Here is a 57671-nt window from a genome sequence, read left to right as displayed (position 1 = left end):
AATCTATCTAATCCTATTATTCTATCAAACTCTTCTAAAACCCCATCTAAATCATTTACTATATCATATCCCGCATCATAAATATGGCAAGTATCAAGACAAACTCCCATCTTTTCTTTTAATTCAACTCTTGATATTATTTCTGCTATTTCTTCAAAGGTTCTTCCAACTTCTGAACCTTTTCCAGCCATAGTTTCTAGTAAAACTGTAGTAGTTTGGTCTTTACTTAATACAGTATTAAGTAAATCTACTATATAATTTATACCTATCTCTACCCCTTGCTTTACGTGACTTCCTGGATGAAAATTATATAAGTTATTTGGCATAAGTTCCATTCTATTTAAATCATCAGCCATCATTTCTCTTGCAAATTCTCTTGTTCTTTCATCTGCTGAACATGCATTTAATGTATATGGAGCATGTGCTAAAATAGTTGCAAAGTTATTTTCCCTTGCAATTTTTAAAAGACCTTCCATATCATCCATATCTATTTCTTTTGCCTTACCACCTCTTGGATTACGAGTGAAGAACTGAAATGTATTTGCTCCAATTTGTAGTGCTTCTTTTCCCATATTTTCAAAACCTTTTGTAGTTGATAAATGACATCCTATATTTAACATAATTACCTCCAAAGTATAGTCTTATTTCAATTTGTAACTTTTAATAATCTTTTTATTAGATAATATTAAACTATCATATAATCTTTATAATTTATAAACTAATCCTATTAATTATTAGTTTCTGTTAGTTATATAAAATAATACTATAATAGTCTGTAGTAAATCAAGAACTAATTAATAATATTTATTACTTAATAAAAATATATAAATATAATATTTTATTAAGTAAATCAAAATAGAGTTGCTATAATTAAAACAGCAACTCTATTATAAAAACATAAATTCTAATTTACATTATAAAAGTTAATGCAGTAGATAAAATTCCACCAATTATTAAAGATAAACTACTAAAAGCAAATGAGATGTCTGTTTCTGTTCTATAGCTTCTACCCCCTCCCATTAGTGAAAGGGCAATTGAATCTGCTGATATTGATGAAAAAATTTAATTATATATTTTTATAAATAATACTAATAAAAAGCTTTATTCTTGATTTCTATAATGCCTAATAGCTTTCTATAAAACTATATAATAAAAGTTAAACCTGCACTAAACAACCCACCTAATATTAAGGAAAATGTACTAACAGCTAGTGCTACATTTAACTTTCTATTAGATTTTTCTCTTTCCATTTTAGTAGTTTCTAAATTTGCAATAGCTGCATATTGAGCACTGTTTTGCCCAAGTCCTTGCATAGAAAGCCCCATTGGATCTCCTGATATTGACGCAAAGATTCCTACAAAAACTAATATAATACCTTCTATAAATAAGATATTTTCAAAGTTTTTATATGGTGTTACTTTAGTTATTATAAATCCTATTAATGCTGCTACCCCAAGCCAAGCTATACCCCAAAGTAAAGATTTTATAACTAAGTTAATTCTGTTATCCTTCATATTAAATACCCCCTTTTTACTATTATAGCATTATTTCCCTTTATTGTATATATTACTATATAAAATAATTATAAATTCATTTTACTTAGTGATAGAATCACCATATAATGGAGTTGGAAGTCCGAATCCTCCTGCAACTTCAATTAAATCTCCAGTAATAAAAGATGATTCATCACTAGCATAAAATACTACTGCATTTGCTATATCCTCTGGCTTTCCAACTCTATTTAATGGAACATGTCGTAAAAATCCTTTTATAAATTCCTCTGACATATTGTCCATAGCAGCATCAGTTGCTATAAGACCTGGTAATATCGCATTGCATCTAACTCCTTGCTTCGCATATTGAACTGCTATATTTTGAGTTAGTGAGTTAATTGCTGCCTTTGATACAACATATGCTACACGTGATAAATCAGGAATTACTGAACCTATAGTCGATATATTAATTATACTTCCACCTCCATTTTTTATCATATGAGGTATTACTTCTTTACAAGGTAAGTATACACTTTGCAAGTTATCTTGTACTATTCTAAAAAAATCCTCTGTATTTCCTGTAACTACATCAAAGTCTGCTTTTACATCAGTTCCTCCATAGTTATTTACTAATACATCTAATCTTTTCTCTTTATTAATAACTTCTTCTATCATAGTTTTATATGTTTCTGGCTTACTTGCATCAAAATATACTACACCCGCTTTACCACCATTTGCAATAATTTCATCAGCAATCCTCTTACCTGCATCTAACCTCCTTACAGCAAGATAAACCTTTGACCCATTATCACCTAATTTTTTAGCTATTTCTAATCCTATTCCTCTTGTTGATGAAGTTACTAAAGAAATTTTATTATCTAATCTTTTCATATGGCACCTCCGAAATATAATATCAATGTATCAAATTATATTTTGCCCATAAGCTCAATTTTTTAAATAATCATTTTTTATCAATCTTTTCTACTTTATATCCTTCTTTAATTAATCTCTCTAATATACCATTTTCTCCTCCCATAAAATCAGAGGAAATTGATACAAAATAATTTTTATCTTCTTTCATAAAGTCTTTTAATTTACCTAAGTAAATTTCATAATATTTGTTGTTTAACTCATCATTATGCTTTTTATATACATCGTTGATCTTTTGATACTCTTTCTTTTCAGTATCATTTAAGCTTTCTTCCACTGAATCAAATTTATTAAAGGCTTCTAAGTCACCATTTTTCCATAATTCTAATGACTTTATTAAATTTTCCGGCTTTATTTCTTTATAATATTTTATTAGCTTAATACTTGCATCCTCTACTTCATTAGATACAGATACCATATCAGTTAAAAGTTCATAAATATCCATCATTGGTATTTTATCTTTTTCATATTTTGATGCAAAGGCCTCTACAAAACCTTGTGGTGAATAATTCATTGAATGCCCTTCTACCTCTGAATATAACATTCGAAAATTTGAGCCTATTGGTATAGGTTTATAACTTTTTATTTGATCAAATCTCATATTTTTTTCTGATGAAATCTCTTTCAATATTTCTAAAGCTTCACTGGTTATATGCTTTTCAATACTATCATCTTTCGCATACATACTTAATTCAATATACCTATTATCTGATGGATTAGGCGTATTTACCTCAACTACTACTCCATCACTATTTTTTACAGCTTCTTGCACTGCCTCATTTAATGGATACATATCTTGAGTTCCTGCTGAATAATACCCATAAATATATAAGCTACTATTTTCATCACTTATTTTATATAATGGTCCAACTATATCAGTTGCTTCTCCATCTAAATTAAAGGCAGTTGAAGAATTATTTACAGATTTACTACCTTTAATTGAGTTAGTAGCTAAAATAATTATAGCTAAAGCTAAAAATGACCATGCTATCACTCTTTCTTTTTTAATATTAACTGCAGGTATTTTTACTTTTTTTGCTGAAATTAAATATGCAATAAATATTGAAATAGATGATACAATTAAAAACATCATTATAGTATTAAAATTCCCAACATATATTAGTAACATAAGCATTATTGTTTCATGTACACAATATACCCATAAACTCATTTCTCTTAATATATTAGAAGTTCTTTCACTTATTTCAAATTTTAAATTTAAAAGGCATAGAAATATTGCTGGAACTAGCAAAATAAGTGATATATACATATTTGTATCAATAGCTATATTATTAGCATTCAATAAATATCCTTCTATTCCAAGTAAAATAGAAAATCCTAAAACAGCATATTTTATATTCTTTATACTATTTGCTATATTACCCTTTGCCATTAAAGCTCCTATTGCAACAAAAGGTACACTAAAGGTTATTCCATTTCTTGTATTTATAAATAACATTTTATAAATATCAACTATTTTTTCTAATGGTGTATTTACAATTAACCCATAGTAACTATCCCCTAGTAGTCCTATTATATATAATAAAATACTTACTATTACTAATGGTTTTACCCAATTTTTCTTAATAAAAACACTTACAACTAATACTGATAATATTATTGCAGGTACATACCATAAACTTTCAGTAATACCTCCTATTAATATAACTTGTAATGCTTTAATGAAACCACCTTGTAACCTTACAGAAACATATGGCATAATTAACAAAACATCAATTACACCTATTATTAGATATATTTTTACTAGCCTTTTTATAAAGCTCTTAATATACCCTTGTCTATTAATATTTTTAAACATAAAATACCCAGTAGAAATAAAGAAAAACGGAACTGCAATTCTAGATATGCCCTTAGTAACAATGTCGTTAGCTGTCTGATTGATACTTCCAAATATTGAAGTATGAATGGCGATAACTAGTAAAGCACTTACCATCCTCATAATATTAACTGAATCATACCTTTGCTTAATTTCCTCCATTATTATCTCCCCTTATATTCATTAATAATATTTATTTAATATGTATATTATAGCACCTTTGTAATTATTTAACATATATTGTGATTATTTAATATATGTTTTAATTTTTAGATAAAACGATGTAGTCTCAGAACTCTATTTAATATAAAATTTATTCAATTTCGAGTAAGCTTTATTGCCTTTAAAAATTTAATCTCTCATTTTTATAAAGGATCTCACGAAACGTGAGACCCTTTATAAACCATTGATTTTACTTGATTAAAAATATTTTTGAACTCAAATGGAGATCTTTGCCTATTATTTACACTAAAAAAGGAAAGTTTGTATTATAACTTTCCTTTTTATTTGCTAATATACTTATTTTAAATAATTTTAAATAGAGATATCTAATTTTAAATCATATATTATATAATTTTAAATTAAATATTCAATAGGATCCTAAAACTATAAGACTTTAACGATATTTCTTCTTTAAGATCTATATTTACATCTTCATAAATATCATTATATCTATTAAATTTCATTTCATCAGGTAAGATTATGTCAACATCATTACTTGAGTTATTAATAATGATAAATAATTTTTCATCCATACTTTCCTTTTTATATATTATGCAATTCTTATCATCATCTACATATAGCCATTCTAAATCAACAGATTTAAAAGATTTATATTTCCCTCTTAGGATTATTAATTTTTTTATAGTTTCAAGAAGATTTTTATCTTGTTTGTCTTCTTCCCAAATCATACACCTACGATTACTATTTGTTCCTCCAGCCATTCCAACTTCGCTACCATAATAAATACTTGGTGCTCCAGAAAAAGTCATTTGAAATACATATGCTAACTTTAATATTTCTACATTATCATAGCATAATGTAAGTATTCTGGAAGTATCATGACTATCCAATAAGTTAAACATATTTTCAGAAACATTTTTAGGGTACATGAACAGTAAATTATTAATTGCATTTTTAAATTGACTAGAGTTATATTTAGGGCTATTTTCTTCGCCTTTTCCAAAATAACTCCATATAGAGCTAGTAAATTCATAATTCATCACAGCATCAAGCTGATCTCCTTTAAGCCATGGATATGAATTATCCCAATTTTCACCTAATATATATACTTCTGGATTTATATCTTTTACAACTTTTCGGAACTCTCTCCAAAAGTCATGGGAAACCTCATTAGATACATCTAATCTCCATCCATCTATTTTATATTCTTCAGTCCAGTACCTAGTTACATCTAAAAGATAATTTCTTGCAATTTCACTTGATAAATTCCACTTAGGCATAATTTGTGTAAAGGCAAAGGTTCTGTAATTTAAATCTTCCTTTAAACAATCTTTTGGAAGTCCATTTGTTAAATCTCCCTGAACAATAGGTTTGTTTTCGTCTAAAACATAAAAGCACTCATAATACTTTGAGTTCACTCCATTTTTTACTACATCTTGCCAAAATGGATGTAAAAAACCACAATGATTAAATACTGCATCAATCATTATTTTCATTCCTCTTTTATGTGCTTCTTCAACTAATAATTTGAATGTTTCATTATTCCCAAATTCAGGATCTATCTTCAAGTAATCCGTAGTATCATATTTGTGTGAGCTAGGTGATTCAAAAATTGGAGTAAAATATATTCCTGTAAAACCACATTCCTTTATATAATCTAACTTTTCAATTACTCCTTGAAGATCTCCTCCAAATTTTTTACTATATCCATCTATATCATCGCTTCCCCAAGGCAAAATATCTTTCTTATTGATAGTTGAACTATTATGAAATCTTTCAGGGAAAATTTGATACCAAACAGTATCTTTAACCCACTCTGGTGAAGAATATATATCTTCTTCATTAATGTAAGGGAAGTTGTAGTAATTTCTTAAATTATCTAGAGCTTTTTCATTTTCATTATATTTTATTATATCTCTGCACCCAACTACGTACTTTTCAGTAGAGGTCTCCAATATAAAGCAATACTTTATTCTAAGCCATGGAAAATTCTTTACTTCCGCAAACCAACAATCATATAAATCAGTAGTATATTCCTTTTCCATATTTATATATTGAACTTCATCATATCTAAACTCATATATCGTTGGATCATCCTTTTTAGGAGCCCAATTAAATGGCTCAAGTGCAATTAATGTAACTTTCGTAACATCATCCTTTGCTGTTTTAATCCTTACATGTAATGTATCTTTATCATAAGCATATGATAGTGAACTTTTTGATTCATGTATAACTGCAGCTAAATTCATAATATTTTCTCCTTTATTTCTATATCTCAGTTTTATAAATTTAGCTGTCGCACAATTTAACTTTTACTTCTTCCACTTTTCATTAAATTGCTATTTGCGACAGCTCATTAAATTATTTATTCACTTTGTACAAGTGCTTCAAAGTCTGCTTGTGCCTTCTTAGCTCCATCTTCAGGTGTTAATGCACCATCAAATACTGCACTTAATAATCCATCTGATATTGTCCAATAATATGATATTCTTTTTGAAGCTGGCATTGGAACTGCATTCTTAAATTGTTCAACGAATACGCTTAAATCTTTATCTTCTGCAAGACCCTTCACATCTGATATATCTGCTCTTGAAGTAACCTTACTAGCTTTGCTATATAGAATTTCAGCACCTTCTTTAGATGCTAAGAACTTTGCAAACAATTGGGCCGCTTTTGGATATTTAGAATAAGCTGATACGTGAGCATTTTGAACTCCACCAAAAGCTTTCATAGATTTTCCATTAATAGTTGGAAGTGTTGTTACACCAAAATTTACTCCTGCATCTTTCATTTTCTTTATAGCCCATGGACCACTTGGGTAATAAGCTGTTTTACCATTAATAAAGTTTTCATCTATAAATGTTTCTGCATTTGTCTTTAAATCTTCTGATTTCATTGGAATTATTTCTTTTAAAGCTGCTACATTAGCAAGTCCATTTTCAAAAGCTTTTGTATTAAAACCAGGATTATCATCATCATTACCATCATTTCCAAACAATTGGAATCCATCTGCACCTAAAAATGGGTACGCATTATATCCATTATTAGCTATAGTTAAAAACCAGAATTTATTTTCTGAACTATTATTAAATTCCTTAGCTTCCTTAACTATTTGTTCAAACTCCTTAGCTGGTTCTCCTTTTACTAAATCTTTATTGTATAAAAGAGCTGTTGTTTCAACTGAATAAGGAACTCCATACATTTTTCCATCATACATGGCTGCCTTAACAGCTACTGGATTCAATTCTTTTTCTAAATCTTTTACAATACTTTCATCTAATTCTGCAAATATTCCTGCTGTTCTTCCAGTATTCATAGCATCATGAGGCGCAATAAATATATCTGCTCCCTTTCCTGCTGGACCATCTAGCATAATTTTTCCCATACCATCAAGACCTATTTGCTCAACGTTTACTTTTACTCCATACTTTGTTTCAAAAGAAGATGCTACATCTTTTCCATATTCTATATCGTTTGTCCAAAAAAGAAGTTCTGCCCCATCTTCTGGTTTCATTTCTTCTGATGAACTAACTGATTCATTACTTTCTCCTTCCTCTAATTTTGAAACATCTTTACAACCTGCTAGTGAAAATAGCATCGTACTCATTAATACTAATGCTGATAATTTTTTTGATATACTCTTCATAATAAATTCCTCCATTTTATATTTAATTATTTTTTATTAACCTTTGTCAGCTCCTGAGGCAATGCCCTGAACTAAATATTTTTGGAAAATCATATATAGGATAGTAATTGGAATAGCAACTAAAACTGAACCAGCTGCAAACATTGTAAAGTGTGAACTTTCTTTACCAACTATCATAGAAAATAATCCTACAGCAAGTGTCCTACTCTTATCACTTGAAAGTAATATATTTGGTAAAACGTAATCCATCCAAGGCATCATAAATTGTGAAACTGCACAATAAGTTATTATAGGCCTTGCCATAGGAAGTATTATTTTAAAGAAAGATCTAAATCTACTGCAGCCATCAATATATGCTGCTTCATCTATAGACATTGGTATTCCATCTAGATATCCTTTAACTAGCCAAGTATTGTAAGGAATAGCCCCTACTGCATAAATAATTATCAATGATATTGGCTTTCCGACTAATCCTAAAGTTAAAAACAAAGTGTATATTGCTGTCATAGATAAGAATGTTGGAAACATTGATACTATTAATATTGTCATAAGGCTTGTCTTTTTTCCTTTAAATTTAAATCTAGACATAATCCATGCCGTAATCATTATCAAAGTAACTGAACAAACTGTATTTGCTATTGCAATTTTTAATGTATTAAAGAACCAAACTGGATAATTAGTTTGAGTGAATAAATTTTTATAATTTTCTAAGCTTAATTCTTTCGGAATTAATGTTGCAGATGATAATCCAGCCCCTTTATTAAAAGATGACATCACAATCCAAATTACTGGAACCAACACTATTATAGACATTAAAATAAGTTCAAGATGCAATAATATCGATGTTATTTTTTTTCTCATTTTTCTTAAACCTCCTTAAATGACGTAGTGTTTTTAAATTGCCAGAAAGAGAATCCACCAATTATGATAAAAATCAACACACTCATAACTGCTGCCATATTATACATTTGCTGGTCAAGTGTTAATTTATATATCCATGAAATTAAAATATCTGTATCTCCAGCAAATTGATATGAAGTATTCGCTGGTCCACCCTGTGTTAGGAAATAAATAGAGCCAAAGTTATTAAAATTTGAAGCTAAATTCATAACAAGTGGTGGTGCTGTAGCAAGCATAACTAATGGCAAGGTAATATGTTTAAATATTTGAAATTTACTTGCTCCATCTATAGCTGCTGCTTCATATAAACTTTCATCTAAATTTGCAAATACTCCAAGCATCATAACCATAAACATGGGGAATCCAAGCCAAAGGTTTACTACTATAACAGTTATCTTTGCAATTATTGGATCTGTTAAAAAAGGTATCCTTTCAGATATAAGCCCAATATCTAACAAAAATTGATTTATAGGTCCAAATTGTCCATTTAATAAATTCCTAAATACCATAAGTGATATTATTTGAGGAATTGCCCAAGGCAAAATTAAAACTGTTCTAAAAATTTTTTTGAATTTAATAGACTTATGATTTAATATTATTGCTTGTAGCATTCCTAAAAAATACGTTGAAAACGTTGCCGTAAAGGCCCAAACTATAGTCCAAATTAAAACATGAAAAAATGTATTAGACCAAACTGGCACTCTAAATAACTTAATAAAATTATCAAAACCAACCCAATCTATTAAATTTCCTGGTGGAAGATGATCTCTATTATAATTTAAAAATGCTGTTAATATTGAAAATATAATTGGCATAACTACTACAAAAATAAATGCTACAGCTATAGGACTAAGAATTATATAAGGAAACTTTTTTTCAAATATTTTCTTACCATAATCTTTTGAACTTATATATATTCCTGTTTCATCAATCTTTTTTCCAGTTTCATATGCATCTTTTGCATTTAAAAAATAAATAACTGCAAAAATAAAAATCAATATAACTGAAATTATTCCATTTATTAATAAAAGGGTTGAATGATCTCCATTTTTTACTCCTACTTTTTCTCCTAAAGTTATTAGTCCCCAAATTCCTTTAGTAAAAAAACCTCCATGCAATCTAATTTGAAAATTTTTAATATAGCCTAAAAGATATTCAATCCAATAACCACTTAACAATTCAATAGCTATAAGTATAGCTTGCATCATAAAAAACAGTAATCCTTTTATCCGTTGTTTACAGACAAAAAACTGACCACTTCCCCATACTAAGCACGATAATAAAAGCGCCTTTTTTCTTTTCATTTCCACTCCTTCTTTCTGTTTAACTTATTCGTTTAAGTAACCTGAGTATAACAATATATCCTTTTGTAGTCAATTACATTCAAGAACTTTCATACATATGTACAATTCAAATTTTCATCTAAATTTAAGTAAATTTCTAAAAGCTTTTTGTTAAGTAAAAATATTTTATTTAAAACACTTTGATATTGCACTCCTATGATATCTTCCTTATATTTGTTAAGCATCATGTTAACTTATCTCTAAAATCAGTAAAAAAATAAAAAAATGTGAACTTTGTGCAAACTCACATTTTTATTATTTCTAATATTTAAAAATTGGTTTTATATATGTAGTATTTATAATTTCCTCTTCATCTAAATTAATTAATTTTTGCATGAGTTCAACTGATTTTTTTGCTTTTTCTTTATTACTCATAGAAATTGTTTTTGTATGAGAAAATAATAAATTTGATTCTTCTGATCCAATAATAACTATTATATCTTTAGTATCTACATATTTTTCTACTTGCATTCCTAATATCTCCCCTAAAACTACGCCTCTTTTATTCTTATGCTTTTCTAAAAATCCAATTAAATCACTATCATGTTTATTTACAAATATATTTTCTTTTGGGAATCTTTCATTTACAATTTCTCTTAAGTTTTCATTTGAGTAATCTTCCATAATAATATAGGAATCTTTTTTAATCTCTGATTTTTTTTCTAATATATTAAACAACTCATTATAATCACTTAATATCTTGCAAAATATCGGATCTTCTAAATATCCATCAATAAATATTACTGGTACATAAAAATTACTTGTGAGATATTTTAGTTTACTTTTATCCATATCAATAACAAATACAGCATCTAAAGATCTTTTTTGTCCAACTTGTATATCTTTATTTGGTTCTTTAGTAGCTAAAAACACTACATCATATCCAAGCTTATAAACTTCTTTTTGAATTTCATTAGTTAAATCATAGTACTCATATAATTTACTCTTTAGATTTTTTTCACCTAAATTTATTATGATTCCAACTAAATAACTTCTTTTACTTGCTAAAGATTTAGCTGCCATGTTGGGAACATAGTTTAATTTTTTCGCTATATCAAAAACTTTTAATCTTGTTTCATGGCTAATCTTTTCTTTTTCTGAATAATTAAGAACATATGATACTGTTGCTGCAGATACACCTGCTTCTCTTGCAATATCTTTTAATGTTACCCTTCTTTTCGCCATATAAAATGACCTCCTTTAAAGCCATAGTTAAATCCTTAATCCTTATAATAATTAAACTAATTATATCATATAAAGTATTTAATTTTTTATATATTTCTACTATAAAAAGGTCATTCTTAAAGTAAATCTATTATTATTTTTTTAAAGTAAAAAGGCTAGATTAGTGTCTAAAACACATATCTAACCTTAAATTCTTTTACTTTAATATTTCTATTCTTCATAGCAAATAACAGGAGTTCCTTCATCTATATTATCAAAAATAGTTTTTGCTAAATATGACGGAGAATTTACACAACCATGAGTTCCATTTGATTTATATATTGTCCCTCCAAAAGAATATCTCCAACTTGCATCATGAATTCCTATGTTCCCATTAAAAGGCATCCAATAAATTACTTTTGCTTCATAATTTGGACCTCTTAAAGTTGCTTCCTTTTGCTTATAATTAAGCATATACGTTCCAAGTTTAGTGGAATATCCTTTCCCAGGATCTCCAGTTACCACATCCCCTTGAGTAATAAGTTCACCATCTTTATAAAACCATAAATGCTGCCTTGTTATATTGATTTCTACATAGGTATCCCCTATATCATCTGCATCTCTATTGATACCTTTTTGTGTGTATATTGGTTCTTTTTCAAGTACTGCACCAAGCTTTATATTTTCCAATAACATCTTTGTTTCTGCTACATAATTAATTTTCCACCCATAATATCCACCTTTAACCTCAACAACTTTTCCTGTAGAAGATTTAAAATTTCTTGCTATTCCAACTGTGTTATACTTTGCACTTAGCTCTAATACATAATCTTTTACTGAGTTTTCATTTATTATTACTTCTAAATCGTCATTAACACTAAGCCATTCGTTTATTCTATTTCCATCTAATACTTCATTTTTATTTCCAAATAAATATGTTATTTGGGTTGATACATACTTATTTAAAGTATCTTTAGTTGTCATTGCCTTTTCAGAGTTTATTGTGTACTCTGGATTTTCGTAGCATAGTTTCTCATTTAAATCTAATTTAGCTTCTCCTCTTAATATACTGTTTTCTATAGTTTCATATAATTTATTTTCATCTACCTTATTTCCATAAATCTCTTCAATAAACTCATATGAACCATTTGAATATTTGAATCCTACATTCTTAGGTTCAATAATATCTTTATTTAAACAGTCTAACTCTTTAATTTTATTTTTTAATTTTTCATCATTATAAATTACTAAATCATTCATATAATAGTTTTGCTTTTTAATTAATCCTACAATCCACTTTAATGGGGCTTGTACTTCTTTTATGTTAATACCACTATTGTTTTCCTTAAACTTTAGCTCTATATCCTTTCCTAATATTTCTTCTATTTTGCCATCTCTCTCTATTATTTGTAATTTATAATCACTTATGGAGCCTTTTAGTATATCCTGTGCCTCTTCATAAGTTTTTAATGATAAATTAATTCCATTTATACTAGTATTAAAGAATAAATGATTAGTAAAAAATATTGATATAAGTAAATAAACAAATATAATTGCCGCAAATATAATAATAATGTATCCTGTTATTTTATTTTCAAAAAATTCCCTTATATTAATTTTTTTCATATTACTGTATCCCTCTCATTATACTCATTTAAATTAAACATAATTTCTATCTATACTATGCTTTAATTTTTCGTTTTAAACCTTAATTAATGTTATTTTTTCCCAATAATAATATATTTTACAATAAAAATAGTAAAGTGTCGACTATGTTAACACTTTTAAATAATTTCTAATTTATATGTATATTATATATATCAATGTTTAATATAAGATGATTCCTTAAAGATTTATTATTACGTTATAGACTCATAATATTTATTAAGCACTTATAAAATTTAGTAGAAAGTTTTTCGATCTATATTCCCAATATAAATTTAAAAGGTATGAAATTAAAATTTCATACCTTCACATTAAAGTTTTAATTATTATCGATTCTATCAATATATTCTTTCATTATCTTAGCTGATGAAACAAACTTTTCTTTTTCTTCTTCTGATAATTCTATATTTAATACTTTTTCTACTCCATTTTTACCTACTATTGTTGGAACACTTAAGTATGTGTTGTTAACCCCTAAATAGTCATCTAATAAAGTAGATACTGATAATACAGTTTTCTCATCTTTTAAGAATGCTTCCACTATTCTTGTTAAAACTGCTGCAACTGAAAAAGCAGTAGCTCCTTTTCTATTAATAACTTCATAAGCTGCATTCTTAACATCATCAGCAATAACTTTTTCTGTTGCTTCATCCCATTCTATTTTTAATTGTTCTGAGAAATTTTTTATTGGAATATTTCCAATTGTTAATGATGACCATGGAACAAATTCACTATCTCCATGTTCTCCTAAAACATATCCTTGAACAATTCTTCCATCGATACCAAAGTACTTTCCAAGTAAACTTCTTAATCTTGTTGTGTCTAAAACTGTACCTGAACCAATAACCCTTTCCTTAGGAAATCCAGATAATTTATAAGTCATGTATGCTAATATATCTACTGGATTTGATACAACTAATAATATTGCATTAGGACTTAATTTTGATATTGTTGGAACAAAGCTTTTGAATATTTTATAGTTTTTATCAACTAAATCTAGTCTAGTTTCTCCTGGCTTTTGTGCAACACCAGCAGTTATAACAATTATATCTGAATCTTTGGTATCCTCTAAAGAGCCTAGTGTAACATTACAAGGACTATTTAGTGAACTACCGTGCATTAAGTCAAGAACTTCTCCTAATGCTTTTTCTTGATTAATATCATTTATAACTATTTCTCTTGCTACTTCCTTTTGTAGTAAGGCAAAGGCAGTAGTTGCTCCAATTGAGCCTGCTCCAATTATTGATATTTTACTCATATATAATACTCCTTCATCCTTTTATTTAATTTATTGTAATTTATTTCTATTATAAACTAATTACTTGGTAATTTATACTTCTTTTAGATAATTTTTATTATATAAACTATATATTTTTAAAATTAATAACTTCTTATTACTAACTAATATAATTTATAATTAACCTTTTAAAAGCATTTTTAGTTTAATTTATATATTACATTAAATAGTTTATGTATTATATACAAAAATAAATCTAGTAACTTTTGTAAAGCCACTAGATTTACTTTAATTTATTTAGCTCTAATTACTTCAATTTTATATCCATCTGGATCTGTTACAAAATAATATGAAGGTTTTGTTCCTGGAAGTCCCTTAAATGGAGTTACTTCATATCCTAAAGCTATATGTTTTTCTCTCATTGCTTCTAAGTCTTCTACTTCAACAGCAATATGACTAAAACCATTTCCTAAATCATAAGGTTTTTCAACATCATAATTATAAGTAAGCTCTATTTCATATCCACCTTCTTCATTAGATAAATAAACAAGACTAAACTTATTTTCTGGATATTCCTTTCTTCTTGTTTCTATTAAATCTAACGCTTCTTTGTAAAACTTTAATGACTTTTCTAAGTCTTTAACTCTAATACAAGTGTGTAACATTTTAACTGACATTTCTTTTCCTCCTAAATTTAATCTATTTAATTATTAATCACTATAGTAATAAAATTATTATATAATTAGTTCATTTAATTAAAATAATAATATTAATCACTAGATAATATTAATTCTTATATATAATTATATTTCTGAAATTACATTTTATCAACCAATTGTTTAATCCATAAACACTTTTTAATTTTTTAAATATATTTAAAGGTTTTCTTTTATTAATTTACTTTTCTTATATTTTATCATACAATAAATTTACATAAGTTTTTTGGAATAATTATCTAGTAAAGGAGCTCATATGAAAATAAAAAAAGTATTTTTATTATTGATTTCATTGTTAATTACTTTGAATTTTACTTCATGTAAAAACGCAAACTCAAAAGATGATGTAACTGACAATAATCCTATTGAAGAAAATATTCAATCAGATGATACAGTAAAAGAAGAACCTAAATCCCCTACTTCCTTTGAAGCATTTGGAAAATCATATACCTCTACTAAGGATATTAATGCAATAGAAAAAAGCACTAATATTTATGATGATCAAACATCTATTCATTATACTTCTGGTGAATATAAAGAAATAGATTTTATAAATGATTTATTATATGCCTACTTAAATGAAGATACTTCTATATATAACTATTTAATAACATATAGTAATACTAGTGAAAAAGGATACGAGCCTATTTCTGAAGAAGATAAAGAAAAATTAAAAAAAGATTTAGCTTCACTAAGAAGTCAAATGGAACTATCAAGTGGTGAGGAAATGGTAGTTAGGTTAGACAGAGTAACTTATGAAGGCTTAGATTCTAATACAAACTCTGGACATAGTTTTAAAATAAGAGTTGCTATTTCAAGAGTAGGAGCAACAGTAGTTCCTTGGAATTACTTTACTGTAACTGTTTTTGAAGATGGAAATAAACTTGTGGCTCACTTGTTTTAAATTAAAGAATTAAGTAATTAAGGAATGAAATAATGAAATAATTGTGGATTTAAATTTTGCAGAGCAAAACATCCTCAATTCTTTCATTTTTCATTCTTTCATTATTTTAAATATATAGGTCCATTAATATCTCATCATCGTATTCATCATTAACAAAAAAGAAATTTCTATGAACTCCTACTTCTTTAAAGCCAATCTTTCTATATAAATTTCTAGCTTTTGTATTACTTGCTTTCACCCCAAGGCTTATATTTTTTATTTTATTAGTATATTTAGCAAAGTCTATTAATGTTTTCATTACTTCACTTCCGATACCAAGACTCCAATATTCTTTTTTTACCGAAATGGCAACTTCTGCATTATGAGATATTCTTTTTCTATTTGATGCAGATATTTGGGCTATACTTACTATTTTTTTATTTATTACTCCTACTAACATGATAGAATTTTCTTGATTAGCCATATTTTCTAAATGTGATTTTTCTTGATCTATACTTAAGTGAAACTCATTTTCTCCAAATAGCAAATTATCACTTTCGCCACCAACTATATTTAAATACTCAATCATCTTTTCCGCATCATTAACTTCAGCTTTTCTTATAATTAAATTTTCCCCATTTTTTAATTTTATTTCTTTATACATAAATCTCTTTCCCCCAATTTACCTTTTATTCTTTTATTTCACAATGAATATATTCTTCAACATTATCCCAAGGAACTACAAACCCCTGTCCCTTTGAACAAAAAATAGAACTTGATGAATATTCTATATCTGCATTTTTATCGTATCCTATTTTCTCAATTGCTTCTTCTGTATTATGACATACATCATATCCATCAAATATTAAGCTAATACTGCCTTTTCCTTTAGTAAATGTAAGTATTTCCGAGCTATAATCCATAAATGTAGCTACTGGTCCTCTTCCTGTTATAGAAACTTTATTTAATTTTGTTTCTGGAGGATCAAAGCTCCCATTTAGCCTTTGAATATCAGATATAACCTTCCCCATATAATCAAGCTCTATGTCTATTTTAAATTTATAAAATGGTTCAAGAAGTATATTATTAGCCTTTTCTAATCCTTGCCTCATTGCTCTAAAAGTAGCTTCTCTAAAATCTCCACCTTCAGTATGCTTATTATGTGCTCTACCAGTTAGCAAAGTAATTTTTATATCTGTAATTGGCGAGCCTGTTAAAAGTCCATGATGATTTCTTTCAAAGATATGTGTTTTAATTAAGTTTTGATTTCCTGTAGTTAAATCATCAGCATGACACTTATTTTCAAAGGTTATTCCTTCTCCTCTTTTATTTGGCTCTATTTTTAAATGAACTTCAGCATAGTGCTTTAATGGCTCAAAATGTCCATATCCATATGTCTTATTATCTATAGTTTCCTTATACATAATTTCACAAGGCCCAAATTCTATTTTTAAATTAAATCTATTTAATGCAACTTCTTTAAGTACTTCAAGCTGAATTTTACCCATAATTGAAACTTGAATTTCTTGATGTGTTTCATTCCAAATAACATTTAATGCTGGATCCTCATTTTCTAATATTCTAAAATATCCCAAAACTTCTTTTACGTTATAAGACTTATCAAAAATAACCTTAGATGTTAATGTTGGAATCATATTAAACTTTATATTTCCCCTATTTTTCCCTGTATCTTCTCCTGGCATAGCCTTAGTGATTCCTGTTACTGCAAACACATCCCCAGCAGATATTTTTTCAACAGTAGAAAACTTATTGCCATTATAAAGTCTTATGCTACTTATTTTTTCAGTTATTTCTTCATCTAACATTCCATAAGTAATTTCATCCCTTACTTTAAGATTACCACTAATAGCTTTTATAAAAGTAATTCTAGTTCCATTATTATCGTATCTTATCTTATGAACTCTTCCTGAAAATTCTTCCTCTTCATCATAATTTGTATAAGTAAGCTCATTAAATATATTCAAAAAGTTATCTATTCCTTCATCTTGAAGGGCACTTCCACTTAAACATGGAAACACTTTATTTTCTTTTATAAGTTTTTTTAACTCATTAATCCAAATTTCTTCCTCATAATCACCATTAAAATATCTTTCTAAAAGATCTTCATTTCTCTCAGAAATAAATTCTATTAATTCTTCACTCATTCCATGAATAGAATCTATATGGCATATATCATTAGCCAAATTTTCATTAACTTCTTCAAGTACTCTTTCTAAGTCAGCCCCTGTTCTATCCATCTTATTTATAAAAATGAATGTTGGAATGTTATATTTTCTTAGCAAATTCCAAATAGTCTCTGTATGTCCTTGAATTCCTTCTACTCCACTAATTAATAAAATTGCATAATCTAATATACCTAATGCTCTTTCCATTTCTGCTGAAAAATCAATATGTCCCGGGGTATCTATAAGATAATAAGTTGAATTTCCAATTTGAAATGTAGCTTGTTCTGAAAATACTGTAATTCCTCTTTCTTTTTCAATATCATGTGTATCTAAAAATGAATTTTTATGATCTACTCTCCCTCTATTTCTTATGCTCTTTGTATGATAAAGTACTTGCTCTGAAAATGTAGTTTTGCCAGCATCTACATGAGCAAGAATTCCTATTGTCTTTTTCATTCTATCACCTTTTCTTAACTGATAAATAAGTTGTAATAAAGTCTACATTTATATTAATTATATTTATAAATTGAAACATATATATTATTTATTATTAATTATATCATAGAAACATTTGAAATAATTTTAAATAGTGCTATAATGAAAAATGAAAACAAAATTTAAGAAAGGGAAAGGTAATTTCAAACATGAGAATGTAATCTACTTTTAGAATTTTTAATTCACAATAAAATTATGACATTAATGAGTCTTTTTTTGTTGTGTAAAAATTTACGGAGAGTGGATTACTGGCTTAAGGTTTATTTGTGTTACCCTTCTATAAAGTCGTATACTCTCTCCTACATTTTAAGGAGGGATTTTTTTATGCAATTAGCATTATTAAATAAAATCAAAAAGTATTATGGTGATAAATTAATATTAGATATAGACAAATTTGAAATACTAGATGGAGATAAAATAGGATTAGTTGGCGATAATGGCGCTGGTAAAACTACTCTTTTAAAAATTTTAATTGGTGATGAACCTTCTGATGAAGGAACATCTTATTTAACTTCAAGTTACTCTTATATTAGTCAATTTGGAAATAGCCTAAATGATTGTTCATTTAACAAAGTAAAAAGTGTTTTTAATGCTCCTACTGAATATAAAGATTATCTTTCTGGAGGAGAAAAAGTCAAAATGAAAATTACTAATGCTTTAAGTGAAAATAAAAAACTAATTATTGCTGATGAACCAACTTCTAATTTAGATAGTAATAGCATTGAAATTCTTGAAGATATGCTAAAAAATTATTCTGGAGCTCTTCTTTTGGTTTCACATGATAGAAATCTATTAGATTCTTTATGTAATACTATTGTTGAAATTAAAGATGGAAAACTAAATATCTACAATGGAAATTACTCTAAGTATATCGAACTAAAAAAAGCAGAAAAAGCAAGAGAAAATACTGAATATAATCAATATATTACTGAAAAAAGAAGACTTGAAGAAGCTATAGTATCAAAAGAAAATATAAGAGATGGTATTAGAAGAACACCTAAAAGGATGGGTAATTCAGAAGCTAGGCTTCATAAAATGGGTGGTCAAAAAGGTAAAAAGAAATTAGAAAATAATATAAAAGCTATTAGGACTAGAATTGATCAATTAGATGTAAAAGAAAAACCTAAAGAAGATAAAGATATAAGAATTGATGTTATTGAAAATTTAGAACTTACTTCTAAAAATCCTATTGAAGCAAAGAACTTAAATATTACTATTGGAGATAGAGTTCTATTAAATGAATCTACTTTCAAAATAAAAAAAGGTAGAAAAGTAGCTTTAATTGGTCAAAATGGATGTGGTAAAAGTACTTTACTAAAAGAAATTATCAATAACAATAATGAAAATATAAAAGTTTCTAAAAATGCTGTTATTGGATATTTGGATCAATCTCAAGATATACTAGATCCAGATAAAACAATATTAGATAATATTAAAATTGACTCTTCTTTCAAAGAAAGTTTTATAAGAACAAATTTAGATGGCTTTGGCTTTAAGGGAGATAATGTATTTAAAAAAGTTTCATATTTAAGTGGCGGTGAAAAAGTAAGAGTTGCTATTTGTAAGCTTTTACTTTCAGACAATAATATAATAATTCTTGATGAACCAACAAACTATTTAGATATTAAATGCATGCAATCTCTTGAAAATGCCTTGAAAAATACTAATAAAACTCTTTTAATAGTATCTCATGATAGAAAATTTATTTCAAATATTTGTGATTATATATTAGAAATAGATAATAATAAAATTATTCAATTTGATGGTAGTTACGATGAATATATTAATTTTAAATCTAAGCCTAAGATTGATAAGGACGAAAAGATTCTTAAAGAAAATATATTAATATTAGAAAATAAGCTTTCAGAAGTTATTTCTTTATTATCCTTTGAAAATGATCCAAATAAAAAGGCTCCATTAGAAAATCAATATTTAGAATTATTAAAGCAGCTTAAGGAACTAAGAAATCAATAAAAAAGGTAGATAATTAATAACCTCTCCACCTTATTAATGATAGTTTTTTAAAAATAATAGACTAATTTAAAAGATGATTTCTATATTGAGAAGAAGTCATCTTTTTTAATTCCATTAATGTTTCTATAATAATATTAAAGATTAAAATAAACTACAATACCAAACAATGCTAACCCTGACACATATAAAGAATTATAATATAACATATGATGCCTATAACTTTAAAAATTGTAATAAAACTCTCCTATAGCAAATTTAATTTATATTTAACTAGAAAATTCATTAATGTGGTAACAAAATCTCTTTTATTGATAAATTAATATCCTCTGATAGATTCTTTTCTAAATTTCTTTGTAATAAATCCTTATGTTTTAATCCATTATGTTTAAAATACTCTTTTATTAAAGGAACTCTTTTCTTTGGGTCATTCATTGCTAAATATGCTACAAACCAATCTTCCAAAGAAGTAAAATTTATTTTACTATCTTCTAATATTAAATTATCGACAATTGATTTATCATCTAAAATAAATTCATATATTTTATTGCCTTGTAAATTTATTTTAAAATTACCCATAAACTCTACCATAACTCCATCTACATTATATCCAAAGAAATTTTCCGTTTTAAATGGATCTTTTGAGTACAATTCTACTTTATTTCCTATTGTATTCATAAATTCAATTACTTTTTCACAGTCTTTTGAATTAATTAAAATATCTATGTCATTTGTTTTTTCTATTAATCCATGATATTTTAATAAGACTGAGCCTCCAATGCCCCAAGCACATCCTATTTTATTTAATCCATCTGAAATTTCACATAATAATTCTGTGTTCATACATATCTCCATTATTTTTTAACTTAAATCAAAAATGCTTTTGAATACTCTACTACACCATTAACTTCATTAAGTGCATTAGGAATTAATTCCAAAACCATATAAGCTTCATCTGGAACATCAAAAGGAGCCTTAATTCCATAATTACTTGCTTTTTTAAATCCGAACTTAGGATAATAATGTTCATGTCCTAATACTACTATTGATTTATACCCTAACTCTTTTGATTTTTCTATAGCTTCATTCACAAGCTTCTTGCCTATACCATTCTTTTGATGCTTTGGCAATACTGCTAGAGGTGCAAGTGCAAGAGTTCCTACATCTTTATTTTCACTTTTTATCAAAGCTTTAGTTAAAAGAATGTGGCCAACAACATTATTGTTAATTTCAGCTAATAAAGATAACTCTTTTATAAATTCATTGCTGTTTCTTAGCCTTTTAACTAAGTTATGCTCATCATTATCTGTAAATTCTGCACTTTTAAAGCTTTCTTCAATTACATTTTCTACTTCTTTATAATCTTTATTTACTTCTTGTCTTATAATTATCATAAAAAAATCCTCACTTAGTTAATCTTAAATCCCTCTATCAACTCTATTTCTACTCCATTTGGATCTTCTATAAATATAAATCTTTCTCCACCAGGAGTATTAATAGGCCCTCTAATAATTTTTATATTTTTTTCTTCTAGTTCTTTTATTGTATTATCTAAATCTGTAACCTCAAATCCTATAGACACTTTTGAATGATTAACTTCATCTTTTATAGATTTATTTTCATATTCTATTAATTCTATCATTGCTGAACTTTCTCCTTTAAGGAATGCTATATTAGTTCCTTCCATTGGTGAAAATTCTCGTGCAATTTTCAAATTTAATACATCCTCATAAAATTTTATTGATTCTTTTAAATTTTTCACTGTAATTGTAACAAACTTAATATTCATCATTAATTCATCTCCCTATCATATATTTATTATACTTCTAATTTCATTATTTTCTCACCATTTATATCTAATTCACCATTAAATTGAAATCCAAGTTTCTCATACATCTTAGTTGCTAAATCATTGTTTTCATAAATACTTAAATATATCTCATTACGTTTATATTCATTATAAATTCTATTTAATATAAGTTTTAAGCTTTCACTTCCATATCCTCTTCCTTGAAACTCATCTCCTATCATAAATCTATCTAGCCATACTCTCCCATATGTTCCCTCATTTTCCCATAGTCCATACATAGCAAATCCTATAATTTGATTATAGTTATATATACCTACAGGCCTCCATAAAGGTATTTGCTTTGCTTCATTTAGACATTCCTCAACAGTTTCAATAAAATCTTCTTGACCCTTTTTAACTTTTAAACTTAATGCTTCATTATAATTTTTATTATTGATTTCTTTTATAACTAACTTCATAATCTTACCTCAAGTATTTTGCTATAGTTTTAATATTAATTATCTTATCTAATTAAAATAATACTATGTTTAAATACTATTATAGTCTATAGCTTTTTATTTAAATATCTTTTTTTGTATCTAATCCTTGCATATTTGCTAACTTTATTAATGACTTGATAATTAGTTATACTTCCTAAAACTCCAACAATAGGTAATCCCTGAATAAATTTGGCCATTAACAAACTTTCTGACAATACTTGTGATGTACTTCTAATTTCTAAGTTTAAATCTCTATTTATCACTATATTAGAATCTATTTTATATTCAACTTCATTTAATTTTTCATTATAAAGTACTTTTTCTTTACTATTTGTTAAAGCAACATTTATTAAGTTTAATATATATATCTTTTCTTCTTCACTTTCATAATTAAACCCATAACTTAGTGCAATTTCATAAACTGTCTTTAATATCATTGCAATAAATAATGGTATATCAGGCAATCCTATACCCACAACTCCAAGACCTGCTCCCTCTATTGTAGATATGGTAGAGTTTATAATCTTACTTTTCTTTCCTTGAGAATCCATTATCTTTATGCTTTTTCTAGTAACTTTTTTATCTAATGAATAATTATTCACATCATGTTCTAATTGAATTTTATCTTTATTATATAACTTTTCTATATACTTACTTCCCTTTTCTAACACTAATTTAAATCCATTATAAAAGGCACTTTCTAATGTATCTTTCAACTTTTGTGGGATTTTTTCTTCAATCTTATCTGAAATTGATGCTACTTTATTTTTAATAAATTTATTTTCTCTTTTATTAAGCAGTTTATTTTCTTTTTTATTTAATTTATTTAATTCTCTATTTATTATTTTTTTCACTATTAATCACTGTCCTTTAAGATATTTAATAATCTTATTTTTATTATATACCTTTTTAATAGGATTATAGAATATTTATTATAATAACTTAAACAATAAAAAATTATTAATATATAATTTTTACTCTATTTCAATTCATAAAACTAAGTAAAATTTATATATATACTTTTATGTATTAAAAAACTCCCATTTTAATATTAAAATGGGAGTTTCACATAAACTACATATATAATTTTAATTAATAAATTTTTATAAATTCTTCAACTAAAGCACTCGCATTTTTAGCTGCTATAGGTAAAAATTCTTCATATGATAAATCTGCACCACCATCTGCCTTATCTGATATTGATCTAAGTATAACAAACGGTATATTATTTAAATATGCAACTTGAGCCATTGAAGCTCCTTCCATCTCAACAGCTGATACTTCTCCAAAATTTTCTTTTATTCTATCAGCTATAGCTCCACCAGCTACAAATTGATCTCCTGATGCTATTCTTCCTTCTTTTATATGAATACCTGAAACATTTTCTGATGCTTTTTTAGCTATTTCAATCATATCCTTATCAGCTTCAAAAAAAGTAATTCCTAATCTTGATATTTCACCAAGTGGATCTCCAAATACTGTAGTATCAAAATCATGCTGTACAGCATCTGTTGAAATAACTATGTCTCCTTGATTTAACTCTGTATCAAGTGTACCTGCAACTCCTGAGTTTACAAGTGCTGTTACATTAAATTTATCTGCTAATATTTGTGTGCATGTAGCCATATTCACTTTTCCAACTCCTGAACGCACTAAAACTATATTTTTACCTTGTAATGTACCTCTATAAAATTCCATACCTGCAACTTCTACGGTTTCTTTTATATCCATTTTACCTTTTAATATCTCAACTTCTTCTTCCATAGCGCCAATTACACCTAATACTTTATCATTTCCACTTTTATTTCCAGCACTACATCCACCTAATACTGATATTGCCATAACCAAAACCATAATCATCAATGTTGATATTTTCTTCATTTTTTCTTCATCCTTTCGTCATACATCGAATATTATTTTTTAAATATTTTATATAATTCGTATAAATTATATATAACACAATTTCACTACTTATTCAATACTATTTATATTATTTATCTGTATCTTTTTTGAATATATTTATAACAATCAAAAGTTTAATCTCCAAAACAAAAGAGGATGCTTCAGACATCCTCTTAATTTTATTTTATAAAATGCTCTTTTCTTATCTTCTTTAAAGCCTTTTTAGATCCTCTTTCAATATCTCTTTCAAGCTTTCTTTCTTTATAACTTACAAATAATTGATTTAAGTCATATCCTTCTGGATAAAGGTCTTCAGCCTTTATTTCTAGATTTAATCTTTTATAATTGACTTCAATAAATTCACCATCACACAAAACTATTATATTGTTTAGTTCATCCATTTCTTTATATACTATTGCTTCTTTATTATTATCTAAAAGTCTAACTTTATCTCCAATTGAATATGAATTATATTCAATTGTACTCTTTTGAGTTTTCTTTTTAGAAATTTTACTTTCTTTAACTAGGTTATAGTTATATTCTTTAGAGTCTATATATTTTCTTGCTCTTTCAATAATATTATCATCTATACCCATCTTTTTTGAAATATATAAAGCATTACTATCTCCTGATTTTCCTATTGAAAGCTTATACAGTGGTTCAAGTGTATCTTTCTTAAATTCCATTGCTGCGTTTTCGAAATCAGGGTGTTCCTTTGAGAAATTTTTTATTTCCCCATAATGTGTTGATGCAACTGTTATGCACCCTTTATGATAACATTCTTCTAATATAGCAATTGCAAGTGCTGCTCCTTCATTTGGTTCTGTTCCACTACCTATTTCATCAAATAATAATAAAGTAGATTTATTACTTTCTTTTAAAATTTGTGCTAGATTCTTAACATGAGATGAAAATGTACTTAAGGCATTTTCTACACTTTGATCATCTCCAATATCTACAAATATCTTATTAAATAAAGATATTTCAGTTCCTTCCTTTGCTCCTATATGAAATCCTGATTGTGTTGCTAAAGTTAAGAGTCCTACTGTTTTTAACACAACTGTTTTTCCACCAGCATTGGGTCCAGTAATTATTAAGCTTCTGTAATCTTCTCCAATTTCAAAGTCTAATGGTACTCCATCCTTAATTAAGGGATACTTTCCTTTTAATATCTTTACATATCCATGGTTATTTATTTTAGGCTTAATTCCATTTATTTCACGACTATATTTAGCTTTTGCCCAAATCATGTCATACTCTGATATTACTTCAATATTTATTTTCAAATCTCTCATTCTTTCGTAGATCATTTCAGTAATTGTAGATAAAATCCTATACTCTTCAATACTTTCTTCTATCTTTAATGTTGCAAGTTCTGTTGTGTACTTTGTTATCACATTTGGTTCTATAAATACAGTTGAACCCTTAGTTGAAGTTTCAATTATAGTCCCTTGAACTTGATTTTTAAATGCTGCCTTTATTGGTATAGTATATCTTCCATTCCTTTGACTTATAAAGCTTTCTTGAATATACTCTCTATTAGCACTATTCTTTAAGAACTTTTCAAGTCTTTCCTTTATTTTACCTTCACAAATATCAATATGCCTTCTTATTTTCTTAAGCTCTTTGCTAGCATTTGAATCAACAATACTGCCTTTAATTGAATTATTTATTTCTTCCTCTATATAACTTAAATCTGTAATATTTTCTCCATATGAGCTTAATGTCCTAGCATACCCTTCTTTATCTTTTATAAATAATTTTACTTTTCTGCATCCTCTTAAAAAGTTAGATATCATTACTAATTCATTTGGATCTAATGATGCCCCTTTATCAATCTTTTCAATAAGTGGTACTACATCAAAAATCCCTTCTAATGGTATATGATAAGATGCATCTAGTAACCTTCGTCCTTCTGATGTTTCCTCAAGTCTTTGTTCTACAATTTTTATATTATCGCTAGGTTCAAGCTTATCAATTAAGGCTTTACCTAAACCACTAACGCAATACCCCTTAATAATTTCCTTTAATTTATAATAATGTAATTTTTCTAGTGTACTTTTATTCATATTAAAAAACCTTCCTTGTATTATTTACAAGTCTACGAACTCTAGATAGATTTTAAATAATATATTTTCCCATACTTCTTATAAGTCATATAATTAAATTAACAAATTATTTTATACAAATAAAAAAGCTATGGATACTTCCACAGCTTTAAATTCAACACTAATAAAGGTATATAAAACACCCAAAAAGTATATTCGTGGACTTGTATCTATTATAGTTCTATTAATTCCACAACAAATAAAGGTATACCACCCTATTTTTTAGAATTAATATTCAATTACTATTTTAGATACTAAACACTCACAAAAATACCTCTCTTTATTTTAAAATCTATCTAAATATAATATATGATACAAATTAATTTTGGTCAATACAAAATTAATTATTTGTATTCATTATCCTGAGTTTTTATATAATATCCCACTAAAACTATTGAAGTCATAGCAATTAAACTACAAATAGTTAATCCATTTTCTAATGATGAATTTGATGCAAATCCTATAACTGGGTTAATGGATGCTGATATAATACTTCCTATCATAGAATATATAGATAAAATAGTTGCTCTATTTTTAGAAATTATTGATTTATTTTTTATATCAATAATCATTGGTTCCATTACTGCCATACTAATATCAATTAATGCTATACATAAAAAAACTCAATACTGGACTGTCTACAATTATCAATATAAATGAATTTACTAATATCACTATTATTAAAAATACTATTGATTTCTTTTGTCCAAGTATATTACTTAATTTATAAGACTTTACTGATATTAATTTCATAACTTGAATTGCTACTAATAAAACACCAAAATATTTAATATCTATTCCACTTTTAATATATTGCCCTTGATTTAAAAAGACAGTTATACTTTGAACTACTTCGCTAATTAAAGAAGTTCCAACTATAAATATTATCATTGACTTATTACTAATTACAAACTTGAAATTATCTTTTATACTTTCTTTTTTAACAATTTCAGTTTTTATATCAACTATAAATAAAGACATTAGAAAGGCTACTCCATACGGAATTATAGTATAATAAGCAGCTAAGTCCATTGATATATTAACTATATAAGTTGATATTATTGATCCAATTAAAAAACCTATGGTTGAGAACCATTCATATCTAGCAAATATCTTCTCACTATTTTCTTCATCATTAATTGATAAATATATTAAGCTATAATCACATCCTGATAAACCTGATATTGATATAGATAGTAATACCCTTTCAAATAAAAACATTACAAATGAATTTGCTTTAAAAAATATAATTTTAGATATAAAGAATATAAAATTTGATATTATTAATGTATTTTTATACCCAAATTTATCTGCAAAAATTCCCCAAGGCATTTCTAATACTACTATTAAAACCATAGAAATAGATTCTATTAAGAAAATTTGCGATAATGATAGTCCTCTATTTTCTCTAAGTACTGTAGCTATTGGAGCATAAAATACGAACCCTTGTAAAAATACTATAAGATTCATTAAATGTATATTTCTTTTAATATTCAATTTAACTTTCCTCCTAAAAACATAACAAATAAACCTTTATAAAAAGGTTAAAAATGAATTTAGAAATTAAGTTAAATTGGTCTAAACATAAATAGTACCTCCAAATAGTTATAAATATATTATATGGTTTAATTTTAAAAAATAGAAAGTGAATTAACCACTTTCTATTTTAGTATATCTACGGTATTTGCATTTGCTGCCTTTCTTGCTGGAATAAAACTTGATGCAAGTCCTATTATAATTGATATTCCTATTGCTAATAAACTTGTAAATAAACTTGGAGTAATTACTAATTTAAAGTACATAGATATTATGTTTGCAATAATCATTCCAAGTATATACCCTACTAATCCACCAACCATAGTAATTACTATACCTTCAATTAAGAATTCTCTTCTAATATCTCTTTTCCTTGCTCCAAGTGCTCTTTTTATTCCAATTTCTCTTATTCTTTCTGAAACTGATGTATACATCATATTCATAAGGCCTATTCCTGCTATAAATAAAGAAATTCCTGCAACTGATGCAATGAACATGGTTATAGTATTAAGTACTCCCCCAAGTAAATTCACTATTCCACTTGTATCTATTATTTCATATTTTCCCTTAATTATATTTCCCTCGATTGAATTTAAAGTATTTTCTATTTCTTTTATACTGGCTTTTACATCACTATCTTTTTTTAGAGTGATTTTTAATCCTTCTACATTTTTAATTCCAGCAAAATATTTATCATAAGTTTCCTTAGGAATTTTTACGTCACCTTCCATATTAAATAAATTCAATTCTTCCTCTGCTGGAGCCTTTTTTATGCCTACTATTTCAAAAGATATTCCATTTATATTTGCTATTCCACCTACTACTTCCTCTACATTATCAAAGTTACTTTTTAATGTTTGTTCTGAAGCAAATATAACTCTATTTTTAAGAAGATTATCATTTGAAGTTATGTTTCTGCCAAAAGCATCTTCTGCTATATCAAACTCTTCTACAGGCTTAACTAAAGCATTAACTACTTTCCCTCTAATATCCATTTGCATATATTCACCAAAAGAATTACTACTATACTGAAATTCTACTGATTCTACTGAATCTACTCCCTTAACTGCATCTTTATGTTTATTATTAAAAAACTCCATACTTGAAACTTCTTCTGTAAAAGTTTCTGGGCTAAAGCTTGCCATAAGAACTACAGCCCCATCTGTTTCTCCTGTAAATTCCTTAATGGTCTTATTTTTATATCCTTGTCCTAGTGCCACTATTGTAATAACAGATGCAATACCAATAATTATTCCTATCATTGTAAGAATTGATCTTTTCTTATTTCTATTTAAATTTCTTAAGGCGGCAAAAACTAAAACTCTAAATTTCATTATTATCTACCTCCTTAAGTTGTCCATCAAAGATCTTCACTATTCTTTTTGCTTTTTTAGCAACATTTATATCATGAGTGATTAAAATAATAGTTATTCCCTCATTATTCAATTCATTAAATATTCCAATTATTTCTTCTGAAGTTTTACTATCAAGGGCACCTGTAGGCTCATCAGCAATTATTATATCTGGATTGTTTACTAATGATCTAACTATCGATATTCTCTGTTGTTGTCCTCCTGATAATTGTTTTGGATATTTATCAATTTTATCTAGTAATTTTACTTTTTCTAAAAGCTCTTTTACTCTATTTTTAGTTTCTTTAATTCCTCTTCCCATATATAACATAGGAAGTTCTATGTTTTCTTTGATAGTTAACCTATCAATTAAATTAAAGTCTTGAAAGACAAAACCTATTTTTTCATTTCTTAAATTACTAAGTAAATCATCATTTAGAGTTTTTACTTCTTTTTCATCAAGAAAATAGCTTCCTTCAAATTCTTTATCTAATAAGCCTAATATTTTTATCATTGTAGATTTACCTGATCCAGAGGGACCCATTATAGCTAGAAATTCACCTTTAGCTACATCTAAATCTACATCTTTTAATGCATGTAGTTTTTCTTCTCCTGAAGAATAATACTTATTTATACCCTTCAGTTTTATCATATTATACTTCCTCCTTACTATCTTCGGAAGGATTTAATAATATCTTATCTCCTACTTTTAAAGTGTCATTTTGAATTATGTAGTTATCATCCTTTAAAGTTGCTGATATTTCTACTTTTTTATTATTTTCGCCTTCAACTAATTTAACATATAGTTTTCCTTCTTCTTCTATAACACAACTTTTAGGGATTACTATTTCTCCTGGATTTACTGTTAACTCTACGCTAAACCCTATTTTTATACTTTCATCAGGTTTAACATAAAACTTATACACCATAGACTTTTGATCTGTTGACATTGATGGAATTTCTTCAATCTTTGTTATCTTACCTGTAACTTTTTTATTATTACTTATAATCTTCATTTCTACTTTATCATCTATCTTAAGTTCCTCTATATCAAATTCTGATGATTCTGATGCAATTAAAGAATCCTCAGAAATCACTCTCATATACTCTTTTGTAGGATCTTCATTATTTATATAAACTTTTCCAGTTATTTCTGACTTTACACTTTTTACTACTTTTTCTTTAAGAGCATCCCTTTTTGAAATAACGTCATTTAAATTTGCATTTAACTCTTCTAACACACTAGCATTTTCAACTTGTTCTCCTTGTATATTTACACCTTGATTTAAGTTTTGTTCTGCTTGATTTGTTATTTGTGCAGATGCTTGTACTTCTTTTTTAAGTGCTTCTAACTTACTTATTCTTTCTTTTTCTCTATCAATCTTTGAACTCAATGAACTAATTTGTCTATTTAACTCATCGACTTGCTCTTGAATGACTTCATTATAATAATTAAAAAGCACTGTATCCTTTTCTACAATTTCTCCATCTTCTACAAATACTTCATTTACTTCTCCATTGGACTTATCTAAAATTATCTTTTGCTCATTACTTATAATACTACTACCCTTAAACTTCAAACCCCCAGCTTCTTCTATTTCAAAATAATCAACTTTATTTTCTTTATTACTATCTACTGTTGATTTATTTTTAACATATAATGCTCCACTTACTGTAGCAATTAAAGCTAATGTAAATATACTAATTCCTATTATAATTTGTTTTTTCTTCATATTATCACCTCTTATATAATTCTCTTAAATAAATAGAGTAAATCTATTTATTAGATTTACTCTATTTGCACATTATTATTTAACAAAATAAATGTCTTTCTTCTTATAAAGAAAGAAAATCATTAATGCTGGGAAAACTAAATTTAATAGTGTTAATAAACTTACTCCAGAAGTTATTGCTGAATAAATAAATGATAATACCTCTATACCTATAAATATAAATGCTCCAATAGGCTTTTTACATAAAATTAATATTACAGCTATAGTTATTATTAATGATATAGCTAATGTTATTACAAAATCTGTTGTAGTTGCTTGTTCTCCAGCACTTACCCCTGCTTCTGCTATCATATTACTTACAAGATCTTTTGCAAAAATATTAACTAAACAACCTATTGTTATAAAAAATTGTCCAAATAAATCGAGTACAGACATTGTAATAATTCCAGCACCCACACTTTTCTTTTCTACATTTTCTTCCATCATCGCCCACCTCCTTCCAGAAATATTCATTTTTATAATACTATTTCCATTAAATAAATACAATATTACTTACCTTAAGTTTATCTTAATTTTGATTTAAGCATAATAAAATAGAGATAACTATAATAAGCTACCCCCATTTTTTTAAAATTATCTTAAATTCACTTCCAAGTCCGTCCTCAGTATTCAAAATAATTTTTCCTTTATGTAATTCTATAATCTTTTTAGTAATAGCTAGTCCAAGTCCGCTTCCTCCACTAGAATCTCTAGACATATCTCCCCTTACAAATTCTTCAAAAACCCTATCTCTTATTTCTTTTTTAATTCCTATTCCATTATCTCTAATTATTATTTCTATATCTTCTTCATTACTATTTAGTCCAACAAATAATGTTGTATGTCTTATATTATATTTTAAAGAGTTAATTATCAAATTACATATAGCTCTTTCTAATTGTTCAGCATCAAAATTATAATAAATCGGCTCTTCTGGAATATCTATTTCTAAGTTAAATTCAGCTTCCTCAATTTCTCCATAATAAAAAGCTACTACTTCTCTTAAAAATTCACAAATATCTTTTTGTTCCATATTTAATTTATAATCTACACTATCTAGTTTAGTAAATATAAAAAGTTCATTAACTAAATAATTTAATCTACATGTTTTGTTATAAATATAATCTAAATAAATTCTTTTCTCCTTTGAATCTTGTACAGTTCCATCATTTAAAGCCTTTGAATACCCCATAATAGAAGTTATTGGAGTTTTTATATCATGTGCTATATCTCTTATCATATCCCTTTTACTTTTTTCAAGCTCATTCTTATTTTCATTAGCTAATTTTATTTCTTTTACCATATAATTAAAGCTATCTCTTATACTATCAATTTCTTTATATCCTTCAAAGTCTAATCTCACTGATAAATTACCCTTACTCATCTTTTCTATTCCTAAATTTATTTGATTTAAAGGTTCTCTAATCTTCTTTATATATTTATAATAAACACCCCATAAAGCTAGTACCATAAATATAACTGCTATAACTAATGAGTATCTTATAGTTTCAAGAACTCTTCTTCCTAAACTTTTCTCTCTTAATTGTTTCTTTAAAAAGAATTCACTATTAGGAACTTTTACTATGTAGATTTTATCTCCTTGATTATATACTTTTGAATCGAAAAATTTTTCTTCCTTTTTAAATTGATCTTCATAGGAATTTATAACATTTAATAAATTGTAATCATTAATATTATCTTTCTTTTCACCAATTACACTAACAACCTTGTTATTTTCTATAGTTTCTATCCATCCGCCAACTTCTAATACTCCATTAATATTAATATCTTCATAACTTTGAACGAAAAACTCTTCTTCCATTAGTCTTTGTTCCTCTTTGGTTAATTGCATATTAGAAGCAATTCCCAAAATTGAAATAACAATAAATAAGATTAAAGCTATTATAAAAATTATTATGGTATATATATAATTAATAACAAAAATCCTACTTAAACTTCTACTTCTAAGAAAATTACTTATCTTCAAACCTATAACCTATTCCCCTTATTGTTTTTATATATTTATTTTCTTTATTATCATCCTCAATTTTATCTCTCAAATTACTTATATGTACCATTATTACATTATCATCATATAAATATTCCTCATTCCAAACATTTTCAAATATCCTTTGCTTAGTTAACACTTTATTTTTATTTTCCATAAATAATTCTAGTAATTTAAACTCTTTTAAAGTTAAGGATATTTCTTTTTCACCCTTAGTTACATTAACTTTATCTTTATCTAATATTAAATCTCTACTCTTTATAATGTTGTCCTTATTTTCATCTAAATTCAATAAATAGCATCTTCTTAATTGAGCATTAACCCGAGCTATTAACTCCAATGGATCAAAAGGTTTCGTTATATAGTCATCTGCTCCTATATCTAGCCCTATAACTTTATCATGATTTTCACATTTTGCTGAAATAATTATTATTGGTAAATTACTATTACTTCTAATTTTTCTTATTAAATCATACCCATCTGTATCAGGCATCATTAAATCCATAATTATCAAATTAATTTTTTTTGAATTTAAAATCTTTAATGCTTCATTTGAATCATAAGCTTTAAAAATACAATACCCTTTATTTCTTAAGTAAAGTTCAATTAAATCTACAATTTCTTTTTCATCATCTACTATTAATATATTTATCATTCCAATCTCCCTATAGCTTATAAATTTCAATCTTATTACATTATAATACAAAATTATCCAAACAAAAGTATTATCTTGCAAAATTTGCTTGTAAATTTACTCTTATATTCATATATAAGTAGATATATAAATATTGATAAACTTCATCTTTTAATATCATATATGAGTATTTATACCTATCTTCTCAATTTGCTACAAATATTATTTGTTACTCTAATTTACCTTTTAATTTTACTATAATATAATTATTATAGTAAATATATTACTATGGAGGATAATATGGGTAAAAAGGGTGGGAAAAACAAAAAAATTAACAAAAGACAATATTTTGTAAAAGCTAAGTTTAATGAAAATCTTACTTTATTATTAGGAGTTATATTTTTTAGTGTCATCTTAATTATTATTTCAAAATCTATATTTAGAAGTGGGTTTTTACCTGATAAATATAATGGTCAAATGAAATACTATAATGCTGTTGTTACAGAAATTTTAAGTGAAGATTTGACAAAAGATCCTTATATAGAAGATGTTGAAGTAGGATTTCAAAAGATAGTAGTTAAAATTTCATCAAAGCCTTATTCTGGTAATACATTTGAAATAGAAAATCCAATAAGCAGATTATATAATTTAAAAGTTAAAGAAGGTACTAAAGTAATAGTAGGCGTTATTGAAAAAGATGGTTCTACTCAAATGAATTTATATAGTTATGATCGAAGTAATATGATTTATTTATTAATATCAGTATTTATATTATCAGTTGTTATAATAGGTGGATTTAAGGGGTTAAAATCTCTAGTGGCTTTAATCTTTACCTTGATATGTTGTATTTATTTAATGGTTCCTTTAATGCTTAGAGGTGTTAATCCAATACTCTCAGGAATTCTAATGAGCATATTAAGTATAACTGTAACGCTTATACTAGTATCTGGATTTAATAAAAAGACTTTAACAGCTATTTTAGGCACAGTTTCAGGTGTTATTATTGCAGGATTAATAGCTTATATCTTTGGATCATTAACAAAGCTTTCAGGATTAAATATGAGTGAAGCAGAAAGTTTAGCATATATTGCTGAAGACACAGGATTAAAACTTAAAGGAATAATGTTTACTGGAATATTAGTTGCAACACTCGGAGCTGTAATGGATATTGCAATGTCAATTGCTTCATCAATATTTGAAATTCATAAAGTAAACGATAAAATAAGTTTTAATGAATTATTTAAAAGTGCTATGAACATAGGTAAAGATACTATAGGGACAATGACTAATACATTAATTTTAGCATTTGCTGGTGGCTCATTAAGTATTTTAATATTAGTCTTTTCAGCAAATATGCCTTTTAATAAATTGATAAATTTAGACCTTTTAGGCATTGAAATAATTCAAGGCTTATCTGGAAGTATAGGAATAGTACTAGCAGTTCCAATTACTGCTTTTATAGGATGTTATTTATGTAAAAATGAACTTAAATTTAAAAAGTAAAGGATGTCGCGGAACGCGACTCCCTTTACAAATTTACCTCTTAGCCATAATAGGCACACCTAAAATATTATTTTAAATTACTTTTTAAGATAGTCCAGTTATTTTTTACTTATAGTATAATTCCTCCATGAAATATACATTCATATACTTTAACATCCTTAAGGTATATCTCTTCATAACCTTTAAACCATTCAAAACCACCTTCAACAATGCAATGATATTTGTAAGCTTCATTTTGATATACCATAGGCCCCCTATAAGGATAATCTTTTGTAACTTTTGATAATACTTCCTTTAAAAAGCTACCTGAAAATCCTTCATCAATAATTCTTCCTGAATAGTTCATAGCCCAAAATGGACTATCATTAATCCAAATTGCTTCTTCACCTATAAACTTTTCACTTCCTAAATAAGTATCAATATACTTAAAATTTTCTTCTATATATTTAAGATCATAAGAATTGGGTCTAGATGATTGAGTTTTATATCCTCCACCTGCATATGTTAATTTCTTTGCTCTACATAAAAAATCTATTATTTTTTCATCTATACCATTAATACTTCTTTTAGCTTCCTTGCCACAACATTCCTCTTCAATATTCTTTAATAACTTATCAATACTTACTCCAAATACATTACTTAGTTGAATTAATTTATCAACCTCTGGATATGATTTTTTAGATTCCCATTTAGCGACTGATTGCCTCGATACTCCTATTAATTCAGCTAATCCTTCTTGTGATAGACCTTTTTCTTTTCTTAATCCTTGTAGTTTTTCATTAAACCCCATTCCTCTCACCTCATATTAATTTTAATGCTAAATCTACTAATAATCTATCACCTAAAACTAACAATTTTGTCAACTAACAGTTGCATTATTTAATATTTAGGCTCTGTTTTATTTAAATGTTGATATTTGAGTAATCTTTTTAAAATAAGGGTATAATATTAATATAAACAGTTGTGGAGGTTCAATTATGGCAAATGTATCATCTATATTAACAGAAATTCAAAAATTATCTTTATATCAACAAAAAGAAATTCTATCTCAGTTAGAAGAACTACTTATTTTAGGCTCTCAAGTTAATGAAATAACTAAAGATGTTAAAGAAATTAGATTTTCTAAGGGGAAAGTATGCTCTCATTGTAGTTGTGAAAATATATCAAGAAATGGTAAATATAATAATAAACAAAGATACATTTGCAAAAATTGTGGAAGAACATTTACTGATTTTACTAACTCTGCAACATATAAAAGTAAGAAACCTTTAGACAAATGGTTAAAATATGCTAAGTGCATGTTAAATGGCTATTCAATAAGAAAATGTGCTGAAATAGTTGAAATAAATATAGCAACGAGTTTCTTTTGGAGACATAAAATACTTAATTGTATAAGTGATTTTCTTGGTGTAGGTTCTGTTGATGGTGTAGTTGAGGCAGATGAAGTATTTTTTGCTTATTCATATAAAGGAACTAAACCTATAAATATGCCAAGACCTTCTCGCAAAAGAGGTAAGCAGGTTAAGAAAAGAGGTATCTCTAAAGAACAAGTTTGTGTAGGTACCGCTCTTGATAGGCAAGGTAACTTAATTATAGAGTTGTTATGTACTGGAAGAATGACCTCAGAAGAGTTAAAAAGACTTTATACTAATCGTATAGGAGAAGACTCTATTCTTTGTACTGACAGCCACAAAAGCTACATGCAATTTGCAGAGGATATGAAGTTACAACATAAGAGAATCAAAAGTGGTAAGCATAAAGAAGATATATATCATATTCAACATATAAATAGCCTACATTCTAATCTAAAAAGATGGATGAGTAGGTTTAATGGTGTTTCAACAAAATACCTTAACAACTATATGAAATGGCATAAATGGCTAAATACATTTAGTTCAGAAAAAGAATCTATTAGAGTTAAAAACTTTATTGTTCATAGTAATATATCTCATAATTATACTAAAATAAAGGAATTTAAAAATATTCGACCAATATTCATATAATATTTTGAAAATAATGGAATTGTAAAGATGAATTAATATATAATAAATATATATATTAAAGCTATTAAACACATAATTTTTAATAGATTAATGGAGGGATTATTTATGAGAAAATTTAAGATATTGATACTATCTTTACTAAGCATCTTTATACTTTATGGCTGTAAAGATACCAATGATAATTTATTAAGAGGATTCTATCAAAGTGAGATAACTACAGATGGACATATTGTTCAAGTGTCTGTACAGCCCCAAGAAAATAGTTTTGTAGAGTATATCGACAATAGAGAAGTTAATAGTGGGACTTATGAAAAGCTATCTACCGATAAATATAAATTAGTTGGGGACAAACGAACTATCGAAATTGTTTTAGACAAAAACAACTCTTTTGAAATTCTTATAAAAAAAATCAATAAAGGGAATTCAATAAAGATGAAGAACATAGGGGCAACACCAGGGTATTTTGCGACAGAATTTGATGATGTTGAAGAATACAAGAAACTGTTAGAAGATTAATTTAAAATTATCAATAGTAAAAGCCCAGTAATTTTAGAATTACTGGGCTTTTAAAATGTAATACATTATCAACAATATTTTAAAACAGAGCCAATATTTAAAATAAACTTTGAATATACTTAATTGATTCTAATTTAAAAATCACAAAAAGATACTCTTCATTAATTGAGAATATCTTTTTGTGTTACTTTATTTTTATTATATTACTTTAATTCTGGCCAGTATTCTTTATTAGCCTCAATCATTTCATCTAATATTTGCTTAGCTACAAATGCTGATGGGATTGTCTTATTCATAGTAAATGCCATAAGAGCCTTTTCGTATGAACCTTCAATTGCAGCTTCTACAACTAACTTTTCACTAGCTTCTTGTTGTTCTATTAATCCTTTATAGAATGTAGGAATTTCACCAACACGAACTGCTTCTGGACCATCTTTAGTTATATATGCTGGGATTTCAACCATAGCATCATCTGGTAAGTTCTTAATAGCACCATTATTTTCAACCATAACTAAATGTCTTTTTCTTAGGTCAAATGCTAAGCTCATAGCAACTTCTACTATAAATTCTCCGTGCACTCCAGTAAAGAATTGTGAAAGATCAATTTCTCCTGTAGCAGTATATTTATCTACTGAATCAAATATCTTCTTTTCTCTTCCTTCCATTACCTCATTTGCTCTAGTACGATTTTTGTCAGAATGTCCAACAACCTCATCTCCTAGTAAATAGTATTGCATATATGTGTTAGGAAGATATTTAGGGAACATTTGCATCATATGTTTTGCATTAGTAAATGTATGAAGCCATGATGCATCATTATGTCTTACCTCACTTCTTGAATCTGGAGGTAAATATCCATGCTCTAGAACGTAGTTTTTAAGCTCTTCTGTTCTATCTTCTCCATTTACTCTTATATTTGTGAACCAACCAAAATGATTTAATCCAAAATAATCTGCTTCTATATCGTGTCTATCACAATCTAAAATGTTTGCCATATTTCTCATAATTGCAACTGGCATATCACATATATTTAAAATCCTTGCATTTGGTCTTAACTTGTACATTGCTTTTGCTACAATAGCTGCTGGATTTGAATAGTTTACTATCCAATAGTTCTTACTTGCATATTTTTCACAGAAATCTATCATTTCAACCATAGGATATATAGTTCTTAACCCATATGCTAATCCTCCTGGTCCACAAGTTTCTTGTCCAACTACATTATATTTTAGTGGAATCTTTTCATCCATCTCTCTCATCTTGTATAAACCAACACGCATTTGTGCAAAAACAAAGTCTGCATCCTTAAAAGCTTCTTCTGGATTAGTTGCGAATATTAATTTAACTTCTGGATCAAACATTTCAACAACTTTTTTTACTATTACACCTACTTTATTTTGACGTTCTTCATTTATATCATATAATCTTAATTCATCTATTTTAAATTCTTCCTTTTTAGCTAATAAGCTTTTCACAATTCCTGGAGTATAAGTACTTCCCCCACCAACTATAACTAATTTAAATTTTTTCATTTCTAATATTCCTCCTTATTCTGCTATTCCTAATGCGTCGTCTACTATTGTTCTTATTTTACTTATTGAAAGTCCATATACAACTTGTATATTTTTTCCTTTTTTAACCACACCTGATGCACCTGTAGTTTTTAATGTTTGCTCATCGATTACAGTATCGTCAATAACATCCACTCTAAGTCTTGAAAAACAATTTTCTACAGTTACTATATTTTCTTTTCCACCTAATGCTTTAATAATAGTTAAAGCTTTTTCTCTATCATTTTCAGCATTATCAATTTCTTTGTTTGATGATTTCATTTCTTTTTTAACTTTTGATGCATTTTCCTTTAAATCAATTGCACTGTCACTATCATCATCTTCTCTACCTGGTGTCTTTAAGTTCATTTTTTCAATCATAAATTTAAAGACTACAAAAATTACTGCTATTTCAACTAATCCTACTAGGATATATACTGGCCAATGAGTTTTCCCAATTCCTGCTGGTAAATTTATTACAAGAAAATCTAAAATACCATTTGTTGCACAAACTCTTACATTAAGCACATAAACTATCATTTGGAAGAATCCATCTATAACAGAATATACAAACCATAATAATGGAGCTGCAAAAATAAATGTAAACTCTAATGGTTCTGTAATACCAGCTATTACTGCTGTTAGTGTTGATGGAATTAATTGTGATTTCAAATTACTACGTTTTACTTTCTTAGCTGTGAAATAAAATGCTAAAGCTACACCAATAACACCAAATGTTTTTACTAAACCATAATTTAAGAATCTTGCTGAATCTGGCATCATTGTTATTGTAGGGTCATTAAGTAATGCTAAGAATACAGGCTTTGCACCTATAACGTTTTCTCCATTTATTATCATTTGATCTCCTACTGCTGAGTATAAGAATGGAGACCAAATTAAATGATGTAGTCCTGTAGGTACTAAGAATCTATTTAAGAATCCATAAATAAATACACCTAAAGCACCTGCAGTGCTCATAAATCCTGTAAGAGCAGTAATTCCATTAGCTATGCTTGGCCAAATATATGTTGCTAATATACTTAATGCTGCAACTATTGGAATCATAATTATAAATACAAACTTACTATTACCATAAGATGCCATAGCACCCTTAAATTCTTTGCTAACATACTTATTATGAATTACAGATACTGCTATTCCTAATATCATTCCTAGGAAAACTCCCATGTCTGTTACATGAAAACCTAATTGAATTGTTTGCCCAGTTCCATATAATTCACTTGCAGTATTACCTGCTATTAATTTACCTGATAATTCTAACCACTTACTATTTGCTCCTAAAAATAATATATACGACATAATAGCTACAAAAGATGCTTCTGCTTTTTTCTTTTTAGCCATACCCATGGCAATTCCAACACAAAATAGAATACTTAAATTTCCCATAATAGGTGATAACATCCCATTAAAGAATTTTCCTATTGTCCAAATGATTCCGCCTTCACTAACAAAAGTTGTATTGGTAAGTATCGCTGTTAGTGCAATTGACATACCTACTATTGGTAAAAATAAGACTGGTCCAATCATAGCTTTAGCAAATTTCTGCATACTATCTAAAATCTTATCCTTCATTCTAATATCCCCTATCTTTTTTTTATTTTCTGCTTGGTAATTACCTTGAACATAGAATAACATTTTAAATAAAGATTGTTAATAGTTTTAACCTTTTCAGGAACATGTTACTGAAAAAGTAAACATGTTTACCTTTACAAACAAAAGTGGATATATGTAAATTTGCTTGTTCCGTCGCTCCACTCCAAGTCAACGCAAACTTACATATATCCACTTTAAAACTAAGGAAAAGAACGTATAAAATAAAAAACTATCACAGAATTTCTCCTATGATAGTTTCTAAATCTTTACAAACTATTCATTACCTTATCTAATAAATATTCCATTACAATCATCACTCTTGCATAAAAGTAATTTGCTGTAATATTTCTATCGTCTAATTCTTTATCATCTAATATAGAAAAATGTATGGTAGATTGTTTTGCCATATGACTATTTTGTCTGCCAGTAAATGTTATTATATCTAAATTATTTTTTGCCGCATAATCTATAACTTTTGTTACACTTTCAGTTTCTCCACTTTTGGATATACCTATTACTAAAGCTCCACCTATTTGATTATTATCATATACTCCATAAGAATTTGTCTTAATACATTTAAAACCTAATACAAGCATCTTCCTACAAAAAAAATCTACAATTGGCGATGAAAATCCTGTACCTGTAATATAAATTATATCCTGCCTATGCTTTATAAGATTATCAATAAAGGAATCTATTATATTTTTATCTATTTCATCAATAAAACTAGTTATATCTGACGTACGTTCCTGATTCTTTTCATTATTCTTTATTATAAAATTCAATCTATACAGCATATCCACATATCCAGTGTATCCTAGTTTTTTTGATAATTTAATTATTGTAGTTGCAGAAGTATAATTCTCTTGAGCAACTTCCCTCACTCCTTTATCTAAGACATTATCAATATTTTTTAATATATATTCAAGTACTTGTCTTTCTGTTTCTGTTAATTTATAGTTATCAGCAATTTTATAAATATCAAACTTCATATGATACCCCCAGTTTAAATGACTATAATATAAGTTACAATAAAGATAATATTTTAATAAAATCCCCAAGTGATTGAGATCATATAAATAAAATTACTATCTCAGTAACCTAAATAAAAAATCAAATACTATATACTTTCAATTTTGAACTTCTACTAAAAAACTATTCAATATTCTATTAATTTTAGCTATTATAGTATCTAATCAAATTATATATACTATATTATCATATTTATTTTTATAATACATACCATTAACTTTTTCTGGTCACTTCTATTTAAGTTTAAAAAGATGATGATAATTATTTCTTAAATATGATTTAAAGAGGTATCTTAATAAAACATAATTGTTTATATAATTGAATTTATTTTATCAATCCATATTTTTGATTCTTTTTCTATATCATCTTTACCTAAAATTGCTGATACAATAGCATATCCCTCTATGTCATAGCCATTAAAACTTTCTATATTATCTAATGATAATCCACCTATAACGACTATAGGTAAATCAGCATTTCTTTTTATTTCTTTTAAAGTTTCCATACTTACATCTTTTGCATCTAATTTTGTTTTAGTTGTGAACATTGATCCAACTCCCAAGTAATCAGCACCCATTTGCTTTGCTTTAATTGCTTCCTCTAAAGACCTTGCTGATACTCCAAGTATTTTTTCCTTACCTATTAATTTTCTAACCTCATCTGCTGGCAAATCATCTTGTCCAACATGTACTCCATCAGCATCACATAATAAAGCAATGTCCACTCTATCATTAATAATAAATTTCACATTATACTTTCTAGTTATTTCCCTTAATTTTAATGCTTTCTCTAAAAATTCTCCTCCAAGAGCTTCTTTTTCTCTTAATTGAATCATAGTTACACCACCTTTAATGGCATCTTCTATTGATTTATAAAAATCTCTATCTTTCAAAATATCTGAATCAGTTACTAAATAAAGTTTTAAATCATTCATTATTTCCTTACTCCTTTATTTTATATCTACTTTTGCAAAATTTCTAAATGTTTCTTCTGTTAACTTATATACATTATTCATTAACTCAACTTTAAAACTTCCTATTCCTATATCATCTTTATCTGCTAATTCACCTGAAAGCCCCATTGAAATAACTCCCATTGCTACTGACTCAATATTACTTCCACATGCTCCTAAATAAGAAGCTATCAAACTTCCTGTCATGCATCCAGTTCCTGTTATTCCTTTTAACTTCTTACTTCCATTTTTAATTTTTATAACTTTTTCACCATTACTTACAAAATCTACTTTACCTGTTGCTACAATAATCGTATTCATCTTTCTTGCTATGTCTCTTATTAATATTGATATATCTTCTCCATTATCATAAGAATCTACACCTTGTCCATTCCCTTCAAATCCTCCTATAAACTTTATTTCTGCAATATTTCCCTTTATAACATCAAATTTAACTTCATTAATTAGCTTAGTTGTTAGCTTAGTTCTTTCTTTCGTTGCAAAAACTCCAACTGGATCTAATATAACAGGTTTATTATATTTATTTGCCATTTTGCCTGCCTTTAAAAATAATTCAACATTAGCAGATTTCATAGTACCTATATTTATAACTACTGCACTAGCTATACTAACTATCTCTTCTAATTCTTCATAACTATAACTCATTAAAGGGCTTGCTCCTAGTGCTAATGTTATATTTGCACAATCATTTATTGTAACTTCATTTGTATAATGAAGAATTAATGGATTTTTTTCTTTAACTTTATTTATTAAATTATACATTTTATTACCTCTTATCTATTATTTAAATTTATAAAAATGATGAACTGGACCTACACCCTTACCAATATCAAAACTATTTTTAATAGCTTCAGTAATATACTCTTTACTAAGCTCTACAGACTTTTCTATATCATATCCAAGTGCTAAATGTGCAGTAATTGCTGATGATAATGTACATCCAGTACCATGAGTATTTTTTCTATTTAATCTTTCAGATTTATAAACTTTAAATACATTTCTTCCAATTAAGATATCAACTGCTTCTCCTTCTAAATGTCCGCCTTTCATCAACACAAATTTTGGCCCAAAAGTTAGTATTTTTTCTCCAGCTTCTCTCATATCCTCAACAATATAAATCTTCATTCCTGTAAGTTCCTCAGCTTCTAATATATTAGGTGTTATTATATATGCTTTAGGAATTAACTTTTGAATTAAAGCATCTTTTGCTTCTGGCTTTAACAAGTTATATCCGCTTTTAGATATCATTACTGGATCTACAACTAGATACTTTGTATCATATTTTTCTAAAACTTCAACAATTTCATTTATAATTTCTGGACTAGAAACCATTCCTATTTTTATTGCTTTTGGTTCTATATCATCCATTACAACCTCTATTTGTTTTCTTATTATATCCTTACTTAAATCCTCAACCATAAATACACCTTGAGTATTTTGTGCTGTTATAGCTGTAATAACACTCATTCCATAAGTACCAATTGCACTAAATGTTTTTAAATCTGCTTGTATTCCTGCACCTCCTGAAGAATCCGATCCTGCAATAGTTAATGTTGCTATTTTATAGTTTCTCATTTTAATTCCTCCTAATTAATAAAATAAAAAGCTATATTCCCATACTGGAATATAGCTTTTAGTATTTCTTAAAAAAATCTCATAATTTATAAATGATAATTTCTAAGCTTTCCTACGCTGGCATTATCCAGTTCAGGTAATAAGGGTTAATAAAATTATCACTCAAAGGGTATCACGTTTCGTTACCCCCTTCATAAATTTATCTCTCAGCCATATAGGCACCCCTAGCAAATTATTTAATTTCAACTTTATTTTACCACTTATTTTCATTTGTGTATATAATTTCCCAATTATATTGAATTTCATTTTAAATTTAATTTTAAAAATACAACTTCTCCCTATAGAAATAATAAATACTATATCATGCTATATTTTAATAAAATTATTTTATTCTCTTGTGGAAAACTAATATAGACAACTTAACTTTAGGAGGTAATTTAAATGGATAATAACAAAAATAGAAGAAAAGATCGTCCTAAATCAAATGCAGAACTTAGAAAAATGTATTCAGAATCCGGTGCAGAAATTGGAATTGAAAATGGTAAAAAGAAAGGTGCTCATTCAAACGGCAAAAAATTTACTAAAAGATCAAAGTTATCTCATAATAAATAATCTATACTTTCATTTTAATATTTAAATTACATAATTATAATCTTTATTATAGTTATGATAGTAGATATGTAATTGCTAAATTGAAAGCTATAGTTAAAAGTTCCTTTTGATAATATTTAAAGATTTTTTTACACAAATCTTTAAATATTATCTTTCTTTTTCAAAATAACCCTGCTTTATATTGCAGGGTTATTTCTATTAATTTTCAGAGTTTATTATAAGTTTTATAAACTTCTTTTTTCCTATTTTTATTACATCTTGTGATGATATATTTATATCTAAGCTACTTATTTTTTCACCGTTAATTTGAATTCCATTTTGTTCAACAAGTCTTATAAATTCTTTTTTACTCGATACATATTTTCCACTTACTAAATTTGTAACAATATCTCTTAGTTTATTACTTTCTACATTTAAATTAGGTATATCTTCTGGAATTTCCTTTTTAGTAAAAGCTGAATTATAAAACTCTATTGCTGATTTCACCTCATTTTCACAATGATATAATCTTGTTATTATCTGTGCAAGTTCTAATTTAATATCTCTAGGATTTTCACCATTACTTAATCTATTTTTTATTTGATCTATTTTATCTGGATGTTCATCAGTAGCTAATTCAAAGTATTTTATAATTAAGCTATCTGGAACCTCCATCACTTTTTTAAACATAATATTTGCAGGTTCATTTACACCAATGTAATTTCCTAAACTTTTACTCATTTTTTCAATTCCATCTAAGCCTTCTAAAATCGGCATAAACATTGCAACTTGCCCTTCTTCTCCCATTGTCTTTTGAAGTGTTCTTCCCGTTAAAATATTAAATGTTTGATCAGTACCACCAAGTTCTATATCAGCCTTAAGAGCTATTGAATCGTAAGCTTGCATTAAAGGATAAAAGAACTCATGAACTCCTATTGGTACATTATTTTTATATCTATTTTGAAAATCATCTCTTTCTAACATACGGGCTACAGTAGTAGTTGCTGCTAATTTTAAAACATCATTAAAATTTAATTTTGAAAGCCATTCGCTATTAAAACGAACTTCTGTCTTACTTTCATCTAAAACTTTGAAAATTTGAGTTTTATAAGTTTCTGCATTTCTTAATACTTCTTCATCAGTTAATGCCTTTCTTCCTTTTGCCTTTCCTGTTGGATCTCCAATTTTCCCTGTAAAATCCCCAATAACAATTACTGCCTTATGACCTAAGTCTTGCATTTGCTTAATTTTACGTAAAACTACAGCATGACCAAGATGTATATCTGGTGCGCTTGGATCAAGACCTAATTTAATAATTAATGGTTTATTATTTTTTTCAGCTTTTTCTAATTTTTTTCTAAGCTCTTCTTCATTAACTATTGTATCTGCTCCTTTTTTTATAATTTTAATTTGCTCATCAATTGTTTGTTTCATTTTTAAACACTCCTCTTATATTATTTAAAATATAAGCAAGTTCTATAAGAATAACTTTACGAAAGGCTATTTGATAAAACTATTCGAACCACTGGTGAACATATATAAATTTACTTATTCCGTCGCTTCGCTCCAAGTCAACGTAAACTTATATATAAAAACAAAAAACTCCCGCCCTTTATATCAAAAGGACGAGAGATAAATCTTCGTGTTACCACCTTAGGTTCATAGACAACTCACATTGCCTACCTTTTCAAGTACTCCAGAAAATATCTAGGTAATACTCTAGCACTATAACGTGTGCAAGGAATACGTCACAGCCTACTAGGTGCTGTCGTACAATGAATAATGTAAAATTAAAATTTAAGATAAATCTCATTTTTAATATCACTGTATTTAAAACAACCCCATTTGGTGTGAAGCTCAAAGATGTATTCATAATTAGCTTATCTTGAACCTCTCATCAACCGGTTACTTTCTGTAAGCCTTACTAACTACTACTTATTCTTATCACAGCTTTTCATAATCTTATACTCCGAAATATAATTACTTATAAATCTTCGTTATGCTTATTATTAATATGGATTATAAATCTTATTTTTAATATTGTCAATATTCTTATAACTCTTAATTAGCTAATAATTAATTTTAACTTTTATACTTCTATCTTTTTTCTTAATATCTAATGCTTTATTATTTCAAAGAATTTATATAATCGATTGGTCTATATATTACACTTTCTTCACTTAAATAAAGTTTGCCATTTTTTACTCCACCAATTGGATAAGCTAACTTATTGTATGCATTTATCATTTCGCCTTTTCCCTTATATAAAACTACATGTCCTGGTGTAAAAACTAGATCTCCTGGCTGTATATCTTCTTTATCAACTTCATACCCTTGCAATATATCTTCTTGATCAAAAGTTGAATAACCAATTTCAACTCCAGTAACTTCTCTGTATGTCCAATAAGTTAATCCTGAACAATCAAAAGCCTGATTTCCTATGTATGTTTCTCTCTTTAATGGATAATATTCTTCTCCATAATAACCTATAAGTTCATCTAATCTCCCCTCACTCATAATCTCACCTTTTCCACCCCATACATATTCTAGTCCTATTTTTTCTTCTGCCAATTCTATAACTTTATTTACAACTGCCTTTTCTTCTTCAGTCATATTTATACCTTCATTTTCATAATTATCTTTCTTATATAAATTATTAAATACTACAATTCCAACTACTAATAAAAATATTAAACCTAATATAAAAACTATATTTCTATTTACCATCATCTTTTTCATCCTCAAAGCCCCTTTTAAATAATCTACTTTATATAGTTAATTTTACATTAGACCTCTCACTTTTCATAATTACTTTTTAATTAAGAAATAATTAATTATAAATTAAAATGAGCTGTTAAATTAAATACAGCTCATTTCACTTCTAAATCTATCATATTTTTATCTATTCCAACATTGATATGGTACATAATTAAATATAGCTTCAAATCTATAATAATCATCTCCATAATACGCAACTAGAGGTAATATATCAATTGCTCCAGGTCTTATTCTTCCTTTTGGAACTAATAGTATTCCTGCATTTAATATATAGTAATTTCCGATAGCTCCATGTATTTCACTAAGCTTTTCATTATAATTAGCTCCCATGTATTTTACATTAACATTCTCATAACACTTTGATGATGATAGTAAAAAATATTGAGCTCTACATGGACGTACATATATTACTTTGTTTTCAGATTCAATATGCATTTCTAATCTACAATTTGCTTGCAGTGAAGTTTGTTTTATATCTCGTATTATTTCTTCATTTTTCTCTTTAATCTCATATGTTTCTTTATTTACCTCTTCAAGAATACTCCAAAAATCATTTTCACCTTGATTTTCAAATTCACTCTTATTATTTAAAAAATCATTTTCATATTTTTCTCTTATTTCTCGTGCTTCTTTATTTATATTTTCAAATAAATCTCCATTTATTTTGTCACTATCTTTATTAAGATCATTACAATCTAATCTTTCCACTATCATATCCTCCTAATATAGAGTTAATTTAATACTATATATTTAAACCATACATATAATAATCTATTAAGAATGTTTTATTTATCAATTTAAAGATAATTTCTATACAAAACAGACATCTTAAATACCCATTAAGATGTCTGTTTAGCCACTATCTTTTATAGCTACAATTTATTTTTTGCAGCACTTACATGGATCAAATGTAAACACTACATCAAATTTAAATTTATTACATCCATCAAATGCTTCAAAAGGTAATACATCTATTTCCCCTGGCCTTAAGCGTTCATTCGGAATAAATAAAATTCCTGAATTTAAGATAAAATAAGTTCCTAGGTCTCCATTAACCTTTTTAAACTTTTGATTAAATCCATGACCAATATATTTAACATTAATTGGACCACAACATTTTGATGAAGATGCTAAAAAATATTGAGCTGTTTTTGGACATACATATATTATTTTATTTTTGGGATTAATATGAATTTCAGATTTGCAATTTGCCTCAAGTGGTGTGTAGGTTTGATTTGAGAATTCTTCAAAGCACTCTTCTTCCTCTTCCATTTTGTGGTCTTCTTTAAATATTCCCATTTCTTTTTTTAGATCCTCTTCCAACTCTAAATGCATTTTTACAAATTCTCCGTCACCAACTGTATCTAATTCAGATTCATCATAAAAAGTTCTCATTAATTATATCCTCCTGCTAATTAAAGAATTATTTTTCTTGTATTTCATCAATATTCTATTAGATACAATAGTATATTCGCATGCACTTAAATTGATATATATAAAGCACATTTTTAAATTTAGTTTTACTTTTAAAACTTCTACTTTTTCATCTAAATATACAGTGAAATAACTTCACTACATAATTACTTTCACTATATATATCCCTTCTAATAATTGCTTTCTAATAAAAAATAATTATGTATACATTAAAAGAAGGATGTATTAAATTAAGTTTGTAGCTTCAATTTAATACATCCTTCTTTAATATAAAATATAATAATTTAACTAAATATTTATAAATAAAATTTTTCATTTATAATTTAAATGATTTATTTATAGTAAATACCTTTTGTAATTATCCATGAAAATAACCTGTTCTTGCTGAAACTACAACATAAGGTACTTCTACTCCATCTTTGTTTATATATGCTTGATAGAAATCATTTTCTAAATGCTCTAATTTAACTACTTTTTCTCTATATATATCGTATAAATCTTTTTTAAATAACTCTTCCCAGTTGTCACTAATAGGAGCATTTAAAGTCATATAATTTGCGAACTTTTCTATATCATCAGCATTACCACCATCAGATATATATTGGTCATATAAACTTTCAATATTAACTTCATTTAAAAATGTTTTACTCCATTTTATTTTTTCTGCTTCTGATTTATTTGATTGACCGTTAGTAATATAATTTTTCACCTTTTCATTAATATCTCCATTTATTGTTACCTCTTCTGAAGATGAATTTTCTATTTCAGAATTATTATTTGAAATTTCCTCAGCATCTTTTTCTTTAGAAGTATCAGATGAATTTTGATCAATACTATCTTCTTTCGAATCACTATCTAAATTTTTATCAGATACTTCATTCGATTTATTGTCTATTATTTTATTTGTATCTTCAGAATTATTTGCAGAACATGATATCATAAAAACTGCCGAAAATAATAAACAAGTTATTATTTTTTTCACAATAAATCGCCCTCTTTCTTAATCCAATATGAACATTTTACTACTTATAATATCATTTTACAATAATATTTATATAAGTAAATTTTTGTATTTTATCTAACAAAATATTCTATAAAAATAAAAGTACATCTTGTTAGAAATCCTAAAATTATAAATATAACTCTCCCTTTAATACTATAACAGCTTCTCCACTTAAGCTTATTCTATCATTTCCTAATAACTTTAATGAAATTTCTCCACCTCTATTTGAAGCTTGATAAGCATTCATTTCTACTTTATTTAATTTATTACTCCAATAATTTGCTAGTACCGTATGAACTGAACCTGTAACTGGGTCTTCATTTATACCAGCCCATGGAGTAAAATATCTTGAAATAAAATCATACTTTTCATTTCCTCTACAAGTAACACATATACCTTTTACATCACTTTCAAACTTTAATGATTTTAACATTTCAAAATTTGGTTTTAAATTTAATACATCCTCTTTGTCTTTTACTTCTATAACAAGTTTTCTTGTTTTTTCACCTATTATAGCTTTTGAATAACTTATTATTCCCATAGCATCTAAGATATCTTGCGTTAAATTAAAATCTAGTGGATTATCTATTGGAAAGTCTAAACTTATCTTTTCATCTTCCTTTTTAGCTGTAAGTAGTCCACTTTTAGTTTCATATTTAATATATTCTTCTTTTATATTAAACTCATCAAATAATACTTTTGACGTTGCTATAGTTGCATGACCACATAAGTCAACTTCAACTTCTGGAGTAAACCATCTTAAAGAAAATAAATTACAGTTACCTATACTAGAATTTTCTAATGGCTTAACAAACGCAGTTTCCGACAAGTTCATTTCCCGGGCAATATTTTTCATTAACTCATCACTTATATCATCTTCTAAAATACAAACTGCTGCTGGATTTCCTTTAAATGCTTCACTAGTAAAAGCATCTACTTGATATATTTTAATTTTATTTTTCATTATCTTACCCCCTGAGTTTTGTAATATTATTTAGTAATAATTATACATGTTTTTAATTCTTACGTTTTATATGCACAATATATTAACTATAATAACATAATAAATAAAGAATTTTTTATTAATCAAATTAAAATTAGATAAATTATAACTATACAACATAATAGTTCTTAAATTATTAAAACTAAAAACTCTTACGTGCTTATAATTAAATTTTATATTTTACTTTACTCTTATAATCTTGGCATCAACTTGAACTGGATAACTTTCTCTTACTAAGCCCCTTATAGATACTTTATTATTATTTTCTTTAATTAAATACCATCCGCACATAATCAATACTAATAAAATTATATATACCTTTTTCCCTTTTATCATAATCAGCCCCTTTGAACATTTATATACTTCTTTATATTTATAATTAATAATATCTTACTATTTTTACATATTAAATTACATATTAATCTAACAAAATTAATTACTAATTTAAGATTTTTTTAAGGTTGGCTTTATATAATTACCTCATAAGATATCAATTCTATGGGAGGTATTTATATGGCAATAAAATCATTTCAAAGATATGAAAAGAAATTTATATTAAATGAAAATCAATATAACGCACTTATTACAATTTTATCAAAATACATGAATCCAGATAAATTCTGTAAGTTTGGACAGAACTACAGTATTTACAATATATATTATGATACTGATGATAATCAAATAATTAGACATTCTATTAATAAACCTTACTATAAAGAAAAACTTAGATTAAGAAGTTACAGTATACCTACTAGTAAAGATGATAAAGTTTTTCTTGAATTAAAGAAAAAAATTAATGGAATTGTAAATAAACGTAGAGCAACTCTAACTTTAAATGAAGCTTATAAATTTTTAGAATTAGGAGAAAGACCTACAACTTCTGATTATCTAAATAATCAAGTTCTTAATGAAATAGAATATCATCTAAATAATCATGATGTTCATCCAACAGTATATATAAGCTATAGTAGGAAAGCTTTCTTTGCAAAGAATGATAATGATTTTAGAATAACTTTTGATTCTAATATAATAACTAGACGTGATAACCTCTTCCTTGAAGCTGGTAGTTTTGGTGGTAGACTCTTAGATAAAAAACACTACCTTATGGAAGTAAAAATATTAGGTGCTATTCCAGTTTGGTTTACTAAAATTCTTTCAGATTTGGAGATATACAATACTCACTTTTCTAAATATGGAAATGAATATATGAGATATTGTTTAAATAAAAACTATGATACAGGGAGGAAAGATGTATGTTAGAAACTATAATTACATCAACGAATGGAGAATCATTCACACTATTTAACGCACTACTTATTATAATATCTTCAATTATTCTTGGCTTAATTATAAGCCTTGCATATATGAAGACACACAAAAAAGAAGGATATTCAACAGGATTTACAATAACTCTTATAATGCTACCTGTTATAATTGCAATTATCATACTTTTAGTTGGAAATAATGTTGCTAGAGCATTTAGCTTAGCTGGAGCTTTTTCAATTATTCGTTTTAGAAGTGCACCTGGAGATCCAAAGGATATAACTTATGTATTCTTTACTTTAGCTGTTGGTTTAACTTGTGGTATGGGCTATATAGGCTATGCATTTATATTTACATTAATACTATGTGCTTTAACCTTAATATTAGATGCAACAAAGTTTGCTATGCCAAAAACAAAAACATCTAAGCTTAAAATCACAATTCCTGAAGATTTAAATTACGATGGTATTTTTGATGATATCCTTAATAAATATACAAATTCATGGCATGTTGAAACTATTAAAACTAGAGATTTTGGATCACTATTTGAAATTCATTATATAATCCATATGAAACTTGACGCTAATCAAAAGAAATTTATAGATGAATTAAGATGCAAAAACGGTAATTTAAACATTTCATTGAACTTTGCTGGTTTTGAAGAAAAAGTTTATAATTAAATTACTATAAAAGCAAAGATAAATAAAGTATGTTTCATAAGTTAAATAACTGTACAATAAAGTACTAGGATTGATATATACTTATTTCACACATTTTATTTATCTTCCTTTCTCTATATTTTATTACTTATGTTACTAACTACTAAATAATTTTTCATAAGCCCTATTAATTACTTCATCTTCACTTATTCCTTCAATTGTTGATATCTCTACCATCTTCTTAGGTGAAATAATTATATATCGATTTCCGCGTTCATTCATATAAACCTTTATATCATTTGGTAAATTAGTTTTCTTTTCAATATATTCTATACCCGCTTTATTGTCAAACTCTATTGTTTTATTCAAATTATATCTAACTGCCCATTGATATTTACTTTCAAAAATATCATAACTTAAATAATCATTTTCCCCTTCACAGCTATAAAATAAATGTAATGCTACTGGAGATTTATCTAATATATAAAATAATGAATCATCTTTTCCAATATCATTAAAATCTTCTAGTTTTAAAGTAGCTACTTTTTCTAACATTTTATCATCAACTTTATAATCTCTTATAAATACATTTGTAGCAATCGTATTTGTCATAATAAAAAATATTGCTAATGTTAATAATAAATATACACTTGAAATTATAGTTTTTTTATTTTTATAATTCTTATCTTTAACAAATCTAATTATATAATTTAGTAAAGCTACTAATAAAATACAGGCAATACATATCTTAATAACACTCAAATCAGATTTCAAACCATAAAATATAAAAGCTGTAAAAGTTACAATAAATAGCACCTTATAAATAGTTCTCTTAATTAAAGCAATAACTTTAAAATTATAAGATATTTTTTTCCCTTTACTTATTAATAATTTACCTCTAATATTGAATATTAAAAATGTTATTACTCCTATAATCTCATGTATTGAGAAAAAACTAACAAATAAAAGACTTCCTAGTTTTAATGAACTTGCTAGAAAGTGCCCATCTGGACTACCAATTGTTGAAATATATTGTGAATATAAAAGAATTAGCATAGTAAAAAAATTCAGGCATACATATTTTAATGACGCTTTACGAATAGTATTAAATTTTTCAACTTCATCTGTATGAATATCTATTCTTTCTTGATATATTTCACTACAATATACTTGTATTTTTTCTCTTCCACAAACAAATTCCCACCCAGCTTCTTTGCAATACTCTCTATACTCTATTAAGCTATCACTATCTTTGCCATCAAAAAAAGATACACTATCCATTATATCAACTGAATATTTTAAACTTTTAGGCTTACTTCTTCTAAATTTTAAAATAAAGCCATTCATACCTTCTAATATCCATCCCTTTAATGCCATTTTTTCTAGATATTCTTCTAAACTTTTATACTCATACGGTAAAAAATTAAATATAACCCACTTCTTATTTCCCAATACCATTATTATATCCTCCTAAAAAAGATTTTCCATCTTCAACTAACAGAATTAAACGATTATACTCATCTTTTAATACTTCTAATCCTTTATCTGTTATTATGTAGCTTCTTTTCCTCCCTACCACTTCAGTTTCTCTAATCATTCCTTCTTTCTCAAATCTACCAAGTAACGCATATAATGTTCCTGGTCCAACATTAACCCTTCCCCTTGATATTTCTTCAACTGATGCCATTATATCTACACCACATCTTTCTTCTATTAAAGATACTAATATATAATACATTGGTTCAGTTAAATTTTGAAATTGTTCTCTTGGCATCTTTGATCACCTCCAAACATCGATATTCGATATTCTAAACACGCATATAAAATAAACTTTATTTTTGTAATACAATTATAATATCGAGTATCAATATTGTAAACAGAATTTTTACTTTTAATCCCATAATATATAATATTTATATATTGACTGCTTTATAAGACTCTGTTTGTATGTAATTTTAAAAATATGCCTTGTTTTAATATTGCTTAAAGAGGCTCGCGTTTCGTTAGCCCCTTTAGGAATTACTAATTTCAATAAGTCTTCTCCATATTATAATTATTTTAATCTTTATTTAAGTAGATTTCTCTCAATTTTTTTAATGATCTATTCTTAGCCTGATTTACTGCTTGTCGTGATATTTTCATATAGTTAGCAACCTCACTTACTGATAAATAATATACATATATTAATTTCATTATAAATACCTCTTTTTTAGTTAAAATTTTAAACATATCCATCATTTCAAATTCTAATTCGGAATCTTCATACTGTAATTCTATGTCTAAATTTAATTCAGTTTCATTTAATCTAATTTTGTCATTTTTCTTTGATATCTTTATATATTCGTTTCTTATAGATTTTGCTATGTATCCTAATATGTATTTATTTTCAGGAATATCTTCTTTATCTATAGGAATTTTATTTAAAATATCAATTAAATGTATTATAAGATCCTGTTTTGTATCTTCTCCATCCAATAATCTAGCATATTTGCTTAATAGAGGCTCAAATATTTCTATGATATCTAACAAGGAATCACTATTGCCTTCTCTAAAACTTATTATTTTTATGCATATCTCATTATTCACTAATATCCCCTCCTATATATATATATATAAGCAAACACATGTTCGTTTTGTAAACATAATTTTTCTAATTTTATAAAAATATATAAATTTAACATTCATAATATAGACAAATTATATAAGCATCTTTTAGTTTACTAAATGATAATAAAATTTCTTTATAAGTTTGAAGGAGTGATCTCATGAATAGCGATCTATTTAATTTTTTAACTACACAAGGAGTTTTTGCATTATTATTTGGGTATCTCTTGCTATATGTTTTAAAACAAAATCAGGTAAGAGAAGAAAACTATCAAAATATAATTCAGCAACTTAATAATACTCTTCCAGACATACAAAATGATCTTAAAGATATAAAAAAGCAGATATTTAAATAATTAAATATCTGTTTTTATTGTGTATGTACTAATCCCATTTTATATTCTTTTCTATTTTAAATATTTTCTATTATGTAACTATACTGAATTAAATAATAATTATTATTTTTATAGTTTACAAATTAGTTTAAATTATCTTTATAATTAATGACTAGTCAATCAAGCCGACAATAAAAATTTAAATTTAAAGGAGTGATTTATTGATGTCACAAATCGGAAAATTTTTAAACTTACATCCTCATAATCAAAGTTGGGGGGTCTATAATGAAAATGGACCATATACTACCGCTTATAAAATTGGTGCTTTATCTCCTGCTCAATTCGGTGGCCTATCTTTCATGATCTTAGATGAAAAAGGTGGCGATGTTTACGTCATTCAAACTGAGTCTTTTGGTAGATGTGCTATTTGGGCTCCAGTTGATAATGATAGTAATATTACTTATGAAAGAATTTACTCTAATGGAGATACATCTGGTGGTGGCTCAAGCGGAGGTGGTACTGGTAAATATCTAAATCTACATGATCATATGCAAAGCTGGGCTGTTTATAATGTTGATGGGCCTTACACTTCTGATTATAAAATAGGTACTCTCGCACCTGCTCAATTTGGTGGTTTATCTTATAGTATTCTTGAAGAAAGAAATGGAGATATCTATATAATTCAAACTGAATCTTTTGGAAGATGTGCTATTTGGGCTCCTCAAGATAATGACAGTTCCATTACTTCTTCTCCTTTATATAGTAATGGTGATACTTCTGGTGGTGGCTCAAGCGGAGGTGGTACTGGTAAATATCTAAATCTACATGATCATATGCAAAGCTGGGCTGTTTATAATGTTGATGGGCCTTACACTTCTGATTATAAAATAGGTACTCTTGCACCTGCTCAATTTGGTGGTTTATCTTATAGTATTCTTGAAGAAAGAAGTGGAGATATCTATATAATTCAAACTGAATCTTTTGG

Annotated in this window: 55 protein-coding genes, 1 pseudogene and 1 riboswitch (1 of these 57 running past the window's edge); of the genes and pseudogenes, 10 read left to right on the top strand and 46 right to left on the bottom strand. The window is 26.6% G+C overall.

What is annotated here, in order from left to right; translation table 11 throughout:
* The 12 genes from I2A75_RS05705 to I2A75_RS05650 all read right to left on the bottom strand — a co-directional run.
* On the bottom strand, positions 1–620 hold the 5' portion of the coding sequence (locus I2A75_RS05705) for a deoxyribonuclease IV (RefSeq protein ID WP_195263513.1). The gene continues 214 nt to the left of window position 1, outside the view; only the first 620 of its 834 coding nucleotides appear in the window; it begins with the start codon at positions 618–620; the stop codon falls past the left edge of the window.
* A 522-nt stretch (positions 621–1142) separates the two neighbouring features.
* Positions 1143–1514, bottom strand: a complete 372-nt coding sequence (locus I2A75_RS05700) for a hypothetical protein (protein ID WP_195263512.1) — start codon at positions 1512–1514, stop codon at positions 1143–1145.
* Between the two features lie 81 nt (positions 1515–1595).
* The gene (locus tag I2A75_RS05695; RefSeq protein ID WP_195263511.1) at positions 1596–2384 is read right to left on the bottom strand and encodes an SDR family NAD(P)-dependent oxidoreductase; all 789 of its coding nucleotides are present in this window, start codon (positions 2382–2384) and stop codon (positions 1596–1598) included.
* Positions 2385–2454: 70 nt separating this feature from the next.
* Complete coding sequence (locus I2A75_RS05690; RefSeq protein ID WP_195263510.1) at positions 2455–4422, bottom strand: acyltransferase family protein; 1968 nt, start codon at positions 4420–4422, stop codon at positions 2455–2457.
* Positions 4423–4841: 419 nt separating this feature from the next.
* Positions 4842–6692: a glycoside hydrolase family 13 protein gene (locus I2A75_RS05685; protein ID WP_195263509.1), complete on the bottom strand. Its 1851-nt coding sequence runs from the start codon at positions 6690–6692 to the stop codon at positions 4842–4844.
* Between the two features lie 116 nt (positions 6693–6808).
* Positions 6809–8089 carry a maltose ABC transporter substrate-binding protein gene (locus I2A75_RS05680; RefSeq protein WP_195263508.1) on the bottom strand — a complete coding sequence of 427 codons (1281 nt, stop codon included), beginning with the start codon at positions 8087–8089 and terminating at the stop codon, positions 6809–6811.
* A 36-nt stretch (positions 8090–8125) separates the two neighbouring features.
* Positions 8126–8950 (bottom strand): sugar ABC transporter permease, encoded by an 825-nt coding sequence (locus I2A75_RS05675; protein WP_195263507.1) that lies wholly within the window; start codon positions 8948–8950, stop codon positions 8126–8128.
* Between the two features lie 5 nt (positions 8951–8955).
* Complete coding sequence (locus tag I2A75_RS05670) at positions 8956–10293, bottom strand: sugar ABC transporter permease (protein ID WP_195263506.1); 1338 nt, start codon at positions 10291–10293, stop codon at positions 8956–8958.
* Positions 10294–10593: 300 nt separating this feature from the next.
* Positions 10594–11517 carry a LacI family DNA-binding transcriptional regulator gene (locus I2A75_RS05665; protein ID WP_195263505.1) on the bottom strand — a complete coding sequence of 308 codons (924 nt, stop codon included), beginning with the start codon at positions 11515–11517 and terminating at the stop codon, positions 10594–10596.
* Between the two features lie 210 nt (positions 11518–11727).
* Positions 11728–13122, bottom strand: a complete 1395-nt coding sequence (locus tag I2A75_RS05660) for a L,D-transpeptidase family protein (RefSeq protein WP_195263504.1) — start codon at positions 13120–13122, stop codon at positions 11728–11730.
* A gap of 358 nt (positions 13123–13480) precedes the next feature.
* Positions 13481–14419 carry an L-lactate dehydrogenase gene (locus I2A75_RS05655; protein WP_195263503.1) on the bottom strand — a complete coding sequence of 313 codons (939 nt, stop codon included), beginning with the start codon at positions 14417–14419 and terminating at the stop codon, positions 13481–13483.
* A 272-nt stretch (positions 14420–14691) separates the two neighbouring features.
* Positions 14692–15075, bottom strand: coding sequence for a VOC family protein (locus I2A75_RS05650; RefSeq protein ID WP_195263502.1), 384 nt, complete (start codon positions 15073–15075; stop codon positions 14692–14694).
* Between the two features lie 295 nt (positions 15076–15370).
* Here I2A75_RS05650 and I2A75_RS05645 point away from each other — a divergent pair, with 295 nt between their 5' ends.
* Positions 15371–16018, top strand: coding sequence for a hypothetical protein (locus I2A75_RS05645; RefSeq protein WP_195263501.1), 648 nt, complete (start codon positions 15371–15373; stop codon positions 16016–16018).
* Between the two features lie 106 nt (positions 16019–16124).
* On the opposite strand, the gene I2A75_RS05640 is transcribed toward I2A75_RS05645, so the two are convergent.
* Entirely contained in the window at positions 16125–16661 is a 537-nt protein-coding gene (locus tag I2A75_RS05640) for a GNAT family protein (protein WP_195263500.1), read from the bottom strand.
* Between the two features lie 25 nt (positions 16662–16686).
* Positions 16687–18639 carry a TetM/TetW/TetO/TetS family tetracycline resistance ribosomal protection protein gene (locus I2A75_RS05635; protein ID WP_195263499.1) on the bottom strand — a complete coding sequence of 651 codons (1953 nt, stop codon included), beginning with the start codon at positions 18637–18639 and terminating at the stop codon, positions 16687–16689.
* A gap of 363 nt (positions 18640–19002) precedes the next feature.
* Here I2A75_RS05635 and cplR point away from each other — a divergent pair, with 363 nt between their 5' ends.
* Positions 19003–20652, top strand: coding sequence for an ABC-F type ribosomal protection protein CplR (gene cplR, locus I2A75_RS05630; RefSeq protein ID WP_195263498.1), 1650 nt, complete (start codon positions 19003–19005; stop codon positions 20650–20652).
* Between the two features lie 282 nt (positions 20653–20934).
* Here cplR and I2A75_RS05625 read toward each other — a convergent pair whose 3' ends face one another.
* The 15 genes from I2A75_RS05625 to I2A75_RS05560 form a co-directional block, all read right to left on the bottom strand.
* A complete protein-coding gene (locus I2A75_RS05625) occupies positions 20935–21492 on the bottom strand; it encodes a hypothetical protein (protein WP_195263497.1) in 558 nt (185 codons plus the stop codon).
* Positions 21493–21515: 23 nt separating this feature from the next.
* A complete protein-coding gene (locus I2A75_RS05620) occupies positions 21516–22043 on the bottom strand; it encodes an N-acetyltransferase (protein WP_195263496.1) in 528 nt (175 codons plus the stop codon).
* A gap of 14 nt (positions 22044–22057) precedes the next feature.
* Positions 22058–22441, bottom strand: a complete 384-nt coding sequence (locus I2A75_RS05615) for a VOC family protein (protein WP_243242047.1) — start codon at positions 22439–22441, stop codon at positions 22058–22060.
* Between the two features lie 26 nt (positions 22442–22467).
* Entirely contained in the window at positions 22468–22917 is a 450-nt protein-coding gene (locus tag I2A75_RS05610) for a GNAT family N-acetyltransferase (protein ID WP_195263495.1), read from the bottom strand.
* An 86-nt stretch (positions 22918–23003) separates the two neighbouring features.
* Positions 23004–23792: an EcsC family protein gene (locus I2A75_RS05605; protein ID WP_195263494.1), complete on the bottom strand. Its 789-nt coding sequence runs from the start codon at positions 23790–23792 to the stop codon at positions 23004–23006.
* A 238-nt stretch (positions 23793–24030) separates the two neighbouring features.
* Positions 24031–24819 carry a 5'-methylthioadenosine/adenosylhomocysteine nucleosidase gene (locus tag I2A75_RS05600; protein WP_195263493.1) on the bottom strand — a complete coding sequence of 263 codons (789 nt, stop codon included), beginning with the start codon at positions 24817–24819 and terminating at the stop codon, positions 24031–24033.
* Between the two features lie 200 nt (positions 24820–25019).
* A complete protein-coding gene (locus I2A75_RS05595) occupies positions 25020–26909 on the bottom strand; it encodes an endonuclease MutS2 (RefSeq protein ID WP_195263492.1) in 1890 nt (629 codons plus the stop codon).
* Positions 26910–27292: 383 nt separating this feature from the next.
* Entirely contained in the window at positions 27293–27529 is a 237-nt protein-coding gene (locus tag I2A75_RS17950; protein WP_243242044.1) for a hypothetical protein, read from the bottom strand.
* Between the two features lie 16 nt (positions 27530–27545).
* On the bottom strand, positions 27546–28445 hold the full coding sequence (locus I2A75_RS05590) for an MFS transporter (RefSeq protein ID WP_243242041.1): 900 nt from the start codon (positions 28443–28445) through the stop codon (positions 27546–27548).
* Between the two features lie 164 nt (positions 28446–28609).
* Positions 28610–29818, bottom strand: coding sequence for an FtsX-like permease family protein (locus I2A75_RS05585; protein ID WP_195263491.1), 1209 nt, complete (start codon positions 29816–29818; stop codon positions 28610–28612).
* Entirely contained in the window at positions 29808–30488 is a 681-nt protein-coding gene (locus tag I2A75_RS05580; protein ID WP_195263490.1) for an ABC transporter ATP-binding protein, read from the bottom strand. Before I2A75_RS05580 ends, I2A75_RS05585 begins: the two co-directional genes overlap by 11 nt.
* Position 30489: 1 nt before the next feature.
* Positions 30490–31569: an efflux RND transporter periplasmic adaptor subunit gene (locus I2A75_RS05575; RefSeq protein ID WP_195263489.1), complete on the bottom strand. Its 1080-nt coding sequence runs from the start codon at positions 31567–31569 to the stop codon at positions 30490–30492.
* A gap of 75 nt (positions 31570–31644) precedes the next feature.
* A complete protein-coding gene (locus I2A75_RS05570; protein WP_195263488.1) occupies positions 31645–32055 on the bottom strand; it encodes a hypothetical protein in 411 nt (136 codons plus the stop codon).
* A gap of 127 nt (positions 32056–32182) precedes the next feature.
* Positions 32183–33430: a HAMP domain-containing sensor histidine kinase gene (locus tag I2A75_RS05565; protein WP_195263487.1), complete on the bottom strand. Its 1248-nt coding sequence runs from the start codon at positions 33428–33430 to the stop codon at positions 32183–32185.
* 151 nt (positions 33431–33581) lie between these two features.
* Positions 33582–34271, bottom strand: coding sequence for a response regulator transcription factor (locus I2A75_RS05560; RefSeq protein WP_195263486.1), 690 nt, complete (start codon positions 34269–34271; stop codon positions 33582–33584).
* Between the two features lie 279 nt (positions 34272–34550).
* Here I2A75_RS05560 and I2A75_RS05555 point away from each other — a divergent pair, with 279 nt between their 5' ends.
* Positions 34551–35753, top strand: coding sequence for a YibE/F family protein (locus tag I2A75_RS05555; RefSeq protein ID WP_195263485.1), 1203 nt, complete (start codon positions 34551–34553; stop codon positions 35751–35753).
* Positions 35754–35862: 109 nt separating this feature from the next.
* On the opposite strand, the gene I2A75_RS05550 is transcribed toward I2A75_RS05555, so the two are convergent.
* Positions 35863–36543, bottom strand: coding sequence for a DUF5680 domain-containing protein (locus I2A75_RS05550; protein WP_195263484.1), 681 nt, complete (start codon positions 36541–36543; stop codon positions 35863–35865).
* Positions 36544–36730: 187 nt separating this feature from the next.
* Between I2A75_RS05550 and I2A75_RS05545 the strand changes: the two genes are divergently transcribed.
* The gene (locus I2A75_RS05545) at positions 36731–37756 is read left to right on the top strand and encodes an IS1595 family transposase (protein WP_047002333.1); all 1026 of its coding nucleotides are present in this window, start codon (positions 36731–36733) and stop codon (positions 37754–37756) included.
* Positions 37757–37861: 105 nt separating this feature from the next.
* On the top strand, positions 37862–38272 hold the full coding sequence (locus I2A75_RS05540) for a hypothetical protein (RefSeq protein ID WP_047002332.1): 411 nt from the start codon (positions 37862–37864) through the stop codon (positions 38270–38272).
* A 203-nt stretch (positions 38273–38475) separates the two neighbouring features.
* On the opposite strand, the gene I2A75_RS05535 is transcribed toward I2A75_RS05540, so the two are convergent.
* From I2A75_RS05535 to thiD, 6 genes are all read right to left on the bottom strand, one after another.
* Complete coding sequence (locus I2A75_RS05535) at positions 38476–39804, bottom strand: 6-phospho-alpha-glucosidase (RefSeq protein ID WP_195263483.1); 1329 nt, start codon at positions 39802–39804, stop codon at positions 38476–38478.
* Positions 39805–39819: 15 nt separating this feature from the next.
* Entirely contained in the window at positions 39820–41415 is a 1596-nt protein-coding gene (locus I2A75_RS05530; protein WP_195263482.1) for a PTS transporter subunit EIIC, read from the bottom strand.
* Between the two features lie 287 nt (positions 41416–41702).
* Complete coding sequence (locus tag I2A75_RS05525) at positions 41703–42428, bottom strand: MurR/RpiR family transcriptional regulator (RefSeq protein ID WP_195263481.1); 726 nt, start codon at positions 42426–42428, stop codon at positions 41703–41705.
* 350 nt (positions 42429–42778) lie between these two features.
* On the bottom strand, positions 42779–43405 hold the full coding sequence (thiE, locus tag I2A75_RS05520; RefSeq protein ID WP_347707756.1) for a thiamine phosphate synthase: 627 nt from the start codon (positions 43403–43405) through the stop codon (positions 42779–42781).
* Positions 43406–43417: 12 nt separating this feature from the next.
* Complete coding sequence (thiM, locus tag I2A75_RS05515; protein ID WP_195263479.1) at positions 43418–44203, bottom strand: hydroxyethylthiazole kinase; 786 nt, start codon at positions 44201–44203, stop codon at positions 43418–43420.
* A gap of 18 nt (positions 44204–44221) precedes the next feature.
* A complete protein-coding gene (thiD, locus tag I2A75_RS05510) occupies positions 44222–45016 on the bottom strand; it encodes a bifunctional hydroxymethylpyrimidine kinase/phosphomethylpyrimidine kinase (RefSeq protein ID WP_195263478.1) in 795 nt (264 codons plus the stop codon).
* A 92-nt stretch (positions 45017–45108) separates the two neighbouring features.
* Positions 45109–45252: riboswitch (TPP riboswitch) on the bottom strand.
* A 205-nt stretch (positions 45253–45457) separates the two neighbouring features.
* Between thiD and I2A75_RS05505 the strand changes: the two genes are divergently transcribed.
* The gene (locus I2A75_RS05505) at positions 45458–45628 is read left to right on the top strand and encodes a hypothetical protein (protein WP_008679883.1); all 171 of its coding nucleotides are present in this window, start codon (positions 45458–45460) and stop codon (positions 45626–45628) included.
* A gap of 198 nt (positions 45629–45826) precedes the next feature.
* Here the strand turns inward: I2A75_RS05505 and tyrS are convergent, their stop codons facing one another.
* The 7 genes from tyrS to I2A75_RS05470 form a co-directional block, all read right to left on the bottom strand.
* On the bottom strand, positions 45827–47041 hold the full coding sequence (tyrS, locus tag I2A75_RS05500; protein WP_195263477.1) for a tyrosine--tRNA ligase: 1215 nt from the start codon (positions 47039–47041) through the stop codon (positions 45827–45829).
* Positions 47042–47734: 693 nt separating this feature from the next.
* Positions 47735–48346, bottom strand: coding sequence for an NlpC/P60 family protein (locus I2A75_RS05495; RefSeq protein ID WP_195263476.1), 612 nt, complete (start codon positions 48344–48346; stop codon positions 47735–47737).
* Between the two features lie 159 nt (positions 48347–48505).
* The gene (locus I2A75_RS05490) at positions 48506–49093 is read right to left on the bottom strand and encodes a hypothetical protein (protein ID WP_195263475.1); all 588 of its coding nucleotides are present in this window, start codon (positions 49091–49093) and stop codon (positions 48506–48508) included.
* Between the two features lie 171 nt (positions 49094–49264).
* The gene (locus I2A75_RS05485; RefSeq protein ID WP_195263474.1) at positions 49265–49780 is read right to left on the bottom strand and encodes a hypothetical protein; all 516 of its coding nucleotides are present in this window, start codon (positions 49778–49780) and stop codon (positions 49265–49267) included.
* Positions 49781–50177: 397 nt separating this feature from the next.
* Positions 50178–50801, bottom strand: a complete 624-nt coding sequence (locus I2A75_RS05480) for a hypothetical protein (protein ID WP_195263473.1) — start codon at positions 50799–50801, stop codon at positions 50178–50180.
* Positions 50802–50949: 148 nt separating this feature from the next.
* The gene (locus I2A75_RS05475) at positions 50950–51786 is read right to left on the bottom strand and encodes a PhzF family phenazine biosynthesis protein (RefSeq protein WP_195263472.1); all 837 of its coding nucleotides are present in this window, start codon (positions 51784–51786) and stop codon (positions 50950–50952) included.
* Between the two features lie 219 nt (positions 51787–52005).
* Positions 52006–52161 carry a hypothetical protein gene (locus I2A75_RS05470; protein WP_195263471.1) on the bottom strand — a complete coding sequence of 52 codons (156 nt, stop codon included), beginning with the start codon at positions 52159–52161 and terminating at the stop codon, positions 52006–52008.
* Positions 52162–52338: 177 nt separating this feature from the next.
* Between I2A75_RS05470 and I2A75_RS05465 the strand changes: the two genes are divergently transcribed.
* Complete coding sequence (locus I2A75_RS05465; RefSeq protein WP_195263470.1) at positions 52339–53085, top strand: polyphosphate polymerase domain-containing protein; 747 nt, start codon at positions 52339–52341, stop codon at positions 53083–53085.
* Positions 53079–53768, top strand: a complete 690-nt coding sequence (locus I2A75_RS05460) for a DUF4956 domain-containing protein (RefSeq protein ID WP_195263469.1) — start codon at positions 53079–53081, stop codon at positions 53766–53768. Before I2A75_RS05465 ends, I2A75_RS05460 begins: the two co-directional genes overlap by 7 nt.
* Before the next feature lie 135 nt (positions 53769–53903).
* On the opposite strand, the gene I2A75_RS05455 is transcribed toward I2A75_RS05460, so the two are convergent.
* The 3 genes from I2A75_RS05455 to I2A75_RS05445 all read right to left on the bottom strand — a co-directional run bounded on the left by I2A75_RS05455 (position 53904) and on the right by I2A75_RS05445 (position 56333).
* The gene (locus I2A75_RS05455) at positions 53904–55205 is read right to left on the bottom strand and encodes a DUF2812 domain-containing protein (protein WP_195263468.1); all 1302 of its coding nucleotides are present in this window, start codon (positions 55203–55205) and stop codon (positions 53904–53906) included.
* Complete coding sequence (locus I2A75_RS05450; RefSeq protein ID WP_195263467.1) at positions 55189–55521, bottom strand: PadR family transcriptional regulator; 333 nt, start codon at positions 55519–55521, stop codon at positions 55189–55191. Before I2A75_RS05450 ends, I2A75_RS05455 begins: the two co-directional genes overlap by 17 nt.
* Before the next feature lie 284 nt (positions 55522–55805).
* A complete protein-coding gene (locus I2A75_RS05445) occupies positions 55806–56333 on the bottom strand; it encodes a sigma-70 family RNA polymerase sigma factor (RefSeq protein WP_195263466.1) in 528 nt (175 codons plus the stop codon).
* A 179-nt stretch (positions 56334–56512) separates the two neighbouring features.
* Here I2A75_RS05445 and I2A75_RS05440 point away from each other — a divergent pair, with 179 nt between their 5' ends.
* Together I2A75_RS05440 and I2A75_RS05435 are read left to right on the top strand one after the other, a co-directional pair.
* Entirely contained in the window at positions 56513–56707 is a 195-nt protein-coding gene (locus I2A75_RS05440) for a BhlA/UviB family holin-like peptide (protein WP_195263465.1), read from the top strand.
* Positions 56708–56910: 203 nt separating this feature from the next.
* Positions 56911–57671: pseudogene (locus tag I2A75_RS05435) on the top strand (hypothetical protein); the annotation flags it as partial.

Source organism: Clostridium sp. 1001275B_160808_H3, assembly GCF_015550425.1.
In the GTDB taxonomy this organism is placed as follows: Bacteria; Bacillota; Clostridia; order Clostridiales; family Clostridiaceae; genus Clostridium.
The sequence above is the reverse complement of the archived record's forward strand: the minus strand, read 5'-3'. Positions and strand labels throughout refer to the sequence as shown.

Bases quoted from the DNA above. Each gene is read 5' to 3' on its own strand.
- I2A75_RS05700 (WP_195263512.1), bottom strand. From the start codon at position 1,514: ATGAAGGATAACAGAATTAACTTAGTTATAAAATCTTTACTTTGGGGT.
- I2A75_RS05695 (WP_195263511.1), bottom strand. From the start codon at position 2,384: ATGAAAAGATTAGATAATAAAATTTCTTTAGTAACTTCATCAACAAGA.
- I2A75_RS05690 (WP_195263510.1), bottom strand. From the start codon at position 4,422: ATGGAGGAAATTAAGCAAAGGTATGATTCAGTTAATATTATGAGGATG.
- I2A75_RS05685 (WP_195263509.1), bottom strand. From the start codon at position 6,692: ATGAATTTAGCTGCAGTTATACATGAATCAAAAAGTTCACTATCATAT.
- I2A75_RS05680 (WP_195263508.1), bottom strand. From the start codon at position 8,089: ATGAAGAGTATATCAAAAAAATTATCAGCATTAGTATTAATGAGTACG.
- I2A75_RS05675 (WP_195263507.1), bottom strand. From the start codon at position 8,950: ATGAGAAAAAAAATAACATCGATATTATTGCATCTTGAACTTATTTTA.
- I2A75_RS05670 (WP_195263506.1), bottom strand. From the start codon at position 10,293: ATGAAAAGAAAAAAGGCGCTTTTATTATCGTGCTTAGTATGGGGAAGT.
- I2A75_RS05665 (WP_195263505.1), bottom strand. From the start codon at position 11,517: ATGGCGAAAAGAAGGGTAACATTAAAAGATATTGCAAGAGAAGCAGGT.
- I2A75_RS05660 (WP_195263504.1), bottom strand. From the start codon at position 13,122: ATGAAAAAAATTAATATAAGGGAATTTTTTGAAAATAAAATAACAGGA.
- I2A75_RS05655 (WP_195263503.1), bottom strand. From the start codon at position 14,419: ATGAGTAAAATATCAATAATTGGAGCAGGCTCAATTGGAGCAACTACT.
- I2A75_RS05650 (WP_195263502.1), bottom strand. From the start codon at position 15,075: ATGTCAGTTAAAATGTTACACACTTGTATTAGAGTTAAAGACTTAGAA.
- I2A75_RS05645 (WP_195263501.1), top strand. From the start codon at position 15,371: ATGAAAATAAAAAAAGTATTTTTATTATTGATTTCATTGTTAATTACT.
- I2A75_RS05640 (WP_195263500.1), bottom strand. From the start codon at position 16,661: ATGTATAAAGAAATAAAATTAAAAAATGGGGAAAATTTAATTATAAGA.
- I2A75_RS05635 (WP_195263499.1), bottom strand. From the start codon at position 18,639: ATGAAAAAGACAATAGGAATTCTTGCTCATGTAGATGCTGGCAAAACT.
- cplR (WP_195263498.1), top strand. From the start codon at position 19,003: ATGCAATTAGCATTATTAAATAAAATCAAAAAGTATTATGGTGATAAA.
- I2A75_RS05625 (WP_195263497.1), bottom strand. From the start codon at position 21,492: ATGAACACAGAATTATTATGTGAAATTTCAGATGGATTAAATAAAATA.
- I2A75_RS05620 (WP_195263496.1), bottom strand. From the start codon at position 22,043: ATGATAATTATAAGACAAGAAGTAAATAAAGATTATAAAGAAGTAGAA.
- I2A75_RS05615 (WP_243242047.1), bottom strand. From the start codon at position 22,441: ATGATGAATATTAAGTTTGTTACAATTACAGTGAAAAATTTAAAAGAA.
- I2A75_RS05610 (WP_195263495.1), bottom strand. From the start codon at position 22,917: ATGAAGTTAGTTATAAAAGAAATCAATAATAAAAATTATAATGAAGCA.
- I2A75_RS05600 (WP_195263493.1), bottom strand. From the start codon at position 24,819: ATGAAGAAAATATCAACATTGATGATTATGGTTTTGGTTATGGCAATA.
- I2A75_RS05595 (WP_195263492.1), bottom strand. From the start codon at position 26,909: ATGAATAAAAGTACACTAGAAAAATTACATTATTATAAATTAAAGGAA.
- I2A75_RS17950 (WP_243242044.1), bottom strand. From the start codon at position 27,529: ATGGAACCAATGATTATTGATATAAAAAATAAATCAATAATTTCTAAA.
- I2A75_RS05585 (WP_195263491.1), bottom strand. From the start codon at position 29,818: ATGAAATTTAGAGTTTTAGTTTTTGCCGCCTTAAGAAATTTAAATAGA.
- I2A75_RS05580 (WP_195263490.1), bottom strand. From the start codon at position 30,488: ATGATAAAACTGAAGGGTATAAATAAGTATTATTCTTCAGGAGAAGAA.
- I2A75_RS05575 (WP_195263489.1), bottom strand. From the start codon at position 31,569: ATGAAGAAAAAACAAATTATAATAGGAATTAGTATATTTACATTAGCT.
- I2A75_RS05570 (WP_195263488.1), bottom strand. From the start codon at position 32,055: ATGATGGAAGAAAATGTAGAAAAGAAAAGTGTGGGTGCTGGAATTATT.
- I2A75_RS05565 (WP_195263487.1), bottom strand. From the start codon at position 33,430: ATGGAAGAAGAGTTTTTCGTTCAAAGTTATGAAGATATTAATATTAAT.
- I2A75_RS05560 (WP_195263486.1), bottom strand. From the start codon at position 34,271: ATGATAAATATATTAATAGTAGATGATGAAAAAGAAATTGTAGATTTA.
- I2A75_RS05555 (WP_195263485.1), top strand. From the start codon at position 34,551: ATGGGTAAAAAGGGTGGGAAAAACAAAAAAATTAACAAAAGACAATAT.
- I2A75_RS05550 (WP_195263484.1), bottom strand. From the start codon at position 36,543: ATGGGGTTTAATGAAAAACTACAAGGATTAAGAAAAGAAAAAGGTCTA.
- I2A75_RS05545 (WP_047002333.1), top strand. From the start codon at position 36,731: ATGGCAAATGTATCATCTATATTAACAGAAATTCAAAAATTATCTTTA.
- I2A75_RS05540 (WP_047002332.1), top strand. From the start codon at position 37,862: ATGAGAAAATTTAAGATATTGATACTATCTTTACTAAGCATCTTTATA.
- I2A75_RS05535 (WP_195263483.1), bottom strand. From the start codon at position 39,804: ATGAAAAAATTTAAATTAGTTATAGTTGGTGGGGGAAGTACTTATACT.
- I2A75_RS05530 (WP_195263482.1), bottom strand. From the start codon at position 41,415: ATGAAGGATAAGATTTTAGATAGTATGCAGAAATTTGCTAAAGCTATG.
- I2A75_RS05525 (WP_195263481.1), bottom strand. From the start codon at position 42,428: ATGAAGTTTGATATTTATAAAATTGCTGATAACTATAAATTAACAGAA.
- thiM (WP_195263479.1), bottom strand. From the start codon at position 44,203: ATGTATAATTTAATAAATAAAGTTAAAGAAAAAAATCCATTAATTCTT.
- thiD (WP_195263478.1), bottom strand. From the start codon at position 45,016: ATGAGAAACTATAAAATAGCAACATTAACTATTGCAGGATCGGATTCT.
- I2A75_RS05505 (WP_008679883.1), top strand. From the start codon at position 45,458: ATGGATAATAACAAAAATAGAAGAAAAGATCGTCCTAAATCAAATGCA.
- tyrS (WP_195263477.1), bottom strand. From the start codon at position 47,041: ATGAAACAAACAATTGATGAGCAAATTAAAATTATAAAAAAAGGAGCA.
- I2A75_RS05495 (WP_195263476.1), bottom strand. From the start codon at position 48,346: ATGAAAAAGATGATGGTAAATAGAAATATAGTTTTTATATTAGGTTTA.
- I2A75_RS05485 (WP_195263474.1), bottom strand. From the start codon at position 49,780: ATGAGAACTTTTTATGATGAATCTGAATTAGATACAGTTGGTGACGGA.
- I2A75_RS05475 (WP_195263472.1), bottom strand. From the start codon at position 51,786: ATGAAAAATAAAATTAAAATATATCAAGTAGATGCTTTTACTAGTGAA.
- I2A75_RS05470 (WP_195263471.1), bottom strand. From the start codon at position 52,161: ATGATAAAAGGGAAAAAGGTATATATAATTTTATTAGTATTGATTATG.
- I2A75_RS05465 (WP_195263470.1), top strand. From the start codon at position 52,339: ATGGCAATAAAATCATTTCAAAGATATGAAAAGAAATTTATATTAAAT.
- I2A75_RS05460 (WP_195263469.1), top strand. From the start codon at position 53,079: ATGTTAGAAACTATAATTACATCAACGAATGGAGAATCATTCACACTA.
- I2A75_RS05455 (WP_195263468.1), bottom strand. From the start codon at position 55,205: ATGGTATTGGGAAATAAGAAGTGGGTTATATTTAATTTTTTACCGTAT.
- I2A75_RS05450 (WP_195263467.1), bottom strand. From the start codon at position 55,521: ATGCCAAGAGAACAATTTCAAAATTTAACTGAACCAATGTATTATATA.
- I2A75_RS05440 (WP_195263465.1), top strand. From the start codon at position 56,513: ATGAATAGCGATCTATTTAATTTTTTAACTACACAAGGAGTTTTTGCA.